Raw genomic sequence first — 57,671 nt, forward strand, 5'->3', positions numbered from 1 at the left:
CTTTTGCTGTCATGTCAAGTAAAATTTTTCTCTGCTTCCTGCTGCTTATCTTGTTTCTTTTGTCAAGTTCATACTATACCAAATTAGATGAGCTTACCCTGATTATGCAAGAGTCTGTAATTTATCAGGATATTTTGCAAAAGGGAGAACAAAAAGAAGCTTTCCGTTTCTTGAATCGTCAATTAAATCGGCGGTTTGGTGAAATAGATTCACCCATTATTGAAAGGATTCGCTCATTATCTACTGAACAATTAGAAGCACTAGGAGAAGAGTTTTTAGACTTTTCAGAAGCATCTGATTTAGTTATTTGGTTAGATTCACAAATTCCCAGAAGTTGATAATATTTTTCTATATTCCCGATTTTTGCAAAAATCGGGAATATTTAAGCTTTCATTTTACACTGTGGTATTAGTAAAATTACTTAATAACTAATATCGCCATCTAAACCGTATTATACATAATTGTAAGCGTATATCAATAAGTATATGTTCAGATGCGTTTCTTAGGTGCAGAAAAAATCTAGTTTCTTAATGCTTTTTTTGGAAGTTTGAATTTTTAAGTATTGCAATCTGATAAAATTTGTAAGGTTTCTTTGAGCTAGGAGCAATGGGATCGACTGGTGTAAGGATCGCAATTGACGCAATGGGGGGAGATCATGCACCCGCTGAAATCGTCTCTGGCGCACTGCGAGCGCGGGAAGAATTGGGCGTAAAAATATTATTGGTGGGTGATCCGCAGCAAATTGAGGCTGCGATGCCACCAAAAACAAATATGGCGGGTTTAGAGATTGTTCCTGCTGAGGAAGCGATCGCTATGGATGAGGAGCCGATCACCGCTGTTAGACGCAAACGTAAGGCTTCCATCAATGTAGCGATGGATTTAGTCAAGAACCAGCAAGCAGATGCAGTATTCTCTGCGGGTCACTCTGGGGCAGCAATGGCATCAGCTTTGCTCCGCTTAGGACGATTACCGGGAATTGATCGCCCAGCTATTGGGACAGTATTTCCCACCATCGTCGCAGGCAAACCAGTGATGATACTTGATGTCGGCGCTAATGTAGACTGCCGTCCTAAGTTTTTAGAGCAGTTTGCTGTCATGGGATCGATTTATAGTCAATATGTTTTGGGAACACCTGAACCCAAAATAGGTTTATTGAATATTGGCGAAGAAGATACTAAAGGTAATGAAGTAGCTCTCCGCGCCCACCAACTCTTAAGGGAAAATACCCAAATTAATTTTACTGGCAATGCCGAAGGACGGGATGTCCTCTCTGGTGAATTTGATGTGATTGTATGCGATGGCTTTGTGGGTAATATTTTATTAAAATTTGCCGAAGCCGTGGGCGGAGTAATTCTGCAAATTCTGCGGGAAGAACTACCCCAAGGTTTACATGGTCAAATTGGCACGGCAATTTTAAAGCCCAACCTCAAGCGCGTTAAACAGCGCATGGATCACGCTGAACATGGAGGAGCTTTACTTTTAGGCGTAGACGGAATTTGTTTTATCGGTCATGGTAGTTCCCAAGCGCCTTCAATTTTTAGTGCGATTCGCATGGCCAAAGAAGCTGTAGACAATCAGGTACTGCAAAGACTTCAGTCCCAATATCAAATCCTACAGAGTGAAAGCGATTAGCCTTTTCTATGAAACGCTACGCAAACAGCCATAGTCATTTGTCATTAGTCATTCAATTTTGGATTTGGGATTTTAGATTTTGGATTAACTATAGAGAAATTAATTTCATTTTCAATGCAGGATTTCTTTTTTAATCTAAAATCTCCCCTCTAAAATCTAAAATTGGCACGGTCACTAGTCATTAGTATTAGTTACTTATCTTGATAAAAATGGCAATTGACACATGACAACTGACAACTGACAAAAATGCTGAAGCTTATAGGAGATTAAGAGTGCCAATATTCAACGGTGTAGCAATTACAGGCAGTGGCTCGGCAGTACCAGCAACTACCCTAGATAATAAATCACTAACTCAACTGGTAGAAACATCAGATGAGTGGATTACCACAAGAACAGGAATTAGTCAACGGCGGTTAGCATTGCCACCTGAGTCATTAACTTCACTTGCTACTACTGCTAGTCAGCAGGCTATTGCAGCCGCAGGTATTAATCCAGAGGATATTGATTTAATTTTGCTGGCAACCTCTACCCCAGACGATTTATTTGGTAATGCTTGCCGCATTCAAGCTGAAATAGGCGCTGTCAAAGCAGTCGCTTTTGACTTAACAGCAGCTTGTTCTGGCTTTGTATTTGGACTAGTCACAGCAGCCCAATACATTAGAACAGGTGTTTATCAAAATGTACTGCTGATAGGGGGAGATATCCTCTCTCGTTGGGTAGATTGGCAAGATCGACGGACTTGTGTGTTGTTCGGCGATGGTGCAGGGGCAATAGTTTTGCAGGCCAGTCAGAGCGATCGCTTATTAGGATTTTCTCTTAAAAGTGATGGCACTCAAAATCATTATCTCAACATCGGTTATGAAGGTTCTGCCCAAGAACTGAGTCCAGGTATAAATGTCACTAAAGGAACTTACCAACCTATCAGCATGAACGGCAAAGAAGTCTACCGCTTTGCAGTCCAAAAAGTTCCAGAAGTTATAGACAAAGCCTTATTTGCAGCTAATCTCACCGTTGGCCACATAGATTGGCTCGTATTACATCAAGCAAATCAGCGGATACTGAACGCTGTAGCTGACCGCTTAAATATTCCAGAACAAAAATTAATCAGTAACGTCGCCAATTATGGTAACACCTCCGCCGCTTCTATTCCCCTAGCATTAGATGAAGCAGTACGAGCCGGAAAAATTCAAACCAATGATATCATTGCTACCTCCGGCTTTGGTGCTGGTCTTTCCTGGGGTGCAGCAATTTTTCAATGGGGAAGGTAAAGAGGCAGGGGGCAGGGAGCAGGGGGCAGGGGAGGGAATTTCTTGCCCAATGACCAATGACCAATGACCAATTACCTTTTCCCCAATGACTAATAACTAATAACTAATGACAAATGACTAAAACTGCATGGGTGTTTCCCGGACAAGGTTCGCAAACCTTAGGTATGGGAATGGATCTACTAGAAATACCATCTGCTCAAGAAAAATTTGCCCAAGCTGAGGCAATTTTAGGCTGGTCTGTCATAGATATTTGTAAAAATGACGAAGAAAAACTATCACGCACACTCTATACTCAACCGATTCTTTACGTAGTAGAAAGCATTATCGCTGATATCCTACGAGAACGGGGGCAGCAACCAGATTTAGTTGCTGGTCATAGTTTAGGAGAATACATAGCCCTTTATATTGCTGGCGTTTTTGATTGGTCTACGGGCTTACACTTAGTTAAACGTCGGGCGGAAATCATGGATAGTTCCGCCGGTGGCATGATGGCCGCACTGATGAACTTTGACCGCGAGGAATTGGAAAAAGTCATTAGCGAGACACCTGATGTAGTTTTAGCAAATGATAACAGTCCGGCTCAAGTCGTCATTTCTGGGACTCCAGATGGTGTACAAGCTGTAATGTCGCAAGTCAAAGCCAAGCGTGCTATCCCCTTAAAAGTTTCAGGAGCATTTCACTCACATTTAATGACAGCTGCTTCTACTGAATTTCAAGAAATTCTCGACTCAGTTATTTTTCAGTCAGCCGTTGTCCCAGTTTTGTCTAATGTAGAACCTGTTCCCGCAGTTGATGCTGATATATTAAAACAGCGCCTTTCTCAACAAATGACAGGTTCAGTTCGGTGGCGAGAAATTTCTCTACAATTACCAGAAAATGGAATTGAGCGAGTTGTAGAAATTGGACCAGGAAATGTTTTAACAGGTTTGATCAAACGCACTGCTACAGGCTTGATTTTGGAAAATATTCGTAATGCTGCTGAGTTACCTGTTTAGGGTAAATTCATTCACAATTAAATTAGGGTCAACAGCAACAATTTCTAGGAGATCATGGATATGACAAACGTATCCAATGAACAATCAGGTATCATTCGGACAGAAAGAGGACTGATGATAACCGGAACTCGTATTACCTTGTACGATGTGATGGACTATTTAAAAGCCCAATATCCATCCAAGTTGATTCGTGAAAAGCTCGGACTCAATGATGAGCAGATTAACTTGGCTTTAGCTTACATAGATGCTCATCTTGCGGAAATAGAAACTGAGTATCAAGAATTTCTCCAAACAGCAGAGGAAATTCGACAGTATTGGCAAGAACAAAACCGCGAACGATTTGCCAAAATAGCAGCTATGCCTACTAAAGTTGGTCAGGAAGCTCTGCGTGCAAAACTGCAATCTTGGAAAGAGCGCATTACATCCCAATCATGAATTTCCTAATTGACTATAATTTGACAGGGGACGCGGTTTTATTCTGGGGAACACTTGCAGCAGAAGGTTGGGTTGATCTCTTGTCAATTCGCTTTTTCACTTTCAAACAAATTGGATTAGCAACAGATAGTAGTGACAGAATTGTGTGGCAATTTGCTCAAGCAAACCAAATGATTCTGATTACAGCTAATCAAATATGAAATGATCTGATTCGCTAGAGCAAATGATTCGTGAGGAAAATATAGCAACTTCACTACCAATTCTCACTATTGGAAATCCTGATCGATTCGATGAGCGTGGTTATAGAGAAAAATGTGCCGCTCGTCTAGTGGATATTTTATTAGATATTGAAAACTATATGGGAGCAGGTAGAATCTTTATTGCTTGAAGTTTTTGGTATGGTGGACTAGCGATTTCAATATCATAAAAAGAAGATTTACTTGATGAATTCCAGTAATTTGTGAAGAATTTCAGTAAGATAACGCTAAAAAAATCAACCTTAAAATTCCTGGGAATTGCTCAAAAATCGGCTTAATAACCTTTCAAACAAAACTAAAAATATTCATGAATACAGTTGAAAAAACAATTTGGATGACGCAAGCAGATTATGCCAAAAAGCTGCGTCCTTTACTTCCAGCAGAGGCATTTCTACCTGATACTAATAAAGTCTGGATTCTGTTAATGAATCTAGCAATTTTGATTCTAGGTTGGGGAATCGCAAATCATCTCGATGACTGGAATTGGTATTTTCTCTGGCTTTATTTGCCACTAGCATTAGTGATGGGTAATAGTGTGATTGTTCTCCTTTTTAGTACCCACGATTTGCTCCACAGCCGCAGCATTAAAAATCCTCGGTTGAGACAAGTAATTAGTCTGTTGGGATTAACAATGTTATGGATGCCACCAACTTTATGGAAGGCAGTACACAATCGAGAACATCATAATAAAACCAATTCTTTGCAAGATCCAGATCGTAATTATTTAGACAGTCAACCTCAAAATTGGGGTAAATGGATTCAGAATGCTTTTGTCCCCTCCGCTGAGGTAAATCCTATTTTATTGACTATCGGTATGGGTCATGCTTGGGGAGTTCACGCATTTCGTAACCTGACCTCAGTGTTATTATTTAACAATGGTAAAGCCCAATATCCTGTAGTAGCTTTTACAGTTAGTGGTAAAGAACGACGTGCGATCGCTCTAGAATTATTAATGATGGTCGGAATCCATGCAAGCATCTTAACTTACCTGGAATTCCATCCCGTTAAACTTCTTCTGGGCTACTTTTTTCCCATTTGGATAGGCTATGCAGGCCTGATATTTTATATCTATACGAATCATATGTTATGTCAAATGACAAGTGTAAATGATCCTCTGATTAATAGTCTCTCTATTCGAGTTCCTAAAATATTTGATGTTTTACATTTCAACTTTTCTTACCATACCGAACATCACATTTTTCCTGGACTAAATTCAGATTACGCGCCAATGGTACAAGCATTATTACAAACACATTATCCTGAACGTTTTAATTTGTTGAATGCTGGCAAAGCATGGCAATTGATGCTGCAAACCCCTCGTCATTACAAAGATGACAACACTTTCACAGACTGGTCTGGAAACAAGTCCGTGGAATGTCCAATCTTATGCACAAATCATCTCATTGAAGAGAGTAATCCTCAATAGACATCTGGTAGTAAATAATGAGGAGACTTTCTCAGGAACGCCCCTACAAGAATTTTAAAAGATGCACATTTAAATTCGGTCGATGTCTAATGATAGGTTTGGCTAACGAAAAAGTTTTGCCTAAAATCATAATTATGCAATTTACAGGAGTGACCTGGAATTTTAGATTTTAGATTTTAGATTAAAAAAAATTTGGTATAGGTTCCCCGTTCTCTACTGACGGCAAAATACTCACTGCGCTGCGTACGCTTCGCTAACGTAAATCCCAAATCCAAAATCAAGCTCTACCCTTGAGGGTGGAGTCAATCCAAAATCCAAAATCGTAAATCCAAAATCGAGTGACAGATTCATATAAGTTTTTGCAAAATAGCTGAAAAAGTTGACATAAGACTGGTGTATATGTCTATTTTAAGGTAAAAATATTACCATAACCATCCTCACTGAAATAACTTTGGGTTATGAAAAAAGCTGTCTACTGGCTAATGGGTGAAAGGGCAGGGCGAACCATAGTTGGGACTTGGAACTGGTTATGGGGAATGCCTGTCGAGTCTGGTGGTAAAGTGGCTGTAGCCGTTGCTGAAGAATCTCTACAGTCAATGCAAGAAGCAGTTCAGAAACTGGCTGGAGCAGTTGCGGCTCAAGAAGGTGCTTATAAAACCGCCAAGAATAAATATGAGACAAAAGTTAAAGAATTCAAAACCCTAGAGCAACAAGCGATGATTGCTCAAAGTGGTGGTAACGAAGAAGCAGCGCGAATGGCGATGAGTAAGGCCATTCAAACAGAGCAAATCTTGCCCAAACTAGAGGAAATGGTTAAACAGGCCGAAATGGCAGTCAAGGCTTCTAAAGATAAACTCAACCGTGAGCGTATGAAGCTTGAAAGTTATAAAGCCGATATGCAGAATATGAAAGATATGTCAGAGGTAAACGAAGCTCTGGCCATGATAGCCAAAGTCAATAATGAATTTGACATTGGTTCAGCGAAAAGTGACTTTGAAAAAGCTAAAGGTGCAGTTGAGCGTCGGAATTTGAAGACAGAAGCTTTAGCAGAATTGTCAGAAAATCCCGCAGAAAAACTCCAGGCCGAAATCGAAAATATGACATTAGACGACGAAGTTGCCCGTCGTTTGCAAAGGTTACAAGATTCTCAACCCAAACAACTACCAGAATAAATAGGAATTTATGAGTCAGAAAAGCGGACCACCTCCTATTGTTTTTATCTTGTTGTTTTTAGGGCTTTTAGGTGGTGGTTATTGGTGGTTTTTCATGCGGAACTCTACTTCAACCACTACAACTACTACCGGGGCTTTTTCACTACCAACAACAGTAGCCAGCGGTACTACCGTAAAAATAGACGGTTCTACCAGTATGGTGACAATTAACCAAAACCTTAAAAATGGTTTTGAGAAACAGTTTGCGGGTACAAAAGTAGAAGCATTTGGGAATGGGACAGATAAGGGAATTCAGGATCTATTGGCTGGTAAAGTTGATCTGGCCGCAGCTTCGAGACCATTGACAGCACAAGAGCAAAGTCAGGGATTAAAGGCTGTTACTGTAACACAAGATGCGATCGCTGTGATTGTCAGTAAGGCAAATCCTTTCAACCGAGGATTAACCAGCAGCCAAATTGCAGATATTTTTCAGGGAAAAATTAATAATTGGTCAGTAGTGGGTGGTTCACCTGCAACAATCCGCGTTATTAATCGACCGGTAATTAGTGGCACACATCAAACATTTAAAGAATTGGTGCTAAAAGGAGCTAATTTTGGGACAACACCCAACATTACGACATTACCGCAAGATGCCACAACTCCCTTAATTCAAGCTTTGAAAAAAGATGGTATCGGCTATGCTACCTTTGCTCAGGTTGCTAATCAGCAAACCGTGCGAGTCGTTGCTATTGAGGGATTGACACCAGAAGCAGCTAGTTATCCTTACAAACGTTCACTGTATTACGTTTATAAAGACCCTGCTAATGTCGGAGTGCAAGCATTCCTAGGCTATGCAACTTCGCCCCAAGGTCAGCAGGCTTTAACATTAGGAAACTAGTATAGAAGAAATAGAAAGTTCCGATCTGGCAGAATGCTCCCAGTTAAAGGTTAAAATAAATTCTGACTGCGGAATTCTGACCAAAATATCAACGGCGAGCAAGCCCCTGGCTTTAGACATGGGGGTTAGTCGTTGGCGATTTTAATCGCCGCCCCCATTCTTCTACCAATTCACTTTTGTATTCTGTTTTATTTATATTATTTTCTGTGACTAGAACTCGTGAACCCTTAATTAGTTTGGCACTGTATCACGCCTTTAAATGGTCAGTGGTTAGTCCCATGCTGCATACTTACTTTAGGATCAAGATTTATGGCGTGGAAAACGTCCCCCAAACTGGCCCATTGCTAGTAGTCAGCAATCATGCCAGTTACTTTGACCCACCAATCGTTTCTAGTTGTGTACGTCGTCCCGTCGCCTACATGGCTAAAGAAGAATTATTTAAAGTTCCAGTTTTAGCACAAGCAATTAAATTATACGGTGCTTACCCAGTCAGTCGGGGAAGTGCCGATCGCACTGCAATCCGTTCTGCTTTAGAATGTCTTGATAATGGTTGGGCTGTGGGTGTTTTTTTAGAAGGGACTCGTACTCCAGATGGTCGGATTACTGACCCCAAAAGAGGAGCAGCACTACTAGCCGCCAAGGCAAAAGTACCTTTTTTACCCGTAAGTTTATGGGGTACTGACAAGATTTTACAACCAGGTTCATCACTTCCTCGTTCAGTTCCCCTGACTGTCAGAATTGGTAAATTAATTGATGCTCCTAGTTCCACTAATAAACAAGAATTGGAGACATTGACACAAAAATGTGCCTCTGTGATTAATGAAATGCACGATTTAGGGCGATAATAGCAATTTTAGATTTTGGATTTTCAAGTAAGTGAACCACATTTTTTATTTCACGTTCCAGAGAAATAAAGAGTGTAGTCTAATATGTGAAAACTGCGGTCATGTCCACAATAGAGATGAAAATGCCGCAGTTATAGCAATTATTAAGGTGTTACAAGTAGTCGGACAAAATTAAATTCATTAGTGGAGAGAGGGAACTCTTAACAGAAAAACAATCCGTGTAATTAATTCTGTCGGGGTACTTATCAATTCACTTAATTAAAGCTACAAATGAATCTCCCCGTCTCCCCGTCTCCGCGTCAGTCCATTTAGAAAAAGAGAGTTAAGAATTCCCGGTTCCTGGTTCCCTGCTGTATATTCGTTGCCAGACAGTAAAAGCTAAAAGCAAAATAATACTACTGGCACAGGCCATCATCACCGGCAAACTCATCCCTTGTACTCTCATTGCCGACAGGTTAAAAAACAAGGTAATTGACCACAATGTAAAGGCAGCATGACGTTGGGATAATCCCCAAGCCAGCAAGCGGTGATGTAAATGGTCTTTACCGGGAGTACTGAGAGGGTTTTTTCCTGCCAATAGTCGCCGGATAAACACCTGAGTAGTGTCTAAAACTGGCAACAGCAGAAATAAAACCGTGGGGATCAGAGCATAAACAGTATTTTGTTGAAGTTTGCCTAAAATACTAGTTGCTGCTAGTACATAACCGAAAAAATAGGCTCCAGCATCACCCATGATGATGCGCGACGGGTGGAAATTATGGCGCAAAAAGCCCAATGCTGCACCCGCCAAAGCTGCCAAAACTAAAGTAGCCGCCGCCCGATTGTTAAATTGGGCAGAAACCGCTAATAAACTCATGGCGGTAATAAAGCTAATTCCTCCTGCCAAACCATCCATACCATCCATCAAGTTAATAGCATTGGTAATACCGACAACCCACAATACTGTCAACGCCATGGACAGCAGCGAATCAATAGGAGTACCAAATAAAACTTTGATGCTGATGCCATTGGCAACCAGCAACAGTGCTGTTGTAATCTGCGCCCACAAACGGACAGAAGGGGGTAAGCCAAATTGGTCATCAATAAAGCCGACAAGGACTAATATCGACCCTCCTAACAGAATCGTTAAAACTTGAGCTAATACGCCTTGGAGTTCAATAGGACGTAAAAGGCTGGCTAGTACCAAAGCGGCAATAACACCGGCATAAATAGCCAAACCGCCTGCATTAGGTAAAGGTTCTCGATTGAGTCGCCGGGCGTTAGGTTGGTCTGCCCAACCCACCCGCAAAGCAAATTTGCGTATAATCGGCATTAAACGCCACGTTACCAGCCAAGCCAAGAGAAAAGTAAAAACTACTGCCAACCAGCCGGTGCCGCTAGGGTCAGCAATACCAAGGGATTTCAGGGAGTTCTCTAGATTCATCTCCCAATTCCACCATTACTGCCAGTATCTAAAATGAGCATTAACTGTAATATTAATCAATTTTTTATTTGTATCTGTTAAATTCAGTAGCTGAGGCACTTAGCACTCTTTGCCTGTGAGTGCTAAATTGTCTAATGGAAGCGCTAGAGAAATAAAACATGGCCAAGATTATTGCATTTAATGAAGAATCACGACGGTCTTTAGAACAGGGTATTAACGCCTTGGCTGACGCGGTGAAAATCACCTTGGGGCCAAAAGGTCGTAATGTCCTTTTAGAAAAAAAATTTGGTATACCTCAAATTGTCAACGATGGTATCACTGTTGCCAAAGAAATTGAATTAGAAGATCCTCTGGAGAATACCGGAGCCAGATTAATTCAAGAAGTAGCCTCCAAAACTAAAGATATTGCTGGAGATGGAACTACCACGGCCACGGTTCTAGCACAGGCTATCATTAAGGAAGGGTTAAAGAACGTTGCCGCCGGTACAAACCCCATGAGCTTGAAACGGGGAATTGATAAAACCGTTGAGTTGCTAGTGGCAGAAATTGCCAAAATAGCCAAGCCAGTAGAAGGCAGTGCAATCGCTCAAGTAGCCACCGTTTCTGCTGGTAATGACGAAGAAGTGGGCAATATGCTGGCTCTAGCAATGGAAAAAGTCACCAAAGATGGTGTCATCACCGTTGAAGAATCCAAATCCCTCACAACCGAATTAGAGGTAGTAGAAGGGATGCAAATTGACCGGGGTTACATTTCCCCCTACTTCATCACCAACAACGAACGGATGACGGTGGAGTTTGAAAACGCCCGCATTTTGATCACCGACAAAAAAATCAGCAGCATTCAGGATTTAGTACCTGTATTAGAAAAAGTTGCCCGTGCAGGTCAACCTTTGCTGATCATTGCCGAAGATGTCGATGGAGACGCTTTGGCAACTTTAGTCGTCAACAAAGCACGGGGTGTGCTGACGGTTGCAGCAATTAAAGCCCCTGGATTTGGTGAACGTCGCAAAGCTTTATTACAGGATATCGCCATTCTCACAGATGGACAGATGATTTCTGAAGAAATCGGTTTAAGTCTAGATACCGCTACTTTAGAAATGTTGGGTACTGCCCGCCAAATCACCATTGACAAAGAAAACACCACTATTGTCGCTGGTAGCACCACCAAACCAGAAATTCAAAAGCGGATTGCTCAAATTCGTAAGCAGTTAGAAGAAACTGATTCTGACTACGACACAGAAAAATTGCAAGAACGCATCGCCAAACTAGCTGGTGGTGTGGCAGTTATCAAGGTGGGTGCAGCCACAGAAACCGAACTCAAAGACCGCAAACTGCGGATTGAAGACGCACTCAACGCCACCAAAGCCGCAGTTGAAGAAGGTATTGTCCCCGGTGGTGGCACTACCCTGATTTACCTAGCTTCTAAGATAGAAGCAATTAAAAACAGCCTCGATGCAGAAGAAAAGATTGGCGCTGAAATCGTCGAAAGATCGCTAGAGGCTCCCTTACGCCAAATTGCAGACAATGCAGGTGCTGAAGGTTCCGTTATTGTTGCCAAAGTGCGGGAAACGGATATTAACATCGGCTACAACGCTGCTACAGGCGAATTTGAAGATTTAATTGTCGCCGGGATCATCGATCCTGCCAAAGTTGTCCGTTCAGCTTTACAAAACGCTGCTTCAATTGCGGGGATGGTCTTAACTACCGAAGCAATCATCGTTGAGAAGCCTGAGAAACAAGCTCCCGCTGCTCCTGATGCTGGCATGGGCGGTATGGGCGGCATGGGCGGCATGGGCGGTATGGGCGGTATGGGCGGTATGGGCGGCATGGGTATGTTCTAATCACCGCTTCCTCAACTAATTAATTTTTATTTTTTTCTACAGTTTGTCTTCACAAAAAGGCAAACTGTTTTTTATGCCATTCAGAAATTTTGCAGAAACTTATAAATGCTATTATGTCGGCTGTAATACTGCTGAGTTTTCACGAGAAGTCTGAAAAGCGGCTTTGCTCAAGGTCAATTAAAATAATTCGTAATTCGTAATTCGTAATTCGTAATAATGCCGACCGCAGGCTACGCCAACGTAATTAAGTTTTGTAATGTAGATTTAGACATTGCCACGTTTAGAAGCTCTTGACTTAGGGAACACCACAAAATAAATTACCCAAAAATCGTAGGGTGGGTTACGGACTAACGTCCTAACCCACCATAAATTTAGGGGATAATGGTGGGTTACGCGCTCGCTAACCCACCCTACAAAAACTCAAGGTCAATTAAAATAATTCGTAATAATGCCGACCGCAGGCTACGCCAACGTAATTAAGTTTTGTAATTTAGATTTAGACATTGCCACGTTTAGAAGCTCTTGACTTAAACCCCCAGAATTAGTTAAAACCTTTGACAAATGACTATTAGGTAAAAATGCATGATTAAAAAAATTCGCCGTACTTCTAAACGTATTACTAAAAAAGATGACAAAGAACATTATCATCAACCAGGAACTCCGCCAGGTACAATCATCATTGATGAAAATGCTGAACAGCCAATTATTTTTTTAATTGACTATAACCAAACTAACTTTATCCGTGAACAAATTACTAACCCTGAAGATTGCCTTAACTATTTGGATACAGAATCTGTTTCTTGGGTAGATGTACAAGGCTTAGGTAATAGAGATATCTTAGAACGCTTGGGGAAAGTTTTTGATTTACATCCTCTAGTTTTAGAAGATGTGGTCAATATGACAGAGCGTCCCAAAATTGAGGATTATGAAGACCAATTGCTGATTATTGCTCGCATGGTAGTACCGAAGGAAACAGGCTATGGTTTTTATAGTGAACAAGTAAGTTTAGTATTGGCAAAATATTATCTACTCACAGTTCAGGAGGAAGCAGAACATGATTGTCTGGAAGGAGTAAGGGTGAGAATTGAGAAAAATAGAGGTATTATTCGCAAACAAGGAGCCGATTATTTAGCTTATTCTTTATTAGATGCCATTATTGATGGCTTTTTTCCCGTATTAGAACTTTATGGCGAGCAAATTGAAGAATTGGAGCAGGAAGTAATTGTTCAACCTACTCCACAAACATTACGAAAAATCTATCAAATTAGACGAGAATTATTGCAACTACGTCGTGCAATCTGGCCTCAACGGGATGCAATTAATTCTTTAATTAGAGATGGCAGTGAACTAATTAATGATGAAGTGCGAATTTATTTACGAGATTGTTATGATCATACAGTACAAGTCATGGATATGGTGGAAACTTACCGAGAACTATCATCGGGATTAATGGATGTCTATCTTTCCGCAGTTAGCAACAAAATGAATGAAATTATGAAACTGCTAACGGTGGTTTCATCAATTTTTATTCCCCTAACTTTTGTGGCTGGAATATATGGCATGAATTTTAATACTGAAAAATCGCCATATAATATGCCTGAACTGAATTGGTATTGGGGTTATCCATTATGCTTGGCATGCATGGCAATGATTGCTGGTATATTAATATTGTTTTTTTGGCGACGGGGTTGGCTAGATAATTCAGTAGATGTTAAGCGGGATTAAAAATGCTAACTAAAAAATTATAATCAATAAATTAATCTACCAATCGACAAAATATTAGCGGGAGTTGAACAACAAATTTATGGCAATACAAAGCGGCGATCAAAATCTCATTGTTTTGACAGTTTATATTCTGGGGGTATATTACACGTTCAATCGCATGATTGAATCTATCGACGATATGGTAATGCTGAATTTTCAGAAAGGTATTGTCGATGAACAATTAAAAGAGCAAAATCTCCAAGATACAGTGGGCATTTCTTTTAAAACAAGTAATTATGGTTTAGATAAAATAGAAACTGATCTGAAAGAGTTATCAATGAGTATTGAAAATAAATCAGAAAGTATTGCCATATACGTTGACTGGGATAATAGTTCTTTTGTGGTTGAACATACTCAGCAATCCCGCCGAGTGATTCGCAAATCCCCAGATTTAACACGTGATTTAGCTATACCCCAAGTTCCCACTATCATTGCTCCTAAGAAAACTATTTCGGAAAATGTCACCGCAGAAGATGTTTTTCAAAGAGATAAAGAATTAGGTATTTATAAACCAGCATCGCCTTTAATTAATGTTGCTGCCATCAAAAAGAATGATAAGCAAAAGAAGTTATACAAAGACTTTTTAGATGGCACAAAGGATTTGGAATTTTCATTACAACTCGTGCTGCGGATTTCGGAAATGAGAGTCGGTATTGCTCCTGGTATCAATGTTCCTCCAGTGTCAATTATCAATTGTCCCTTTACCATCACCAAGCTACCCTGGACTTACGCTTTACCTTGGAATAAAAAGAAGTAATTCCAATCCAGACACAGATGGCGATCAAAGCGTACACTGGATAAAGGAGAGAGTAGGCGTAGGCAGTTGCAGATCAGTTATCAACACTGGTTTGAGGAAAGTCCGGGCTTCCGAAAGACCAAACTTGCTGGATAACGTCCAGTGCGAGCGATCGTGAGGATAGTGCCACAGAAAGATACCGCCCATCAATTTTAAATTGGTTGGTAAGGGTGCAAAGGTGCGGTAAGAGCGCACCAGCAGCATCGAGAGGTGCTGGCTCGGTAAACCCCGGTTGGGAGCAAGGCCAGAGGAACTATGGTTGGTCTTTTACCAGTTCCGTTAAACAAGAGCCGCTAGAGGTGTCTGGTAACAGGCATCCCAGATAGATAACTGCCCTCGAAAGAGAACAGAACCCGGCTTACTACCGACTCTCTTCTTAAACGAATTATGGATTTTTTATTTTCCATAGTTCGTTTTTTCAATTACAGCAATTTTCAGGTAAATGAATTACATTTAAAGGCAAGTTTCGCGCAATCGCTCTTAGCAATCTCGTTCGCGGTAGCGTTGCGTAGCAAAGAGTAGACGCTAAGGAGCAAAGTAAGAAAAGAATAGAAAAATTATCTAGTTGTAGCCATTTAACCTAATATACTGTTATGGATAATCAAATGAACATAAGTAATATAAAATCTTTTTCAGTGTATGGTCTTTTTGAAACAGATAATGTACAAATTCCTTTTGATGAAAATATAAAAATACTCGTTGGTGAAAATGGAATTGGAAAAACTCAAGTCTTAAATCTTTTTTATTATACTTTAACAAGAAATTTTTTTAGACTTGGTGAATTTACATTTGATAAATTGATTTTAGAATTTCATCACGGAAAATCTGTTGAAATAACTAAACTTAATGTAGATGAATTGATTAAACAAATTTATGAAAATCCTATAGTTATGGATGAATTTGATAATCAAATTAAAATTAAATATCATAATCTTATGATAGGAGTTGAGATTTTAAAAAAGAGATTTATACAAAGCAAGATTCATCTGTTATATACTTCAGATAATTCTAAACCTACTTCTGAAATAAAAAAGCGCCGTGGTTTTGATATATTTGATATACAAATTGGAAGAAAAAAAGTACATATATTCAACTCTTTTTTTAATCAATGTGAAAAAGAAATTGAATCAGGAACTGGCACTAGTGAGATTATGTATTTTCCCACATATAGGCGTGTAGAAGAAGATTTACATAATCTTGGTTATAATGATGACGAACTCTTAAGTCAAGAGAATACACTTATTCAGTTTGGGATGGATGATGTTCAACAACGTTTTAATAACATTCAAAACACTATTGATAGACTTTTAAAAGAAGGTTTTTCAGAAATGTCATCTGAAATTCTCAGTCAACTTATAGAAGATGAAGAAAATACAACAGATAGCGATTTTCTGAAAAATATTGACAATAATGATGTTGAAATTTTATTATCACGTGTCGGAAAGAGAATTTCAGAAACGAAAAAAGCAAGAATTCGAGAACTACTTTTAAATAAAGAAGCAAAACCTAAAGATAGTTCTCTAAATTTTTTCCTAAAAAAATTAATTGAAATTTACTCTTCTCAGAAAGAGTTAGACAATTCTGTGAAAGTATTCAGAGACGTTTGTAATAAATATTTGATCAATAAAAAGGTATTTTATGATGAAAGTGCTATCAGAATATTTATAAAATCAGAGAAAAATTCTTCTGAAATTGCATTAAGTAAACTTTCTTCTGGAGAGAAACAAATTATTTCTATATTTTCTAAAATTTACCTTTCTGAAAGTTACAAAAGATTTATTGTACTTTTCGATGAGCCAGAATTATCATTATCAATAATATGGCAAAAACAATTACTTCCAGATATTATAAATTCAGGAAAATGTGAATTACTATTAGCTGTAACTCATTCTCCATTCATTTTTGATAATGAATTAGATAAATATGCTATTGGATTAGATCAATATATTCAATCTCCAGAAATGATTATAGCCTAATGTCATACTTAGAAAAACTCAAACAAAGTCGAGATAAATCCCAGGTTGCTTATCAAGAATTTGCTCTGCATACAAGACAAGATAAAGATGGTTTATTTTGTTTTTTTGAAGGTAAAGATAATGCTTACTACTCACCAAGAATAAAACGTTTTACAGATAATTATCACCTAATAATGTGCGGTGGTAGAGATAAAGTATTAGACGTTTACCGACTTATTACTATTCATTCTGAATACGATAAATACAAAAAAGCTTTTTTCATTGATAGGGATTTTAATGAACCTTTACTACTTCATAACCCACCAATATTTGAAACACCTTGTTATTCGATTGAAAATTTTTATGTTTCAGTAAATGTTTTTAAAGAAATTCTCAAAAACGAATTTCATTTATCAGAGGTTAGTGATCCAGCATTTCAAGTTTGTATTACTCTTTTTAAAGACAGACAAGAAGAGTTTCATCAAGCTACAACTTTATTTAATGCTTGGTATGCTTGTTTGGTAGAAATTAGAAATACAACAGGAAAAGAAATAGGTGTAAATTTAGATGATAAATTCCCAAAGAATTTTATTGATTTAACTTTAGAGTCAGTTTCGGTAAATTATGACTTGGAAAAAATAAAACAGACTTTCCCTCAAGCGTTGGAAGTTTCAGAAAATATTTTAAATGCAAAGATTACTGAGTTTATTGATTGCCAGCATTGTAAAGTTTTTAGAGGAAAATATGAAATGTGGTTTTTGTTAGTATTTTTAAGGTTAATTTTAAGAGACTCTAATAAAAGTCAATTGTTTATCACAGAAAAATTAAGTTTTACTTTTAATAATGACTATACCAGTCTAAATCCTATACTTACTAATGAACAAGCACTGACAGCATTTAATGGCTATGCTGAAACCCATGAAAGTTTAAATGTATATTTAACGCAAGTGATAAAATAGGCATAAATGTCACTTTATCTCTCCTTTCATGTTTTTATTGTAGTATATGCGATGCCTGGGGCGTTCCGTATGAGGAATCGCTAATTCCAAATTTCATAAATCTTTGCATTTATGAAAATGCTGTCACAGTAAGTTTTTCCACAAAAACCAACTTCTATTTATACTCTATATTTAATGCTAAGTTAGGAGTTATTAGCCCTTTTTCCACACTTACTGAATGTCTCTCGTTTATCCCCGCCGTCAAAGGCAACTTGAAAGTTTAGTCCAAAAGCTGGGTTTGTCAAAAGATGCACCGATAAAGTGGCCATTGCTTGATTTGGCGCTAACTCATGCGACTGTTTCTGAGTCGGCAAATTATGAACAGCTGGAATTTGTGGGTGATGCGGTGGTGCGGCTGGTAGCGGCTGTGATGTTATGGGAACATTATCCTGATTGCTCTGTGGGGGATTTTGCGGCTATTCGTTCCGTTTTGGTGAGCGATCGCATTCTTTCCCAATTAGCAAGAGGATATGGTTTAGAATTATACTTACTCGTCGCTGGTAGTGCTACCGCTGATCATATTGGTCAAGAGTCAAGACTTGCAGATGCTTTTGAAGCAGTTCTGGGAGCGCTTTATCTCAGTACTCACAATCTCAATCTGATTCGTCCTTGGTTAGATCCCCACTTCCAACAACTGACTACAGAAATTCGTCTTGATCCGGCTCGACTCAACTATAAAGCGGCTCTCCAAGAATGGACTCAGGCACAATTTAAAGTTTTGCCAGAGTATCGAGTAGTGGAGGTGAATCAACCCCACGGCACTCAAGAGCGTTTTGTGGCTGAAGTTTGGTTAAATGAAAAAATGTTAGGACAAGGCAAGGGACGCTCTATTAAAGCAGCTGAACAGGCAGCAGCTAAAGTAGCTTATGTAGCAGTTACTGAAGAGGTGATTGCTAAGGGAGCAAATGACAAATGACTAATAATTCCTTAATGGTACAAGCCCCCGGATTTATCAGAGGGGTCAATCCAAAATCTAAAATCCAAAATCCAAAATCGGATGACTCATATTAAACTTGCGATCATCGGGGTAGGACGTTGGGGAGTACATTTACTGCGAAATTTTTTAGCACATCCTCAAGTGTCTGTAGTGGCTGTAGTAGACAACCATCCAGCAAGATTGACAGCAGTCCAACAACAGTTTGAGTTAGATGAAAATGTATTATTAACAACTGATTGGCAAGCGATCAAGCAAGTTCCAGGAGTGAATGCAGTAGCGATCGCAACTCCTGCTACTACTCACTATGCCTTAATTAAAGATGCACTCCAGCAGGGATACCATGTTTTGGCAGAAAAACCCTTAACTCTTAATTCAGAAGAATGTCGGGAACTTTGCCAATTAGCTGATTATCAGCAATTGATACTCATGGTTGACCACACCTATTTATTTCATCCAGCCGTAGAACGAGGTCAAACTGTTGTTCAGTCTGGTCAATTAGGTGCTTTACGTTATGGCTATGCTACCCGCACCCATTTGGGACCAGTTCGGCAAGATGTTGATGCATTGTGGGATTTAGCTATTCACGATATCGCTATCTTTAACACTTGGTTAGGTGAATTACCTGTGAAAGTCCAAGCAACGGGTACGGTGTGGCTACAGGAAAATAGGTCTATTGAGGGAACCGCAACGGAAAACCAAGGTTTAGCTGATTTAGTTTGGGTAAAGCTGACTTATCCAGATCAATTTCAAGCCTATATTCACCTCTGTTGGCTAAATCCCGATAAACAGAGACGATTAGGGATTGTGGGTAGCAAGGGTAGCTTGATTTTTGATGAAATGTCCCCTGCATCACCTTTAACTCTGATATATGGAGAGTTTTCTCAACAGGAAAATTTCTTTATTCCTGTGAATCAAAGCCAAGAAGCGCTGGACATTGAAAAGGGTGAACCATTACAGAAAGTGTGCGATCGCTTTGTTGTTTCTATCCTCCAGAATACCCCTTCTCTGGTTTCCTCTGGTTGGGTAGGTAGAGAATTAGTAGAAATTCTCAGCGCTTTGACTACATCTCTCCAGCAAGGTGGTAAATCTATCACCATCACTAATCCTTAATTTTATGATTTGTAGTAACCGTTCAGCAGGTTAGACAAGCGATCACCATAAATTTAATTTATACAGGACTAAATATACAGCGCTTCCTGCTGTTATGAGGTATAGTTTTTTATCCTAAGTAGGGGCGGGGTTTCCCCGCCCTATATTGTATTGAATGGGGTTTGGTTTCCCCGCCCTATATTGTATTGGATTCTGAAAATCAAACTGAATTCTAAGAGGAAATATTAAAGCTTTGCTACTTTTTCTCCTTGTTGTGAAAGTCGATTGATCTCACTTGTATCTACTGGTTCTTCCTTTATCTCTGCTGGCTGCAAGCTAGTATAAATGATTCCTTTCACGTCATTATTAGAAGTATGTTCACTATTTCTTAAATCCCCTTTTTTTACTGAGTTAGGTAATAGAGATATATCAATCAAAGGTAATATAATTTTTACCGTCGTTCCTTGGTGCAAACCCAAACTCTCAAGAGTAATAGTTCCACCCATCAGTTCGATTAAGTTGCGAGAAATTGCTAATCCCAGTCCAGTTCCTTCAAATTTCCGTGTGGTTGTACCATCCACCATCACAAAGGGGCGAAATAGTTTATGCTGCTGCCCAGGATCAATACCTATTCCTGTATCTTTGATTGCGACTATGACATGATATTTACCATGACTGTGCTGAATATCTGTACTAATGGTGATGCTACCTGTATCGGTGAATTTCGTAGCATTACCAATGATATTAATGAGAACTTGTTTGAGTTTTACTTCATCGGCCTTAATTGGTATCGCTTCATTACCTAACTCACATTTAAGTTGTAATCCCTTATGTTGGACATTCACTGATTGTAAATTAATGACCTCTAGCAGTAATTGACGCAATTCTAGAGGCGTTATTACTACTGAAAGTTTACCTGCTTCAATTTTGGAAATATCGAGTAAATCATTAATAATTCCTAACAAATGAATTGCTGTTTCATCCGCTCGCTGGAGAAATTCTAATTCTTCTTCTCTGTCATCACACATTCCATCTCTAACTAAGCGAACGCAGTTAATAATAATATTTAGTGGATTTCTTAATTCATGGGAAGTCGTAGCTAAAAACTGACTTTTAACTTTATTAGCTGATTTTGCTTCTTTCCAGGCTATTTCTAGTTCTTCTGCCCATGCTTTGAGTCGTTCAACCATTTGATCTAGTGCTTGTGCTAATTGATTAAATTCCCGAATTTTAAAGTTACGAGGAATTGGTTGTGCAGCGTGGTGACTGTGAATATTTAAAGCATAGTCTCTGAGTTCTTCTACAGGGCCAGCTAGATAAGGAGCTAAATATAATGATGCCAACAAACTTGCACCAATTAAACCAACAGTCAAAACAATCAGGATAAGTTTGATTTCATCTAAACTAAACAGTGCATTTTTTACACTTGTTACAGCTAAAATAACCCATTTTTTTTGCTGTTTGGGTGTAATGGGATCAGGAATAGCTGTATAGCCAGCAACTAATTCTTCGCTTTCTATAAAATTAAAATTTATGGAATCATTACGTCCTGTAATTGCATTTTTAATTAAGTTTTTTAGTTGTTCAGCATCTGAGTAATTATTAATATTAGTTCCAACTCTTTCTGGCAAAGGGTGAGCCAAAATAGCTCCATTTTCAGCAATGACTACCAAAGAGCCTGTAAGTGAACCCGGTTGATTTGTAGTTTTCTGGTGTAATGTCGTTTGCAGAATTAATGCATAAGCTAAATTTCCACGACGATTATAAACTGGGGCTGATAACAGCAATTGCAGCTGATTTTGTGTATTTTTTTTGCCAGTTGTTCCAGCTTTGGGTGGTAATATAGCTTGGATTTGCACTTCATCACTGGGAAAAGATAATTTTAATTCTGAAATTGCTTTATCACCGCAGCTACTAGCAATGATGTTACCTGTTTGGAGATTTTTTAATTGAATACAATCAATGTGGTTTGGTAGTTGTTGCGCTAGTTGATTGAGAAATGTTTGAACTTGATCTGAGTAACCAGACTTAATGACTGTTGTTTGACTAGCACTCAGCAAATTAGTTTTCAGTACTGCAATCGCATCGGTAATTTTTTCACCTTTATTGATAGCGCTCTCTGTTAAGTTTTGTCGAGCAGTTGTCAAAAGGCTTGAGCGTGCCTTATTCAAAGCCACCATTTCTCCGACTAATAACACCGGAACAAATAGCAGAAGAATTCTTGTTACTAAAATTCGCCGAAATGACGATTGACGGAACTTAGCCATCGAGTGTCTCACTTCGCATCTGCAAACCACAATAACACCGATATGCAATTAGACTAGCTAAACGAGACATTTTATAAAATTATGGGAAATTTATTGTAACTTGTTAAAAATATCAAACTGTTATTGGGTAAAAAGACATTAGAGATACCAAAACTATTAGACAGTATATGTAATAGCGGCTGGTTTTGCATATCTATCTAAGGATGAAATTAATAAACATTTTTCTGTTGGCAAGGCTTTTCTACAATCAACTCATTCATAAGAAAAAGTTCAAAACTATCAAACCAATCCAATGGTAAAATATGTTCCTCATACCACGGTGGTTGTGAACATGAGTGTAGAAGGCAAGATAGCAGATTTCAAGCGATCGCACTGTTGGCCTCAGGGGCTGATACTACCCACTTGGAAAAATAAATTGCTGCCTATTATGCCATTTTATTCGATGCGGGTACGCTTTGTGCCTACGGTACAACAATTACGTTGTCAGATTCAACGCTGCTGCAACAGAGAACAAAAGAAAATAGAACTCCTCAGCCCGTTCATATAGTGATTTCGAGTTCTGACCACCATAATCCGGATATTAAATTCTTTCAGCAACCAGTTAAATGCTGGTTAATCACGACTAAAGTGGAGGCACATTTTTGACAATAAGGCTGAGAATTTGAGCAAATTCTGGTTACGGAAACACTAACCGAAAAAATTGATCAAGGGCAAGAATTTTTACCCGGATTTCTCACAAGTGGCAACTTCTACAAGTTTTTACAATAGAACAGAAAGTATTTTGGCGCTATCGGCTGCAACCACAAGCTTCTATAGATTACGCTAATGAAAGCTTTTGCTAACTTTTTAAATATTAAAAGCCACACGATGGTAAAACCACTTAAACCTAACTATTCTGTCGTTTGGACTAACAAAATTGCCGAAGTTACCCAAGAAGCCTGGGATGCTTTGGCAATGCCACTCAAAACCCCGTTCTTAGAGTGGCAGTGGCTGAATAATATGGAAACCTCCCACAGTGCGACAGCGAACGCAGGTTGGTTGCCAAATCACTTGACGCTGTGGCGAGATAGAATATTAATTGCTGCTGCCCCACTTTATTTAAAAGGCCATAGTCAAGGCGAATTTGTATTTGATCATCAGTGGGCAGAGTTAGCCTCACGCATTGGGGTAGAATATTATCCAAAAATGTTGGGAATGTCTCCCTTTACGCCGGCAGAAGGCTATCGCTTCTTAATTGCTGCTGGGGAAGATGAGGAAGAAATCACAGCGATAATGTTGCATGAGATTGATGCTTTCTGCATCAAGCATGGTATTTCCGGCTGTCATTTTCTCTATGTTGATCCTCAATGGCGGGCTGTGTTGGAAAAACAAGGTTTTACACCTTGGTTACACCATAGTTACATTTGGGAAAACGCAGAATTTCAAGCTTTTGATGATTACTTGACAGTATTCAATGCTAATCAAAGACGCAATATTAAACGCGAACGCAAAGCTGTTGAAAAAGCAGGTTTAAGACTTGAAGCATTGACTGGTGAAGAAATTCCTAAGTCTTTGTTTCCCTTGATGTACGAGTTTTATGCTGACACCTGCGATAAGTTTGGTTGGTGGGGTAGCAAGTACCTGACAAAGCGGTTTTTTGAGCAGTTACATCATAGTTATCGCCATCGGGTGGTATTTTTTGCTGCCTACAATGAAGAGGATCATCGTCAACCTGTGGGAATGTCCTTTTGTCTATTTAAGGATGACAGACTATATGGACGTTATTGGGGTAGTTTTCAGGAAATAGACTGCTTACATTTTGATGCTTGCTATTATAAACCGATTGAGTGGGCGATCGCTCACGGTATCCAAACTTTTGACCCCGGTGCAGGAGGTAGACACAAGAAACGGCGAGGGTTTCCAGCCAAACCCAATTACAGTCTCCATCGCTTTTACAACAATCGTTTAGGACAAATTTTGCGCCCCTATATTCGGGAAGTTAATGAAATGGAACAGCAGGAAATGGAGGCGATTAATGCAGAGTTACCTTTTAGCAAAGGTAATGCTTAGGAAAAATATCACCTCAGCAATACCTTTGAGATGTAATGTAAAAAGACTGTCGAAATAATTTTTCGTTTGAGAATGCTTATGAATTTGTTACTTGATGATTTAACCGCAATTGATAATAAACTTTCTCAACGTCATATTGACCTTGATCCCAGTGGCTACTTCATTATTTACATAGACCGCAATGAACAGTTAATTTACGCCAAGCATTTTACAAATGTAATTGATGATCGCGGTTTGGCTGTAGATCCAGAAACAGGTCAGGTAATTCCGGCACGGGGAAAGGTAGAAAGAATCCACACAACTGTATTTAGTGGCAGGACTGCAAAAGAACTGTGTGTGAAGATTTTTGAAGAAACTCAACCCTGTCCTCTTACCTTACTAGACCATGCGGCTTATTTGGGTAGAGAATTTGTTCGCGCTGAAATTGCTTTAGTGACAGGGCAAGAGTACATTCAGGATTAAAATCAAGAATGATGGGTAATTGGGAAGGAGGTAATAGGTATTATCTCTTCCCCAATTTGATAGCTGATGAGAAAATTGAGTTTACAAAAAAAGGGAATAGGGAACAGGGAACAGATAAGAAACTTTAGTTCTGAGTTTAAAGCTCAGTCAAAAAACAGTGTTATTATTTCGATTTCATGTTTTTAAATATGACTTTTTCCTATTCCCTATTAAGAGTTAAGAGTTCCCTCTGAACAATACCTTTGCTAAATTGAAAAAGCCTTGATTCCTAGGTTTGGTTTCATGTTGTCATACCAACAAAAAGCTGAAATTTTTGAAAAGTTAATTGAGAGGATTGCAACGTGAAAACCTTGATTATTGACAACTATGACTCTTATACTTTTAACCTTTATCAATTAATTGCAGAAGTCAATGGAGAGTATCCCACTGTAATTACAAACAAGTTTGTATGGGATGAACTGAACCAGTGGGAATTTGATAACATCGTGATTTCACCAGGGCCAGGTCGTCCAGAAAACCCAAAAGATTTTGGAATTTGTCGTCAAATTATTCAAAATGCCCAAGTGCCACTTTTAGGGGTTTGTCTTGGACATCAGGGACTTGGTCATGGGTATGGGGGAAAAGTTATTTATGCCCCTGAAGTTAGGCATGGTCAAGTCAGTGAAGTTTATCACAATGGCAGTGATTTGTTTGCGGGAATTCCTTCACCTTTCTCTGTTGTGCGTTACCATTCCTTGCTGGTTTCCAATGACCTACCGGACTGTTTGGCAAAAGTAGCGTGGACAGAAGATAACCTGGTGATGGGAATACGCCATTGTTCTTTGCCACTGTGGGGTGTACAGTTTCATCCAGAGTCAATTTGTACTCAGTATGGACATACTTTATTCGAGAATTTTAAAGAAATTACCCGAAAATTTGCCCATGAGCTAGGCAAAAATCCTAGAAAACACTATTGGAAAGGAAACAACGGTAATGCTGCTTTGCCAACAAGTTCTTCTGTCCAAAAACAGCAACGGGAATTTGAACTTTGTACGCGCAAACTGAATGTGTGTCCCGATTCTGAGCAGATATTTGTGCATTTGTTTGGTAAATCACCCAACGCATTTTGGCTAGATAGCAGTCGTGTTGAACCTGGTCTTTCTCGCTTTTCTTTCATGGGAGATAGCAGTGGAGAAAACAGTTTCTTGATTCATTATCGGACGCTATCGCAGGAACTGACTATTACAAAATCTGATAATATCAGCCGTAGAAAAGAAGGAATTTTTGAGTATCTCAAGCGAGAAATTGAACGGCGACATTGCCCAGCTGATGATCTACCCTTTGATTTTAATTGCGGGTTTGTGGGTTACTTTGGCTATGAACTCAAGGCAGAATGTGGATCGCAATTAAACCACTCTTCTACCTTACCCGATGCCATGTTTTTGTTGGCTGATCGGATGATTGTAATTGATCACCAGGAGCAAACTCTTTATTTGCTTTGCCTAATTCAGGAAGGAAAAACAGCCTCAGCAGAAGCTTGGTTTGAATGGATAATACACCAAATTCACCACCTTCCTCCTCTGTTACCTATTGTTCCTGAGCAGAAAGAGACACCTGTAATTTTCCGGTTAAGCCGTTCCCAAAGGACTTATCTTGATGATATTAAGAAATGTTTGCAGGAAATTCACGAAGGAGAAACCTATCAAGTTTGTTTGACGAACCAGATTCATACAGACACGACACCAGATCCACTGGGGTTCTATCGTTCATTACGCCGCATCAATCCTGCTCCCTACTCTGCATTTTTGCGCTTTGGCGATGTGGCCATTGCTTGCTCGTCTCCAGAACGATTTCTGCACATTGATCGCCAAGGTTGGGTAGAAACAAAGCCTATTAAGGGGACGCTGCCACGAGGAAAAACACCCGAAGAAGATTTTATCCTGCGTGAACAATTACGGAATAGCGAAAAAGATCGAGCAGAGAATCTGATGATTGTGGATTTGCTTCGCAATGATCTGGGAAGAGTTTGTGCAGTCGGCACTGTCCATGTTCCCAAATTGATGGATGTGGAAACATATCCTACAGTACATCAACTGGTAACGACCATTCGTGGTCATTTACGCGCCGATATGAGCGCCGTAGACTGCATTCGCAACGCCTTTCCCGGCGGTTCTATGACTGGCGCACCTAAGATCAGAACCCTGGAAATTATTGATCGATTAGAGCAGGAAGCGCGGGGTGTGTACTCAGGGGCAATCGGCTTTTTGGGATTGAATGGTTCAGCTGATTTGAATATTGTTATTCGTACTGCTGTGTTGACTCCAGAACAAACTTCGATTGGCGTTGGTGGGGGTATTGTGGCGCTTTCTGATCCCCAGTTGGAGTTTCAAGAAACAATGCTGAAAGCAAAGGCATTGATTCATGCGATGTTGATCACAACTTATGGAGTTTTTGATCCTGACCAATATTATATCCAGGAAATAGAAACAGAGGTTTTTGATAGCTATGAAAAAGCGCCGGCATAAGTGCAGAAATTTTGGATATGTAATTTCAGTGGTGAGGGTTTAGCAATGCTAAACCCCTACACAATATAGGGTACGATGTTTTACGCCATCCCCAATCACCTATGCCTCATTTGATGGTTGAACGGCTAGGTAGATATAGTAAGTGGCCATGGGAATGACAGTGGCAGCAATTAACAATCCTACTATCCAAGCGATCGCATTGTCTTTTTCGGTTCCTTCGGTTTTTCCAAATGTTCCTTCTACTCGTATAGTTTCTACTATCTTTGGTGGGCCGGGATCAGGTTTACCGGAGATGACAGCGACTAAGCGATCGCGCACGTCAATAAATGCCTGATTATATTTGTTACCATTGCGTAACGGTACACCCAAAGTTTCTTCAGCCACACTTTCAGCGATCGCATCTGTCAATGTAGACTTGACTTGATCACCGCTGACAATAGCGGCACGATTGGTAACAGTATCAATCACCAATAAGGTTTGATTTGCTTGTGCTTCTGCTGTGGGAAACCATTTTTCAAATAGTCCTTGAGCAAAACTTTCTGGTGTTTCCCCATAGTCAAGACGGTGAATAGTCACAATTCTGGCTTCGTTACCAGTTTCCTGTGCCAATTCTTTGAAGGCGCTGCTAATTTGACCTTCATTGAAACGACTAATGACATCAGCTTGATCTACAATCCAGGTGTCTGGTGACAAACTGGGTATTTGATACACACCCGTCGCCAAAGCAGGCACAGCGAACAGAGAAGTCGCCATCATCATCACCATTAAGGATAAAATGAGGCGTGTAAAGTATTTTTGACTACTAAATAATTGCTTGAGTAGCTGTTTCATCGGATGAATCCTAAGACAGTCTTGCACTCAAAATACTACACAACCAAGGACAAAATCACCCCATTTGCGGATAATTATGGATTTGTTAGATTAATTAACTATTAACATAAGTTGCTAGTACCGCTTTCTCGGAATTAAAAATTAAAAATTAAAAAAACAGATTAAACAGGCTTTTCAGGTATTTTTAAGGGTTGGTTAACTTACGCCGTGTGGTACTAGTTATATTTGTCTATATATTCGGCGAAGTTTTACAATACATGACCATCATCTTAACCAACGACGACGGTATTGACGCAGATGGTATCCAAGCCTTACTGAAAGCTGTAAACGGGAAAAATGTAATTATAGCTGCACCAAAAGAACATCAATCTGGTTGTGGACATCAAGTGACGACAACTGTGCCTATTAAACTACAACGCCGTTCTGAGTTTGAGTACGCTATCTCTGGTACTCCCGCTGATTGTGTGAGAATTGCAATTACACAAATATGTTCAAATGTCAAATTTGTTCTTTCAGGCATTAATGCCGGAGGGAATCTGGGCGTAGATGCTTACATTTCTGGAACTGTCGCAGCTGTTAGAGAAGCTGCAATGCATGGTATTCCTGGAATTGCAATTTCCCAATATCGCAAAGCCAAACTAAATTACGATTGGGATTTAGCCGCTAAATGGACATCAGCAGTTTTAGCAGATTTGCTTCAACGTCCTTTAGAACCTGGAAACTTCTGGAACGTAAATTTACCTCATCTCCTTCCGGGAGAAACAGATCCTGAAGTTGTGTTTTGTCAACCATGCACCAAACCTTTGCCCGTCAATTATCGGATGGAAGGTAATGATTTTTACTATGTGGGGGAATATGGTAAACGAGATCGCACTCCTGGGAGTGATGTGGATGTATGCTTTTCTGGGAATATTGCGATAACTCAATTAAGGGTTTGAAGTGAAACGTCATGTTTCTTCATCTGGACTTTGAAGCAAAGACACGATTTTGTCTACTGTTTGTGTCAATTGAGTGAGTTCTTGTAGTGAATCTTTCTGAGCTTCAGCTAGACTTTGGACAGCATCACACAAAGCGAAAATTTGAAACCCCTGCTGCTGTACCTGTTTTCCTTGTGCTTCAACTTGTACACTTAGAGCATCCACTCTTTCTGCCAGACGTTCAATTGTTTCAGTAGTAGATAGTACTGCTTCCCCTATTTGCTCAACAATAGATTCTAATCGACTTATTTTAGCTTCGACTCCTGCTGAAATCATTTCCTGTCCGCCCCAATTTTGAGAAATCATCATAGTAATATTGTTAGTATTCATCCAATAATTTCATAATCAGTAATACCAGGCTAAATTGCAAATTCCAGTATTAAAAAAGTCTAACTGATTCTCATACTGGTATGCATTCCGAAAACCTATTTAAGTTACAGTTAATTGCCATTGATTGAAATCGATAACTTTTTTGTCAATTCATATTATATGAAGCTTGTTTTACTCATGTCTCCAGCAATACTACTGGATTTCGAGAAGGGTTATCTCCTGGACTTGAGGCTAACTTGACATAATATAATGTCCGATTGTTCGCGTAGCGTCTCGTCAGAGATATACTTATCATCTAGACTGACGCGGGGACACAGAGATTTTTTTGATAAGTGATTACGCGTGCATCATATAGCAGGAGTCAGGAGACGCTTCGCAGACCTATAGCTTACGCCACGCTGCGCTATCGGTTCAGGAGTAAAACCCTCTTGTAGTGAGAGTTTCATTATCAATTGATGTCCTAACCACCCTGTCCACGGCTATATAAAACACTTACAGGACTTACGCAAAATATCTCTCAAAGCCTCTTTTCTCTGTGAACTCTGTACCTCTGTGGTTCGTTTTTCCGTGGGGTGTGCGTAAGTCCTAACTTAATATGCTGTGTATTGTTGAAAAGCAAAATTATCGGTGGGGGTTTAGCACTGTGCTTTACCCCTACAACACGACATCAACAAAATTATTAATTAAAGCCTGAAAGAAGCTATTTCGGTAAAGGCACACCATGTTTAATTTGCACAGTGCGTAAGTCCTATATTCTACTTAATTAGATGAAGGATTGACCCAAAAACACAATACCGATACCACAAACAGCTAAACCAGCCCAGCGAATTTTACTTGGTAATATTGGCTGAATTTCTCTGCTACCGATAATTACACCAACTTCTCTAGTACAGAGGAAAATTACACTTTGAGTTAAAATGACACCAATAATATAGGCAACTACAGTGAGTATTCCTGCACCGATGATGGATTCACCATCAGCATATCCCTGAAATAAACCAGCAGCAGCACCCAGTATGGCTATAACTAACCAACTAAGTTGAATTTGCCGGACTAAGATGATGCCAAAAGCAATAGTGCAAATAGCGATCGCTATTTCTTGACCTGGTAAATTTTGTTGGTACAGATGAATCATTTGTCCACAGAATGCGGCTATGACAAAAGATGCACCTATCCAAGCACCACGTCCAAATCGAGCAGCCAGTAAACCGATGGCAACTATGCCAGCTAATCGATTTAAGCTAATGACTGGATCAGCTATCCCCCAAATTAATCCTTCCCAGGAGTTAGAAATATTGTGCTGAACTGGTGATCCACCTGATGAACTTAGTAGACTGATCAGGACTAAAGCTGCGATCGCTCCCATATGGCTGTACAGTCTGGATGCAGGTAATTCCCCTGAATTGGAAGATGCTATTAGTTGAATTTTCAACATTATCATTAATAGGTCAAATTAGTCTTTTCTGTAATTTATACTACTTCAATCTCAAAAAAAACTAACGCCGTTATAAATATATATGACACTGGCTATATATATTTTTGTTAAGTTCCAATTAGGGCAGGATTACTCTAAGGAACTCCCAAAAATAAATTATCCAATTTCTGCTGGAATCAAAACGACTTTTTCCCCCTGCCCTGCATTAAAAGCGATATAGCATTTTTTTATTTGGAAGTCCCTGAGAGTCTCAACGAAGTAATTCCTCAACTTGATACTGACTCCACAAAGTTCTGTACAGACCTGGCTGTTCTAGAAGTTCGGAGTGATTACCTACTTGGACAATTTTGCCCTTGTCCATGACAAAAATTCGGTCAGATGTGGCAGCGGCGGAGAGTTGATGGGTAATGAAGATTACTGTTTTCCTTTGAGTGCCACGATCAAGATTTTTCAGGATTTTTGTGGCTGTTTGATTATCAACACTGGAGAGAGCATCATCTAAAATTAACACCGGGGCATCAATCAGCATTGCCCTAGCTAGGGCTGTACGTTGTCTCTGTCCCCCAGAAAGAGTGATTCCTCGTTCACCTACAATAGTTTCATACTGCTGCGGAAAATTACTAATTTCTGCCTCGATTTGGGCAAGATGAGCAACTGCTTCTACACTTTCTTGTTCACTTAGCGGATCTCCATAACGGATATTATTTTTAATGGTGGTGCTAAACAAAAAGCTATCTTGAGGCACATAGGCGATCGCACCCCGTAAATCATTTATAGCTATTTTTGTAATATCTATCCCATCCAAAAACAACTGCCCAGCTTCAATATCCAACAAGTGTGGTAAAGCATTAGCCAAAGTAGATTTACCCGATCCGATAGCGCCGACAATAGCCACCACTTCCCCCGGAGCAATAGTAAAGTTGATATGGTCTAATGCTGGAGTACTGGCACCAGGGTAAGTATAAGTGAGATTTTTGGCTGTCAGTTTTCCTGTGATTTTGTCGGCGCTGATACGTATGGCATCTGCGGGATCTTGAATTTTGGGGGTAACACTGAGAATAGATTCCAGGCGATCTATACTTACTTCACCTCGTTGGTAAGTAGTGATGGTGAAGCCTAACAAAGCTGTTGGGAAAACTAGACGCTCTACATAAATCAGTAGCGCCAAAAAATCACCCACATCCAGCGTGCCAGAAGATATCCGCATTGTTCCCAAGCCGATGATAATCAGAGAACTGAGATTAGCTAAACCGCCAATTAGCGGAAACAGAGTATTGCGGCTTTGTGCCAATTTTAGATTAGCTGCCAATAGCTGCTGATTTTTCTTGTTAAAAGCTTGACGTTCGTTTTCTTCTTGAGCGTAGATTTTAATCAAAGAAATGCCGCTAATGTCCTCTTGGATGAGTTCACTCAGATCCGAAAGTTTTTCCTGCACCGCTGATTGTTGTTGACGCAAGCGATCGCTAAACAGATGTACCAACAGAAACATAAACGGATAGACTGCCAAAGAAGCTAATGTCAGATCCACACTAATCGACAGCATCACTGGCAGCGTTAGAGCGTAAGCAAACAGAGTATTTGCCAAACTCAATACCGCAAAACCCAACAACCTCCTGATATTTTCTACATCACTAGTAGCCCGACTGATTAAATCCCCAGGAGTGTTATTGGCAAAATAAGCTGGCTCCAACTTGAGCAAATGTTGAAAAATCCGCTGTTTCAGTTCAAATTCTACCTGCCGCCCTACGCCAAATATCCAAATGCGGGAAGCCATCCGCATCAGCAACATCGCTGAACTCAGCAAGATGATTGTAATTACATAATGTAATACTTGATTGATACTAAAGGTGGTCGAAAGTTTGTCTACCCCAGAGCGAATCAGCAAAGGGATATAAACGCCTAGACCATTCACAAACAATAAAGCAATAATGCCTAATGCCGTCTCTCGCCAATAGGGACGCAGATAAGTACCGAGTTTCTCAAGCCGTCGAGATTGTGTCATTCACGCAATTTTGCTACTTTATCATCCTGGACTAACTGGCTATGGTTTTTTTGTATTGTCGTTATTGCCGTAGCCCGTCTTCACCTACTCTAATCCATGACTCAGTTACATAGCCATGATCAACTGGGTACACGAGGACGCTTGAAGAAGGAGTCAGGAGTCAGTAGCGGAGCCGGAGACGCTCCGCCTCCGGTCAGAATCAATCAGTCGAGGATTGGGTACCCACAACTGAATTGTTGCACCACCAAATCGTAGATGTGGTGGGGGTCTTAAACCCGGTTATTCATCCGCCACTCGCACAGAATTAATTCAGCAATTCTGACTTCTGACTCCTGAATTCTGTTCGATAAAAATATTTATTTGCGTATTTACACCTTTGCGTCCCTGCGTGTCCGTGTTTGCGCGTTTATTCTTCAAGTTAGCAAATCAGACCAAATTTTAAAACAGGCCAGCCACTACAAGGTAGCAGAGCGGCCTGTTTATAATCAGGTTTTCCACCTTCTTAAGAGCGCCCGCGTAAGAAAATGTAAATCTGATTGAGATAACTTTCCCAAACTTGGGTTGTCAGTTGTAGCGTTTCCGCATTAGGTACAAAATCTTCTACTCGTAATCCTCTTGTACTGATGGCTTGAGGATTTTGTAGTAGATAGGATGGTATTCCCATATTTAGAGCATTGAAGGCCATGGTTGTCCGATTCATATCTCCCACAGGTAGGATGCTATCCCCTCTGATATCTGAGATGTTCAAAGCAGTACTTGTTGGACTCAAAGCAACTAATGCAGACGGGGGCAGCCCTGCCCCTACTGGGGTTCTGACGACGAAGTAAGCAATAGCTGGTGTACTGGACAATAGCAAAATCGTCAGCGCCCAACCCAATAACAACCCACCGGGTTTGTCTATCCCACCTCCTTTGATCTTTTGGGCAGCAATCAACAACATTAAAACCGACGCACCTAGAGGCTTGAGTGGAAAAGAGATCAACCGCCACAAGGAAGCTACAGCGGGTTCACTAGGATTAAGAAATGCCAAAGCTAAAACGACCAATACAATCCCTAAAGCAAATCGTCCAACAAAGTTTACTGTTGGATAAAATCTCTGGAATAAAGAAAAGGCAACAACACCAATTAGCAGCCACAACAATACCCGGCTTAGTAATTGAAACATAGATTAACTCTCTAATTTTCTGGTGTGGCAAGCCCAAAGGATGCGGGGAGTGGACTTATTTTATCGTCAAACTGTAATTTCACTATTAGCCGACCTATAAAATACTTCATACCTCACACCTACAGACTACCGTCGTAGTGATTTTAGTTCAATTTTTTGACACTGCGTCTATATCTTAGGATTTTCCAGAAGAGCAACATAGCACCAGTAAACTAAATTAATTGAGTAGTAGTAGTCAAATCGTTATAAAGGAAAAACTATGTCGGCAGGAAAGCCCACCATTTTGGTAACTGGGGGAGCGGGTTATATTGGTTCTCATGCAGTACTTGCTTTGGTAAAGGCAGGTTATCAGGTGGTGATCCTCGATAATCTGGTGTATGGACATCGTGATTTAGTGGAAAAAGTTTTACAGGTAGAACTTATAGAAGGTGACATAGAAGATCGTCCCCTGTTAGATCATCTATTTAAAACCCATGATGTGGCAGCAGTTATGCACTTTTCAGCCTATACATATGTGGGCGAATCAGTAACCAATCCTGCCAAATACTATCGCAATAACGTTGTCGGTACTTTGACGCTGTTAGAGGCGATGCTGGCTGCCTCTATTCAGAAATTTGTTTTCTCCTCCACTTGCGCCACTTACGGTGTACCAGAATTTATCCCGCTGACTGAAGAACATCCCCAACATCCCATCAATCCCTATGGAACTACCAAGTTAATGGTAGAGCAGATTCTTTCTGATTTCGACGTGGCTTACGGCTTAAAATCGGTGCGTTTCCGCTACTTTAATGCTGCTGGTGCTGATCCCAATGGATTATTGGGTGAAGATCATAATCCCGAATCTCATTTGATTCCTTTAGTATTGATGACAGCATTAGGCAAGCGAGAATCAATCTCGATTTTTGGTACCGATTATTCTACTTCTGATGGAACTGCTATTCGGGATTATATTCACGTCAGTGATTTAGCAGATGCTCATATTTTGGGTTTGGAATATTTACTCCAAGGTGGTGAAAGCGAAGTTTTCAATTTGGGTAATGGTAACGGCTTCTCGGTTCGAGAAGTGATTGCCGCAGCACAAGAAGTTACAGGAAAGATTATACCTGTTCAAGAATGCGATCGCCGTCCTGGAGATTCTCCTATTCTCATCGGCACAAGCGAGAAAGCCAAAAAAGTCTTAGGCTGGAAACCTCAATACCCAGATATTAAAGATATTGTCGCCCATGCCTGGCAATGGCATCAAAAACGGCACAAGTAGGTGACAGGGAGCAGGGGAGATGCGGGGACGCGGGGACGCGGTGATGCGGTGACACGGAGATGCGGTGACACGGAGACGCGGGGACGCGGTGATGGGGGGAAAATTAAGAATTCCCTGTTCCATGTTCCCTGTTCCCTGTTCCCTGTTTACGAATTACGAATTACTCTTTCCTCAGTGCTTGCACTAAGAAAAAGACGATACCTATACATAGGAGTATAATTGCTATGACAATTATAGGCTGTATGAATCCTATCGCCCCACCTTGCTGTTGATTAGTAATATTTTCTACAGCTTGTGGAGTCTCTACAGCCTTACCTGCTGCTACGGTGATTTGAAACTTTAAATCAAAAGGTCGAAAACTCCCTTCTGTGGCTGGTTTACCAGTCAGTTTGAGTTCATAAGCCCCTGGTTTGGGAAAAGTAATTTTTGCTCCTGGTATGCCTTCATACCGTTCAGCCTGCACAGGTTGCAAATCAGGCTCAAGCAGTGCCGGTTCTCCTGGTGTATAAGGTTCGGCATAAACAGCCAACTGACAATCACACTCTTTGAGGGGTAGTACCTTACCACCTTTGCGGGTAAGAGCAAACCAAGCTTGAGCAGGTTCCCCCGCACGGGGGTTATCATTGGGTTCAATGTGGAGAGTACCACCAACATCGGCTGCAATTTGCACCTTATGAGCAGAAGCAACAGAAACTGATGTTAATAATATAACTATAAAAAATACTGATAAGACATAATTTGTCTTTCTCCGCCTGGGTGTAGTCGAAACACTGAGTTTACCGTGACTTGTTTGGGGGGACATACAACTTTTCTATACTTAATTTTGACCAAAAACAGTGCCAACGGACTAATAACACCCCAAGAGTGATGATTCCCAGTAATACAGCCGCTAATTTATTTTCCCAACTTAATCTTAAAGAACCCAGATAATGAGAACCAATTAAAACTGCATGAATGGTACTCAATAGTAAAGCTGGAACGCTTAAAAGATGAATTTGCCGCCAATACTTACCTAAATATTTTTGCATTTGATCAAAACTTGTAAAAGCCGCAGGAGCCATTAACATCAATGCCACAGCACCTGCACTCATACCCCATTGAAATTCCAAAGGCAAAAACCCGAAAGCGGCAAAATTCCATTGTAGGGAGTGTTCTATCATGTGGGTGGTATGCACCCCAGAGAGAATAAAAGCAGCTACTCCTAAAGCGCGACGGTAGCGCAGAGGTGATGCCCAGCAGCTACTAATGGGACGAGCAATTAGCGCCAGAATTAGGCAAATCAAGGCGGCGTGTCCGCTGTAGTCTACCATTGTGTCACCAGTCCGCAACAGGGTAATTGCGCCAATAATCAGTGTCACCCACCCACCCAAGCGAAACAACTGACTTCGCCGATCTTTACTCATTAAGGAAGTGGAAACACCTACTCCCAACATCGTCGGTAGAGTTCCCAAACCAAAAGCTAACATGGTAATTGCACCATGCCATAAATTACCTGTGGCTGCGGCTTTAATTTGAGCAGCGTATAAAAAACCGCAAGGCATCAAACCCCAAGTCATCCCTAATAGTGCTGGTGTCCACCATCTACTGTGTAAGGATAGCTTCACCATCCCTGCACTCAGTCGGTTATGTAAACTACCTTGTAATAGAGGGTGTAGTAAGGGAATACGTGGTATTAAGTCTGGTTTGACTTGTCCTAAACCAAACCAGATCAGCATTATGCCAGTAATTATTGCTATCCAACGGCGGAAATCGCTACCAATACCTGCTAATTGCCCACTTTCGACTAGTACCGAACCTAATGCGCCAATTCCAGCGCCAACCAGAGCATAACTCAACATTCGCCCTAAGTTTAGCAGGGTATGAAATTTTAATTGCTGTTGCCAACCCAGAGTTTCCTGTTGATGCGAAAGGGAAAATGCAACTGCTAGGGGGCCACACATCCCAAAGCAATGTCCAAAACTCCCCAGGAAGCCCAGGATTGTCATCAACAGCAAATCTAACCACATAAATAAAGTCCTGAGTCCTGAGTCCTGAGTTATGAGTTATGAGTTCTGAAGCTTAAGTCAGAACTTTTCTAGACGCGAACTTTACGTTAAAATTGTCATTTTGTCAAAAGACAAGCTGTCAAACTAGTACAGCAAGGCGCAAATAAGCAGACCATCAACAATTCCTGAAAAGTTTGTATAATCTGCTTTTTAAATTCCGCCGTACTGTAGCGTTTGATCGAGGATTTGTTAAAATGCTTTTAATCAGGATAAAATGGATCTAATAGCTTTTTCCCAGCATTATCTTACCAACTAAAGACCGCCATAATTTATCTGGAAGTATGGCGTGTAGGAAGAAATAAGCCTCACCGTAAGGAGAGTAACGCAGCCTTCCTGATTGATCAGTTGCTGCCCGATAAATTGTTTTTGCCACTCCTTCTGGTTCTGCTAAATAGTCATTAATCTTCTTTGTGAACTGCTGTAAATGATTGACCATTTGTGCATAGTCAGGATGGGTAGCCCAAGTTGTGCCGCGATTAAAAAAGTTGGTTTTGATGCCACCTGGTTCAATAATTTTTACCTGAATCCCAAAGGGACGTAGTTCATAGCTTAGAGACTCAGAAAGTCCGTCTACAGCCCATTTAGTGGCGTGATAAGAGGAAGTAAGCGGAAAAGCGAGACGACCACCAATTGAAGAAACATTGATGATTGTGCCTTTTCCTTGCCGGCGCAAAACTGGAATAACATTTTGGATAGTGGATACAAGCCCGAAAAAATTAGTTTGAAACTGATGCTCTAATTGCTCAGGTGTCACACCTTCCAGTGGTCCCATGAGCGCATATCCAGCATTATTGACCAAAACATCAATCTGCCCAAAATGCTCTAATGTTTCGCGGGTAGCAGAGGCAATGGTTTCCGGTTTGGTGAGATCTAGATGGGGATAGATCACGTTCTTTTCTTCTGCCCAATTATCAGCCTTATTGAGCGATCTCATCGTTGCTGAAACATTCCAGCCTTTCTGGAGGAAATACTTGGCTGTTGCTTCACCAATACCACTGGAAGCACCTGTAATTAAAACCGTTTTACTCATCGTTGCCTTTTAGAAAATCAAATTTTGCTATTTATACAGGTATCTTAAACTGTGGAGTATAGTCCGCAGTCAAGTAAGATATTTGAGGTTGCTGTGATGTTGATTGGTGAACTGTCCCAGAAAACGGGGCTATCGAAGGACACTATCCGTTTTTACGAAAAAATAGGCTTAATCGCTGCCGGTGATAAGCCTGCTGGAACCAGAATCTACAAAGAATACAATGCAGAGACGGTAGAACGTCTTTTTTTAATCAACCAGGGAAAAGGACTCGGATTTACTCTGAGTGAGATCAAACAGCTAATTGATCAATGGGGAAGTGATGCCATGCCTCAAAGCGAACAAATCAAAACCATTGAGCGCAAACTCACCGAAATTGATCACAAGATACAACAAATGAATAATATCAAATCTTACTTGGCTGCTAAATTAGGTAAGCTAAAGCAAGGAAATAATGAATATATCCCACCTGCAACATCCAGACAAATTAACTCTGAGAACTAAATTATTTGCGTTATCTTAGGTCTGGAATATAAGAGTAATTAATAATGATGAAAAAATGGCTTTGGCTAATGTTAGTGATCTTGGTTGCAATAGCTGTGATGGACATTAGCGGTGCTTTCCAGCAACCTGAAATTTTACCTATTGTTGAAAATACTCCCATAGAAAAACCCCAATCCCAGCCAGAACCGCAGAATAATAATACTAATACTAATACTCTATTGGTGTCTGCTGATCAGCTTTTGGCACATCTTCAAAAGTTGAATTTTCAGCGATTTACAACAAAAGAGAGATTTAATACCCGCACTTATATTACAACTGAATTAAGGAAATTCGGCTGGAAACCGCAAATAGAAAAATTTCCTACAGGTGTAAATATTTTTACTCAACGACAGGGAACTGACAAAGCTGCTGGTGCAATTCTCATCGCTGCCCATTATGATAGCGTTGAATTTTCTTCTGGTGCAGATGATAACGCCACGGGTGTAGCTGTGGTATTAGAAGTTGCCAGACTTTTCGCTGACTATCCCACATCTAGAACATTGCAGTTAGCTTTTTTTGACAAGGAAGAAGCAGGACTTTTAGGTAGTCAAGCTTTTGTCAAGCAAAAAGCACGTATATCAAATCTGCGGGGTGTAATTGTCATGGATATGGTGGGTTATGCTTGTTACACTGCTGGATGTCAGAAATATCCGACTGGATTACCTGTAACTCCACCTAGCGATAAAGGCGATTTTTTAGCAGTAGTAGGTGATATGGAACATCTACCTTTATTGAATGCTTTTAGCAACCCTAATCAAAATCTACCAGCAGTACTGACATTACCTGTACCTTTCAAAGGTGTGTTGACACCGGATACTTTACGTAGTGATCATGCACCATTTTGGTATCAAGGTGTAGGTGCTGTATTAGTGACAGATACTGCTAATCTGCGTAGTCCTAATTACCACCAACCCAGTGATTTACCCAAAAATATCGATCGCTCTTTTTTCACAGGTTCGGCGCAAATTATTGTCAACGCTGCTACTACTTTGTTAGAAACAACGGCTGTTTTGACAACTCCATCAGCGACTTAATTAACCTTGGGTTTAGGAAATGTCAAAGTCCAGCTTTGAGGATTATTCATCTGAGAATATAAACCTTGAAAAATCATTTTTATAGCAATGCGACTTCTCATATAGTGCCTAATCAAATGAGTTCCTGGTTTGGCAACAATATTATTATAACTTTGGCTATAGCCAAAAGGACGAGAACAGTATTGGCGATTACCTGGAACTGTTAACATAAAAAATGGAGTTTCCTTATATTCATCAGGAACCATAAATATCCCATATACATGATGTTCACCATGCCAAGGTTTAACAATAACCTGAGTTGCTTGGACTTGAAATTTGTTGTTTTTTAATTTCAGCACATCTACAAGACTGCAATTAGAATCATTTACAGGCCACCAAATAAGAATAATGATTATAGAAAACAGCAGAATTAAACCATAAGTGAAGGAGCGACGCATACAGTCAAGATAATTTTGTGGGCATGAGATTTAAATTTCTATAGGACTCCTATTTGATTTTTGTGAAAGTGTCCTGCGCTTTGCGTTTAGAAAAATCAGTACATATCTACCTCTCCTGTTCCCTATTCCCTATTCCCTATTACCTGCCCACACAAGTAAATTCCGTAATCAAACCGGATTCCTATATATTGTCGTATTTAAATTAGACGACTATTTAGGCAATATTAGTGGTTATTAATACCAATTTTAAATAAATTTTGTCAATGAGGTAAGATTGTTTATTGTAACTTTTAATTCAGAATAATAGTAGTCAAACACACGAAAAGCAGCTACAATCCCTTAAGTTGAGGTGCATTCTGAAAATGTTTATAAAAAAAAGCTGGAAAAATATTAAGCTAGTTGCAGGTGTACTGAGTGCGATCGCACTCACGCAACTATTGGGAGTAAACACTTCCGCGCAAGCAGCAGATCAGGTTGTGGTGCGGTATGGTGCTTTGGAAGAATCTGTCTCTCTTTCTGACTTAAAAAAGACTGCGGAAACTGGAGAATTACCTGCTAGTTTAGGGACTTACACCAAAAGATTAACCGAACAACAACGTAGTTTCCTGGTGCGGGGCTTAAAAATTAGAGTACCTGTGAATGTCGTCACTCTCAATCGCTTACTCAATACTCAACTGGGTAACACCATTCTTAATGACATCTCTAAGGCTATAGTCCGTGAGGATAAAGCTGGAGTTCAAGCACTCAGATCAGGTTTAATTTTAGGTGCTAGTTCGTCCCAAGGTCTATCTGTACTCAATTTTATTGCGGCTTATCCCAGTAAACGCCTAGAAATTAGTGTACCGCAAGCGTTGACAGTAGCGCAGAGTTTGAATATGGCTTTTTGGCGGACTCAGCAGTTGATGCTGGCTATGACTCCCCGAATTGACCCCACAAAAGTACAAGTTTCTTACTCTGTTGATCCTACACAATCGGGAAGCGCCCAAGTACAAGTACTAAACTTAAATCTGAATGATGAAAAGCGACAACGTAATATTCCCTTAGATGTTTACTGGTCAACTGCTACAAATACTGACAAACCTGTAATTGTCTTTTCTCATGGTTTTGGTACAAATCGTACAGATTTGCGTTATTTAGCTGAACATCTGGCTTCTCATGGTTATGTAGTCGCAGCTGTAGAACATTCTGGTAGTAATCAGACAAGCAGGGATTTAGCAGTTAAAAATAAAACTCCGTTGCTTCAACCTCAAGAATTTGTAGATCGACCAAAAGATGTTAGCTTTGTTTTAGATGAATTAGAAAAGCTAAATCAAACGGCTGATAACCCATTAAAAGGGAAATTAGCAACTAATAAAACTATGGTTGTCGGTTATTCTTTTGGTGGTACTACAGCTTTAGCATTGGCTGGAGGTGAGTTCCAAATTGACAGTCTCACAAAAAGCTGTGATCAGCAATCGGCTAAATTGGCTTTGCTACAAAGTTTTTTGTGTGTAGCTAAAGGATTACCGGAAAATAGCTATCAATTACGAGATGACAGAATCAAACAGATAGTAGCCCTCAATCCTGCTACTTCTTTAGTGTTTGGTGAAACGGGTTTAACAAAGGTGCAAGTACCAACTTTAATATTAACAAGTTCAGCCGATAATGTTACCCCACCTTTAAGTGAACAGATTATCAGTTTTGCAAAAATTCAATCTCCTAAATGGTTGGTTGGTGCAGTTGGTGGTACTCATCTGAGTGTGATGGATGCTAGTCTGATTAAGAATAATCAGGAAAACACTAATTCATCTTTTTATGATCGGGAAGTAGTGGGTGAAAAATCCGCAGATATTCGCAAATATTTGAAAGCTATAACTTTAGCAATGGCTGCACAATTAACTCCTGAAGCCAGCAAGTATGCAGTTTTCCTGACTCCAGATTATGCTCAAATTTCTTCAACTTCACTGTTTCCATTTCGGCTAGTGAAGGAACTTCCTCGCGATGTGCTGGGGTTGACGAAAGGGTTGGGTGAAAAATAAATAAACAAAAAAGGCTTGGAAGGGAAACCAAGCCCAGACTTCACTCAGGGTAAAATATACTATATACTTTATATTTTTTAAGTAATTCAAGCATCCTCCTTAAGACTGACATTCTCTAATTTAGTAAACAGGTTTCTGGTAAAAATCAATTATTGATTCTGATGGCTACTTAGAAATTTTACAAAAGTCTCAGCAATTATTAGTTATTAAACGCAGATAACCGCAGATACAAGTCATAGAATCTCATTTATAATGAGATTAATCCTTTGATTTTGTAGGTAGGGGTTTAGCACTGCTAAACCCTTACAAATCTAGTGTTTTTAAATAGGAGTTTTCAGACACAATTGACGAAAATCATCGCCCCGCACTTCAAAATTAGGATATTGGTCAAAACTCGCACAAGCGGGAGATAATAACACTACTGTTGCTTGATGCTGTTTGGCTAATTCTGCTGATTTGGAAACTGCGTTTGCCATTGTTTCCACAATCTCATAATTATGATATCCTACTTCTTGCAGACGTTGCGCGAATGCAGGTGCAGCATTACCAATAAGTAAAACAGCAGCGGCTTTAGCTTGAATTTTTGCTAACCAACCTGTATCATCTCCGGGTTTGGCTTCCCCACCAGCAATGAGTATGGCTGGACTTTTCACAGATGCTAAACCAACTTCAGCAGCATCGTAGTTAGTGGCTTTGCTATCATTAATAAAGTCAATTCCTTCCCAAGTGCAGATATGTTCTAAACGATGGGGAACACCAGGAAATTCTCTAATTGCATGAGAAATTGCTTCAATATCAATATTTGCTAATCTGGCGGCTGCTACTGACATGAGAAGATTTTGTTGGTTATGTTCTCCTACCATTCGTAAAGCGGATACTTCCACAATTTGCTTGGGTGCTGATGTGGAGTTTAACTTTTCTATTACCCAACCATCTTCAATATAAAAGCCTTTTTCCCCAATGAGGAAATCTTTACCTTTAACAGTTGTCCAATAAGCATCTTGCCATTGATTTAAACCTATTTGACTCAAATAGGCATCATCCCCATTGAATATTTTTAGTTGAGAATTATTTAATAGCTTGGCTTTGATATTGTAGTAATTTTCTAAAGTTTTGTGGCGCGGAAGATGATCTGGTGTGAACGTTGTCCAGATTCCAATGCGGGGAGACAGGGTGACGGAAGATTCGATTTGATAACTGCTAAGTTCACCAATTATCCAATCTAGGCGATTTTGGATTTTGGATTTTGGATTTTGGATTTTGTTTTCTTCGTCGCCTTCAATTCCCATCTGGGTTAAAGCGACTTCACAAGCAGCATAACCGATGTTACCACAGGCTGGGGCGTTGAATCCTGCGGCTTGAAAAATGGCAGCAGTTAGGGCTGTGGTGGTGGTTTTACCGTTTGTACCGGTAATTCCTACCCAGGGAATATTTTGTAAATGTCGCCAAGCGAGTTCCATTTCGCCGATAGTTTCAATTCCGAGCGATCGCGCTTTGGCTAAGATAGGAATATCCCAAGGTACTCCAGGGCTGACGACTATTAATTCGGGTAAGTGATTAGTATCGAGGTTTGGAGAATGTCCTAAGTTGACGGTAATTTTTTCAGCTGCTAGTTCTTTTTGTTGTTTAAGAAGGGTTGGGGAGGTGTTCGTATCGCTGATTTCTACCTCCCAGCCTTCCTGTTTCAACAATCTTGCCGCAGCAACCCCGGACTTTCCCAAGCCAATAATGCAAGCTTCTGGCATAGACTGTGTAGCATCCCTGGTTAAGCTACTTTATGTTAACCCGAATTGGTAAAAATTACACCAGTTTTTGTTGCTTTATGCTACAGATTTTTCACAATCGCCCCAAAATCAGCTAAAACACGGGCATGATTTCGGAGTAATCCCAGCAAATTTAACCGATTTCGCTTGATGTTTGCATCTGAGTCCATGACTAAAACGCTATCTTCACCATCAAAAAATTTACTCACGGTAGGCGCAATTTTTTCCAGTGCGGCTATTAACAGTTGATAATTGCGGGTTTGTTGTGCTGCTTGAGTTTGTGGAACTAATTCTACTAGGGCGTGATAGAATGCTTGTTCAGAAGACTTTTGGAAGAGTTCTGGTTTTACAAGGGATTGTGGTTCTAGCTGTTGAAAGTCTAAATCTCCCTGTGCTGCGAGACGGGTAGAACGGTTAACGGTTTCGTAGATTTTATCTAATGTACCGTCTTTGCGGATTTGTTGTAAATAGAGAGCGCGATCGCGTACTTCTAATAAATCCTGTAAAGCGCGTTCTGTGTATTCTGGGTCATTTTCTCCCAATACAGCATTTACCAAATCATAATCTAGCTGTTTTTCTTCTTGTAATAAGGTGCGGATACGTTGTAAGAAAAATTCTTGCAAGTTGGAAATTAAGGATTTCGCATCTTTGTGAAAAGTGGTGGCAAAATTTGTAGCTATTTGCTCAATTAGATGCACTAAATTAATTTGCAAATTTGCAAACCAAGCTATTTTGACTATGGAATTAGCCGCACGACGTAAAGCAAAAGGATCAGATGAACCTGTGGGAATTAAACCTAAACCAAAGATACTCACTAAAGTATCTAATTTATCAGCTAAACTGACAACTTGACCTGTGAGAGTTGCGGGTAAGATATCACCTGCACCTGTGGGTAAATAATGTTCAAAAATCGCTTTGGCAACTTCGCTATTTTCTCCACTGGCTAAGGCGTATTTTTCTCCCATAATTCCTTGCAATTCTGGGAACTCATACACCATTTGCGTGACTAAATCTGCTTTACATAATAATGCGGCTTTGTGAATATTCTCGCTTGTTGCTGCATCTAATTGTAATTGGTTGCTGATTTGTCCAGCAATATTCACTATTCTATCTACTTTGGTACGGACAGAACCTAACTCTTCTTGGAAAGTGACTTTTTCTAATTGGGGTAAATAGCTTTCTAAAGGTTTAGCTAAATCAGCTTCATAGAAAAATCTGCCATCTGCTAAACGCGCCCGAATTACTCTTTCATTCCCGACAGAAATAATATCTGATTTGGCGGGATCACCGTTAGAAATTGTGATGAAATTTGGCAACAATTCATTATGATCGTCATTTTTGAAGATGGGAAAATAACGTTGGTGCGTAACCATCACTTCTGTAATTACTTCAGTTGGTAATTGCAAAAATTCTGGTTCAAATTTACCGATAACTGCGGAAGGATATTCAACAAGATTGATGATTTCTGCTAATAAATCTGGGTAAAGAACTGTATGTCCACCTGCTGTTTGGGCTGCGGCTTGGACTTTTTGGGTGATGACTTTTTCCCGTTCTTCAGGAATGACAGTCACAAAAGCAGAACGGAGAGTATTTACATATTCTGTAGGGTGGGAAATGCTGACAGGTTCGGGATGTAAAACGCGATGTGCTTGAGAAATGCGATCGCTCTTCACAGTCTTTTCGCCATTCTTTAATTCTAACGGCAAAACGTCCCCATCTAACAAAGCTACCAACCAACGAATGGGGCGAGAAAATCTTTCATCTCCGCTTCCCCAACGCATTAACCGCTTTCCTTCCAAATTCCAAACCCACTGGGGAACCAATTCTGTTAAAATTTCCGCAACAGGACGGCCAGCAGTCTTTTTCTGAACAAAGACAAAATCCCCTTTCTCTGTGGGACGAATTTCTAAAGCTGTGATTTCCACACCTTGTTTTTTAGCAAAACCTATTGCTGCTGGTGTGGGTTGACCATCTTTAAAAGCTGCTTGTGCGGGTGGTCCCTTGATTTCTTCTTCCTTGTCTGGTTGTTGAGACGGTAAACCGGTGATTAAAACCGCTAACCTTCGAGGAGTTCCATAAACCTCAACCGCTTCTGGAGTCAGACTATTTGCTTCCAGACTTTGGGGAATGCGCGATCGCCATTGTATGATGGCATTACGCAAAAAACTTGCAGGTAGTTCTTCTGTACCAACTTCTAATAAAAATGCAGGCATAAGTCACTAATTTTCGTCAGTCAATTCCACCAGTTTACCTTGTCATTAGGCTGAAGTATGGGTTGTAGAACAGATGTGGCGGAATTTTATTTGCACTAAAACCTCAAAATCGAAATGATGTGAATTTCTGTATAATCCAGACGGTTGACATTTACATCATCTGTCAGAATCAGGATTGTAGGGTGGGTTAGCGACAGCGTAACCCACCAAAATCATCAACCACCTATTCTCACATCTTGCACCTTCTCAATAAGGGTGCGGTGGGCAATGCCCACCCTACGCAATAATAAGGGTTGTAGACTTAGATTTTCGCAATAAGATGATGGTGCAAGATATGATTATTAACTAAACAAGAAATTAGCACCAAACAGATTAACATTGAAGTTAGCACTATTAAACCCAGATGTACCGGATAAAGTAGCTAAATAACTGACCAGTTCCAAAGCCAGAATTACCAATTGTTCCATCACCAATGCGTAGGAGAGTATTAGCACCTGATGTCACCACATCAATATTAGCAATTCCTGTAAATATCAATAATCTCTAGGGTGTCCCCCACTGCGTACGCGTAGTTACCCACAACTGTCACATCATATGCATAACTTACAGCGGTTCTCGGTTGAATGCAATATAATCTAGGGCGGGGAAACCCCGCCCCTACGGGCTTAAACAACTGTATCTCATAACAGCAGAAAGCGCTGTATATTCACTTTTTCAATAACCTTAAACCACTCAAAGTCACTAATACCGTCGAACCTTCATGGCCGATAACGCCTATAGGGAGGTTAATATTCCCGAAAAAGTTACCAATCAAGAGTAAAACAATAAAACCTAAAGCTACAGTAATATTTTGTTTGATTATAGAGTGCGATCGCTTGCCCAATTTCATCGCCACCGCAATCTTTTCTAAATTATCCGCCATCAATACTATATCTGCGGTTTCCAAAGCCACATCACTACCAGCCACACCCATAGCAATACCAACAGAAGCTTGCGCTAACGCAGGTGCATCATTTATACCATCCCCCACCATAGCCACAGTCTGATAATGTTTCTGGAGACTACGAATTACATCTAGTTTATCTTCTGGCAAAAGCTCTGCATACACTCGATCAATTCCCAGCAACTTAGCCACAGTTTGGGCTGTTCTGTGATTATCCCCAGTTAACATGACAATTTCTTCAATTCCCAACTTCCGTAACTGGTGAATAGTTGCAGCTGCTTCTTGTCTGACTTCATCTGCGATCGCAATTATACCCAAACAATTGACGATTCCTGATTGAGAATTCTCCCTGGCTACCCAAACCACAGTTTTACCCTCATCTTCCCAACCTTGCGCCGTTTTTTGCAAAGCTGCGGGTAAATTAGTCACATACTTTTTAATAAAAGTCCCATTCCCGACAATGATCTTTTGTTCATCTACTATGCCAATAATACCCTGTCCTGGGAGAGCTTGCGCCGCAATTGCCCGTTCCCATGTTAACTCAGCCGCAGCTTGAATAATTGCCTTAGCAATGGGATGTTCAGAAGCCGATTCTACAGATGCTGCTGCTGTTAATACATCATTGTCAGTAAATTCCTCAAATGCAATTACCTGAGAGACTTTTACCAGTCCTGTAGTCAGAGTACCAGTTTTATCAAATGCGATCGCTCTAACTTTCCCCATCATCTCCAATTGAGAGCCATTTTTAAACAAAATTCCCCTTCTTGCACCATTAGCAATTCCAGACAGTAAAGTAGGCATTATTGCTGCCATTAAAGCACAGGGAGAAGCTACCACCAAAAAAGTTAAAGCCCGATAAATCGTAGTTTCCCAATCCCAACCCCAGAGAAATGGCGGTAAAATTGCCAATAATATCCCCACAATCACAATAAACCGCGCATAGCCCCGTTCAAATTTTTCGATAAACTCTTGAGAAGGTGGTGCTTCTGTTTGCGCTTGTTCAACTAACTTAATTACCCGTTGAATTAAACTACTTTCCGCAGGTTTGTGTACTTGCAACTGTAACGCCCCATAACCGTTGAGACTACCCGCAAAAACTTCCTCTCCCACCGTTTTTTCTACAGGTAAAGATTCCCCCGTAATAGCTGCTTGATTTAAAGTACTGTAACCAGATAAAATCACCCCATCAGTAGGAATTATTTCCCCCGGTTTCACAACTATTTCATCTCCCACCCGTAACTCAGAGATAGAAACCATTTCCTCACTTCTTTGACGCAGAACCCGCGCTGTATCTGCTGTCAAACTCATCAAACTGCGGATACTGCGTTCTGTGCGACGCATAGCGTAACCTTCCAAAGCGCCACTAATCGCAAAAATGAGAATTAAAATCGCACCATCAATAATTAGATGATATTCCTGTTTCCATAATCCCAAACTAGCAGCCCCTAGCGCCGCCACTATCATCAGTAAATCTACATCTAGTTCTTTTTCTTTAAAAAGAGTAGTTAGTCCCTCACGAGCGCTTTCATAACCGCCAATGACATAAGCCGCAGGTAACAGTAGCAACGCCAAACCCAACCAGTTGAGATGTAAAGCAAACCAGCCGAGAAATAGCAAGAAACCACAAAGCATTGCGGCAACAGCGTCAGCGTGTTCTGTAGTGAATTGTTGAAACCGTTGGGGGTAGAGCATAAGAGTTGTCTGAAGATAACTACTCTCACCCTAAACCTTGACATCAATGTCAATGTCAAGAATGTGGGCTTTATTTTTTGTCGCTACACCTTATACTTGATCTCAATATCTAAACCCTATTTAGCAACCTATTAATTCATGCGCTCTCGGCAAAGTATCCTGGAAATGTTTGCGACTTTCCTACAATTTGAAGCTGAACGCTTCAATGGTTGGGTATATGATGCCAAATTACGCCGCAGCATCCAAAATCTCTTATTACAGATACCCCAAACGCAAAACTCAGAAAATTTTTGGGCAATTTACTGGCATAAAGCTTGGCAAACTCAACCAAATTCCTTAGCGCTTGGTCATCTATCTGCGTATTTGCAAGAAACCTGTTATTGGTCTGTACAAAGAACAATTCCCCAATTTTCTAGCTTACAGAGTAGTTTATCTGATTGTTTTCAAATAGCAATTTCAGAAGTTCCCAAAATCTTAAAAGGTTGTGATCCTAATCAAAAAGCTAGTTTAAAAAGTTATAGTGCTGTAGCTTTTGGTAATATTATTCGTGATGCTTTACGCCAAAAACAAGAAATAGATTTTTGTAATGATTGGGCATTATTGCTGAAATTAAGCCGCAAGCGACTCCAGGAAGCTTTACAAAATGCTGGGGTGACAGATGAGATTATTGCTTGTTACCTGTTGGCTTGGAAATGTTTTACAGATGGTTATATTCTGGGTAAATCACCAGGTGTCCGTAAATTACAAAAACCTGACCAAGAGACTTGGGAAACCATAACTCAACTCTACAACCGCGAATGCTTAACCCTAAACCCACCTGGGACAGAATGCAATGGGGAAACTCTAGAAAAATGGCTAGTTTTTTGTGCCAAACAGGTGCGTGCTTATCTTTATCCAGTAGTTTCTTCCCTCAACTTACCCAAGCTAGGACAAGCAGAAGGTGAATTACAAGATGATTTACCAGATAATACTCATGAATCTTTACTAACTAGTATAATTGCTGAGGAAGAAGCCGAAACTCAAAAAAATCAACAAACAGAAATCCACAACTTGTTAATTTCGGCCTTGGGAAAACTGACTCCACAATCACAGCAGTTATTGCAGCTATATTATCAGCAAGGACTCACTCAACAACAAATTGCCCAACAGCAACAAATCCAGCAATATCAAGTTTCACGCCAATTAGCTAAAGCCAGAGAATCCCTACTGCTGGCCATTAGCAAATGGAGTCAGGAGAAAATGCATATTTCTCCAACTTCCAACGTGGTGAAATATATTAGTGCAGTGTTGGAAGAGTGGTTACAGAATTATTTTCGTAATCTGGAATCTCACTCCTCAAAGGAGAAATAGTTATGTCTCTGTTCTGTGTCCCCCCTACCCAACTGTGGTTAGAGGTTTCTTTAGAGGTACAAAACCAATCTTGGCAGCAAAGCCAGTCTTTTGTGAGTCCTCTCGGTCGTTGGAATGCCTTTCTTAATCAAGTATGTCTCAGTACCTTTTTGCCTTGGTTGCAAACAGAATATGCACCAGAAGCTACTTTAGAAACCCTTCCCGATATTTGGGAAGTAGTTAGCGGTACTGCTATAAATCTGGATACAAAGCGCCTGATTCTGATTCCAGATAAAAATTTAGAAACTAGAGAATTTCATGTTCCCCAAGAATGGATAGATATTCCTAAGTTAGCTGGAGATTATTATCTAGCAGTACAAGTTAATCCTGATGGTGCGTGGCTGCGAATTTGGGGTTATACCACCCATGAGCAGTTAAAAAATCAAGGTAGCTATGATCCTCAAGAGAGGACTTATTCTCTGGAAGCCAATCAGATGATTGAGGATTTAAATGTGCTTTGGGTTGTACGGCAATTGTATCCTGAAGAACAAACACAAGTAGAAATTTCTCCTTTGCCTATTTTATCAGCTACCCAAGCAGAAAACCTCAAGCAGAGATTAGCAAATCCCACAATTATTAATCCTCGCTTAGAATTGCCCTTTGAAATTTGGGGAGCATTATTAGAAAGCGAAGACTTTTTCCAACAAACACAGAATTCAACAATTGTTAATTTGCGTCAGTGGTTTGAGAATGTTGTTACCAATAGCTGGCAAACAATAGAATCTTTATTTGGTGCAGAATCAAATTTAGCCTTTAGCTTTCGTCAAACTAATGATGTTGTTGAAGAATCAATTCGACGGGTAAAAGTTATTGATTTACCTACTCAAGATGGTAATCAAGCAGTGGTATTGATGTTGACTGTGATAGCAGAAACAGATGGAAGAGTAGGAATTCGCGCTCAGTTATATCCGAATAATCGCAATTCTTATTTACCAACTAATGTTAGACTAGCATTGATTTCCACATCAGGCGATGTTGTGCAATCAGTAGCAGCAAGGGAAGCAGATAATTCTATTCAACTGAAAAGGTTTCGATGTCCAGTGAATACAAGATTTAGTATTCAGGTTGCTTTAGATGATTTCACCTTCACAGAAGAGTTTGAATGTTAATTAAATGTCTGAATTATCTCGTTTATCTCGTTCCCAGGCTCTGACTGGGAATGCCATCACAGAGCCTCTGCCTCTGATATCATCGTTGCTAGAGCCATAGACAGAGCCTACTAAAATTCATTCTCATATAGAATATAGGAATGAGAAAATGAGAAATAGGCAGAGCCTACTAAAATTCATTCCCATACAGAGTATGGGAACGAGAAATTAATTACAAATTACAAATTACAAATTACCAACCATGAGTAAATTGATCGTCCTAAATTTAGGAAAAGGAAACTTACACCAAGGGTTTCCCACGGTCATAGCTCAACTTTGGCAAACGGATATTCCTAATCCCATGCAATTTACAGGTGGATTACCTGCTGCACCACAATTAGAGCATCTTTATCAACGTTGGCAACAATTGTATACAGCTTTGTATGCCAGTTTAGGATGGCGTAGTCACAACATTTCTGCATTTGAAATTGATGAAGAAGACGTTACCCATATTTCCCAAACTGAGTTTGAAAACCTCTGCCAAGAATTACAAAAAAGTCTGAATATATGGCTCAATAGTTTGCTGTTTCTGAATATTGACCGCAAACTGCGTACTCAACTTTTACCTACAGATGAAATTCGCTGCATTATTACTTCTGAATGCCATCAAGTTTTACAGTTGCCTTGGTGTTTGTGGCATTTTTTTAATGATTACCCATTAGCAGAAATAGCCCTCAGTCCTCCTGAATATACCCGTGCAATTAAAACCAAGCAGAGAAAGACTAATGGTAAAGTTAGAATTTTAGCTATTTTAGGCGATCGCAATGGCATCGATCTGGAAAAAGACCAAAATTTACTTCGACAATTACCTAATGCTGAACTCAAATTTTTAGTTGAACCCAACCGTTCCCAACTTACAGAACAATTATGGGAATCTGGTTGGGACATTCTCTTTTTTGCGGGGCATAGTTCCAGCCAAGGGAAAGGGAAAATGGTACTAAATGCTCGCGAAACTTTGACCATTGATCAATTAAAGTATGGTTTACAAAAAGCGATCGCACAAGGTTTGCATTTAGCAATTTTTAACTCTTGTGATGGTTTGGGCATAGCAGAAGATTTAGCTGATTTGCATTTACCTCAAGTGATTGTCATGCGAGAACCTGTGCCAGACCGGGTTGCACAGGAATTTTTAAAGCATTTCCTCGCTGTTTTTTCACGAGGACAAACTTTGTATACAGCAGTTAGGGAAGCTAGGGAAAGGTTACAGTCTTTAGAACAGGATTTTCCCTGTGCTACTTGGTTGCCCGTGATTTGCCAGAATCCATCGGAAATATCGCCAACATGGCCAGATTTGTGCGGTCAGCAGTCTGGTTCACAGTTGTCACGTGCCAATTTACAACAGTTACCAATTGTTTGTTTTAGTAGTTCAATTATTACTTTTTTGATAGTATTAATACGGTTGTTTGGAGGAATGGAAGCCCTAGAAATAGGAGCATTTGATCAATTAATGCGATCGCGCCCCAAAGAACAACCAGACTCTCGGCTATTGGTTGTAACCATTACTGACCAAGATATTCAAGCCCAAGGACAAGAACCCAGACAAGGTTCACTTTCAGATAAATATCTCAACTTGTTGCTGGCAAAACTCGAACAATATCAACCCGCAGTCATTGGTCTAGATATATACCGGGATTTTCCCGTGAGTGCCAATCAACCAGAACTAGCCAAACGGATGCAAAAAAGCGATCGCTTGATTGCTATTTGTAAACGTGCTGACCCAGAATATGACCCCACAGGCGTTTCACCTCCACCGGAAATACCAGAAACACGGTTGGGTTTTAGCGACTTTATCGAAGACAACGACAGTGTAATGCGCCGTCATTTGGTAGCAATGACTCCCAACCCCATCTCATCAACTTGTACACCAGCTTATGCCTTCAGCACTCGGTTAGCATTTTTATATCTGCAATCACAAGGAATCACAGCCAAATTTACACCAGATTGGGATTTACAACTAGGGAATCAAACCTTCGGACGTTTGCACAAACGAAGTGGCGGTTATCAGTCTATAGATGCACAAGGCAGTCAAATCCTGCTGAACTATCGTTTTTCACCCTCTGTGCAAGCGTTGGCTTCGCCCGCCGCAGGCATCGCCCCACAAGTTACCATGAGCCAAGTATTAAACGGGCAAATTAACCCCAATGCCGTTAAAAATCGCATTATTCTCATTGGTGTAACCAGTAACAGCAGCAGTGATTATTGGTCTACACCATACAGTAAAAGCCCATTAAAAGTTGTACCAGGCATATTCATCCAAGCACAGATGGTGAGCCAAATTATCAGTGCTGCATTAGACAACCGACCCTTGTTATGGGTTTGGACTCAATGGGGTGAAATCTGCTGGATTTGCTGTTGGTCTTTAACAGGTGGATTACTAGGCTGGTATTTTCGGAAAATTAGATATTTAAGTATTGCGTTAGCTACGGCAATAGGCACAATATCTGGACTCTGCTTGTTCATATTAATTCAAGGAGGTTGGATACCCTTAGTACCACCTCTAATTTGCTTAGTAGTTTCTAGCATTCAAGTTACCTATATCAGTAAAAAATTACAGAAATTTTAGATATTAAAAGTATATTAAAAACTTAGGAAAATTACGTACACAGTTATATACAAAAGGTAGGTAGCAAGGCGCACTTACGGTTCTGATGCGGCGGGATTATAGCGATATAATCTTGCTATCCGCCCACGGTGATGCCGTATTTTACAGAAGTTGCATATATGTGGACGAATATTAGTAATAAAGACATAATCAGATAAATCACAACTAAAACATAATCCTTAACTTGCTTAAAAATGAAACATAATTTTGATTTAATTATCTTCAGGGATTAATACTGCTGAAAAAATATAGCAATTTTTCGGCTTACAAAATTTATTCGTAACCATCCTCACTTTTTAATTTAACAAAAAATTACAATGGTTAGTCAGGAATACATCTCTCATTGGAAACATATCCAAGAAATTTTATTAACCAATTTATTTGGATATTTACCCACAAATATTATAGGAGGCAAATTAAGAAATTTACTATATCGTAATATTCTTCATAAAATAGGTAAATCAGTTTTTCTTGAAAATAATGTTAAAATTTTTAATGCTTCTTGTATTGAAATTGGTAATAAGGTGCAAATTGCACGGAGTGTTAATTTAGATGCAAGATGGCACTCAAATAATAAAATATATTTAGCAGATGAAGTCAGCCTTGAACAAGGTGTTGATATTAGGGCATTAAACAACACTTCTATTGAGATTTATGAAAGAACCTTTATTGGCCCTTACGTCTGTATTGCCGGACCTGGCAATATCAAAATCGGTAAAAACTGTTTAATTGCAGCACAAACAGGTTTATTTGCTAATAATCATCTTTATTCAAATCCTACTGAAAATATTAACTCTCAGGGTGTTAGTCGAGAGGGAATTGTAATTGAAGATGATTGTTGGTTAGGCTCAGGGGTAAAAGTATTAGATGGGGTAAACATTGGAGAAGGCAGCATTATTGGTGCTGGCGCTGTTGTTACTAAAGATATTCCTCCTTTCTCTGTTGCAGTAGGTGTACCAGCAAAAGTGATTCGCAGTCGTAAGGAATATTGCAAAGACGGCTGCCGTCTTCCTATTCTGCTCAGTACATCTCTTGCCCAAGTAGAAAAGGCTGCTAAAGTAAACTATCAACATCTCCAGAACATCAACAATACCGCCAGATGTGATTTACTTTTTAAAAAATTACTTCACTCTATCTGCGAAGTCATGAATGTCGATACTGTTACAGTTCTGCTGCCAGCAGAAAAAGAACAACAATTATTTGTGTGTGCGACTATTGGGTTGGAGGAGGAAATTAGAGAAGGCATTCAAATTCCATTGGGTTGTGGATTTGCAGGTAAAATAGCAACTAGTGCCAAGCGAATAATTGTAGATGATCTGTCAAAAATAGAAGTTGTAAGCCCTATTTTACGTAATAAGGGAATCCGGTCAATAATGGGTGTCCCGTTACAACTAAAAGACCAAGTATGCGGTGTCTTGCACGTTGGCAAATTTTGTCCTTACCAATTTACGAACGATAGTGTACAGCAATTACAGCTTATTGCTGATTGTATGGGATTAGCAATTGAACCATTATTAAAAATCTAAAAGTAAAATAGTGGTGAAATTTAATTTATTACAGTTGAATTATATTATGTGACAGGGAATAGGTCACAGGTAACAGATTTGGAAGTCTGATTAAGCATCTTGGCTGTTGCTATAAAACCTTGAGTAAGTTGGCGTTAAAAAATCAACTTATGTAACAAAATGTAAATTCAACCAATACCTTATAAATAGGTCGTTTCACCGTTTTTACAAAACTAAACATATATCAGTTTTATCGTGCCGACTTACTTAGTTAAAAACCGCAATTAATTAGAGATTTTTTATGAAAAAGCTTATTGTTTACATTGCTGAAGTTCTTTTAAGTGAAGAGACTGGTATGGGAAGAGTTGCTTGGCATTGGAAAAATGAATTTGAAAACCGAGGCTACGAATTTCTACACATTGGACCAGCAGAAACAGGGCGAGTTGCTCATAAAGCATTCTTCCCTTATGCAGCTCGGCGATTCTATAATCAGCTGGGTCGGGAAGCATCTCTTTTTATAATTCATGAACCTGCCTCTGGGTTTTTCCTATCATTTAATATTCCTATTGTAGTAGTTAGCCATGGTCTGGAGAGAAGAGCCTGGGATTTTGAATTGCATGGCAAATATGGAAGCTCTCAAAAATTAAAATTACGGACAAAGCTTCTTTTTCCCTTATGGAGACTGCATTATTGTGACTTAGGTTTAAAAAAAGCGAATCTTTTATTTATGTTAAATCAAGAAGATTCTGAATTTGTTCAACGATATTATCATCGAGATTCCCAAGATATTTTCTTATATAAAAATGGAATTTATCCCTATGATTTAAATGAAACAGTGCAGACTAACGAACCATTCACTATTCTTTTTATGGGTTCTTGGGTTGAGCGCAAAGGAATTAAGACACTAGTTGATGCTGCTCATATTTTGCATAAACAAGGCTTATTCTTCCATTGGTTACTTGCTGGTACAGGTCTTGACCATGAGGCTGTTTTAGCTTCTTGGCCAAAGGATCTTCATCCTTATTTAGAAATAATTCCCAAATTTTTTGTATCTGATGAGCTTAATCTCTTTATCCGTTCTCAAATCTTTATTCTGCCTAGCTTTTTTGAGGGGCAACCTTTAGTGTTATTACAAGCAATGGCATCTGGACGCTGCTGTATCACGACAAATTGCTGTGGTCAAAAAGATTTGATTAATCATGGGTATAACGGGCTACTGTATGAACCGGGTGATGCAGAGAAGTTAGCTTCTCTAATACAAAAGTGTGCTAGCGATAGCCAGTTGAGAACGACTCTTGGCAAAAATGCCAAAACTTCAGTCCAAAATCGGTCATGGAAAGAAGTGTCTGCTGAAGTAGTGGAACGTGTAGAAGCTTTGTTGAATTAGAGCTAACAATAATATTATCCAGTGAACGATTTGTGAGAGATGATTGCTGAATTTTTAGTTTAGATGCTGTGAAATTTTCCTGATTATGAATAAATTGCTGACCATAGCTATACCCACATTTAATCGCGCTAAATTGCTTGATGAGCAGCTAGAATGGCTTACTCAAGAAATCAAAGGCTTTGAATCTGAGTGCGAAATTTTAATTTCTGATAATTGCTCAACTGATGATACTCAACAGATTATCGAAAAATGGCAAACAATTCTTAGTAATACCACATTTAAATCTCATAGGAATATAGAAAATATAGGGTTGATGAAAAACATTATTCACTGCATAAATTTAAGTGAAACAAAATATGTATGGACAATTAGCGATGATGACAGATTTTCAAATGGAGTACTTACTTATGTTATTAGCAAAGTTAAAAAACATGAAGATTTGTCATTATTGTTTCTTAACTTTTCTGGTCGGAATAAAATTACTGGAGAAGCAGTCCATCCACCAACAATTATTGGAAACCGCTGGTTTGATATCGAGACTGAAGATGATTGTAGTAATGGCAAAGCTATATTTGAATATTGCTTTTCAAAAAGTATTGGTGCAGTTAGCCTCTTAAGCGCCACAGTATATCGTACTGACTTAGTACAAAAATCTCTAAAACTTTGGCAAGATGCTTCAAGTAATTGGGTGTCTTTAGCCTATTTAGCCGGCTATTGTGCTGCTAATGGCAGTGTAATTGTCAGTAAAGATATTTATTTAGAATGTACTGTTGGTGTGAGCTATTGGCAGAAAGAGCCAAAGTGCGCGCTGTTAGCCCAGTATAAACACATCCCAGAAATGATTTTAAAACTAGAAGAGAGTGGATACTCTAAACAATTTTGCAGGGGGATGATTTTATATAAAGCTAGAGAAGTTAACTTAAAAGTCTTTTTGG

At 39.8% G+C, this 57,671-nt stretch carries 46 protein-coding genes, 1 other RNA gene and 2 pseudogenes (1 of these 49 running past the window's edge); 34 read left to right on the forward strand and 15 right to left on the reverse strand.

Features of this window, described 5'->3' with window-relative positions:
• From H6G59_RS23850 to H6G59_RS23895, 10 genes and pseudogenes are all read left to right on the forward strand, one after another.
• The coding region (locus H6G59_RS23850) for a DUF4351 domain-containing protein (RefSeq protein ID WP_242038967.1) at positions 1-338 on the forward strand (338 nt) is incomplete at its 5' end.
• A 268-nt stretch (positions 339-606) separates the two neighbouring features.
• Positions 607-1,632 (forward strand): phosphate acyltransferase PlsX, encoded by a 1,026-nt coding sequence (gene plsX, locus H6G59_RS23855; protein WP_190719473.1) that lies wholly within the window; start codon positions 607-609, stop codon positions 1,630-1,632.
• Between the two features lie 272 nt (positions 1,633-1,904).
• On the forward strand, positions 1,905-2,900 hold the full coding sequence (locus H6G59_RS23860; RefSeq protein ID WP_422603026.1) for a beta-ketoacyl-ACP synthase III: 996 nt from the start codon (positions 1,905-1,907) through the stop codon (positions 2,898-2,900).
• 113 nt (positions 2,901-3,013) lie between these two features.
• The gene (gene fabD / locus H6G59_RS23865; protein ID WP_190719476.1) at positions 3,014-3,895 is read left to right on the forward strand and encodes an ACP S-malonyltransferase; all 882 of its coding nucleotides are present in this window, start codon (positions 3,014-3,016) and stop codon (positions 3,893-3,895) included.
• Between the two features lie 60 nt (positions 3,896-3,955).
• Positions 3,956-4,330 (forward strand): DUF433 domain-containing protein, encoded by a 375-nt coding sequence (locus H6G59_RS23870; protein WP_190719479.1) that lies wholly within the window; start codon positions 3,956-3,958, stop codon positions 4,328-4,330.
• Positions 4,327-4,718, forward strand: a pseudogene (locus H6G59_RS23875) (DUF5615 family PIN-like protein). The gene H6G59_RS23870 and the pseudogene H6G59_RS23875 overlap by 4 nt, the downstream one beginning before the upstream one ends.
• Before the next feature lie 176 nt (positions 4,719-4,894).
• On the forward strand, positions 4,895-6,013 hold the full coding sequence (locus H6G59_RS23880; protein WP_190719482.1) for a fatty acid desaturase family protein: 1,119 nt from the start codon (positions 4,895-4,897) through the stop codon (positions 6,011-6,013).
• A 458-nt stretch (positions 6,014-6,471) separates the two neighbouring features.
• Positions 6,472-7,185, forward strand: a complete 714-nt coding sequence (locus H6G59_RS23885; protein WP_190719485.1) for a PspA/IM30 family protein — start codon at positions 6,472-6,474, stop codon at positions 7,183-7,185.
• 10 nt (positions 7,186-7,195) lie between these two features.
• Complete coding sequence (locus H6G59_RS23890; RefSeq protein WP_190719488.1) at positions 7,196-8,062, forward strand: phosphate ABC transporter substrate-binding protein; 867 nt, start codon at positions 7,196-7,198, stop codon at positions 8,060-8,062.
• 206 nt (positions 8,063-8,268) lie between these two features.
• Positions 8,269-8,907 carry a 1-acylglycerol-3-phosphate O-acyltransferase gene (locus tag H6G59_RS23895; protein WP_190719491.1) on the forward strand — a complete coding sequence of 213 codons (639 nt, stop codon included), beginning with the start codon at positions 8,269-8,271 and terminating at the stop codon, positions 8,905-8,907.
• A gap of 322 nt (positions 8,908-9,229) precedes the next feature.
• Here H6G59_RS23895 and H6G59_RS23900 read toward each other — a convergent pair whose 3' ends face one another.
• On the reverse strand, positions 9,230-10,330 hold the full coding sequence (locus H6G59_RS23900; protein WP_190719493.1) for an MraY family glycosyltransferase: 1,101 nt from the start codon (positions 10,328-10,330) through the stop codon (positions 9,230-9,232).
• A 158-nt stretch (positions 10,331-10,488) separates the two neighbouring features.
• On the opposite strand from H6G59_RS23900, the gene groL reads away from it, so the two are divergent.
• The 8 genes from groL (at position 10,489) to H6G59_RS23940 (ending at position 19,731) form a co-directional block, all read left to right on the forward strand.
• Positions 10,489-12,171, forward strand: coding sequence for a chaperonin GroEL (gene groL, locus H6G59_RS23905; RefSeq protein WP_190719496.1), 1,683 nt, complete (start codon positions 10,489-10,491; stop codon positions 12,169-12,171).
• A 582-nt stretch (positions 12,172-12,753) separates the two neighbouring features.
• Positions 12,754-13,896, forward strand: coding sequence for a magnesium/cobalt transporter CorA (gene corA, locus H6G59_RS23910; protein WP_190719499.1), 1,143 nt, complete (start codon positions 12,754-12,756; stop codon positions 13,894-13,896).
• A 79-nt stretch (positions 13,897-13,975) separates the two neighbouring features.
• Entirely contained in the window at positions 13,976-14,692 is a 717-nt protein-coding gene (locus H6G59_RS23915) for a hypothetical protein (protein ID WP_190719501.1), read from the forward strand.
• Positions 14,693-14,740: 48 nt separating this feature from the next.
• An RNA gene (gene rnpB, locus H6G59_RS23920) (RNase P RNA component class A) lies at positions 14,741-15,108 on the forward strand.
• Positions 15,109-15,324: 216 nt separating this feature from the next.
• On the forward strand, positions 15,325-16,707 hold the full coding sequence (locus H6G59_RS23925) for an AAA family ATPase (RefSeq protein WP_199332145.1): 1,383 nt from the start codon (positions 15,325-15,327) through the stop codon (positions 16,705-16,707).
• The gene (locus tag H6G59_RS23930; RefSeq protein ID WP_190719503.1) at positions 16,707-17,645 is read left to right on the forward strand and encodes a DUF4435 domain-containing protein; all 939 of its coding nucleotides are present in this window, start codon (positions 16,707-16,709) and stop codon (positions 17,643-17,645) included. The genes H6G59_RS23925 and H6G59_RS23930 overlap by 1 nt, the downstream gene beginning before the upstream one ends.
• A 217-nt stretch (positions 17,646-17,862) precedes the next feature.
• Positions 17,863-18,600 (forward strand): ribonuclease III, encoded by a 738-nt coding sequence (gene rnc, locus H6G59_RS23935; protein ID WP_190719506.1) that lies wholly within the window; start codon positions 17,863-17,865, stop codon positions 18,598-18,600.
• A gap of 81 nt (positions 18,601-18,681) precedes the next feature.
• A complete protein-coding gene (locus H6G59_RS23940; RefSeq protein ID WP_190719510.1) occupies positions 18,682-19,731 on the forward strand; it encodes a Gfo/Idh/MocA family protein in 1,050 nt (349 codons plus the stop codon).
• A gap of 224 nt (positions 19,732-19,955) precedes the next feature.
• Here the strand turns inward: H6G59_RS23940 and H6G59_RS23945 are convergent, their stop codons facing one another.
• Positions 19,956-21,977: a sensor histidine kinase gene (locus tag H6G59_RS23945; RefSeq protein WP_190719513.1), complete on the reverse strand. Its 2,022-nt coding sequence runs from the start codon at positions 21,975-21,977 to the stop codon at positions 19,956-19,958.
• Between the two features lie 292 nt (positions 21,978-22,269).
• On the opposite strand from H6G59_RS23945, the gene H6G59_RS27495 reads away from it, so the two are divergent.
• The 4 genes from H6G59_RS27495 (at position 22,270) to pabB (ending at position 26,992) form a co-directional block, all read left to right on the forward strand.
• Positions 22,270-22,524: a hypothetical protein gene (locus H6G59_RS27495; RefSeq protein ID WP_242038968.1), complete on the forward strand. Its 255-nt coding sequence runs from the start codon at positions 22,270-22,272 to the stop codon at positions 22,522-22,524.
• A gap of 320 nt (positions 22,525-22,844) precedes the next feature.
• Positions 22,845-24,026, forward strand: coding sequence for a GNAT family N-acetyltransferase (locus H6G59_RS23955; protein WP_190719516.1), 1,182 nt, complete (start codon positions 22,845-22,847; stop codon positions 24,024-24,026).
• A gap of 78 nt (positions 24,027-24,104) precedes the next feature.
• A complete protein-coding gene (locus H6G59_RS23960; RefSeq protein ID WP_190719519.1) occupies positions 24,105-24,488 on the forward strand; it encodes a DUF4346 domain-containing protein in 384 nt (127 codons plus the stop codon).
• A 341-nt stretch (positions 24,489-24,829) separates the two neighbouring features.
• Positions 24,830-26,992, forward strand: a complete 2,163-nt coding sequence (gene pabB / locus H6G59_RS23965; RefSeq protein WP_190719522.1) for an aminodeoxychorismate synthase component I — start codon at positions 24,830-24,832, stop codon at positions 26,990-26,992.
• A gap of 99 nt (positions 26,993-27,091) precedes the next feature.
• On the opposite strand, the gene psb32 is transcribed toward pabB, so the two are convergent.
• Positions 27,092-27,823 (reverse strand): photosystem II repair protein Psb32, encoded by a 732-nt coding sequence (psb32, locus tag H6G59_RS23970; RefSeq protein WP_190719526.1) that lies wholly within the window; start codon positions 27,821-27,823, stop codon positions 27,092-27,094.
• A 257-nt stretch (positions 27,824-28,080) separates the two neighbouring features.
• Here psb32 and surE point away from each other — a divergent pair, with 257 nt between their 5' ends.
• On the forward strand, positions 28,081-28,761 hold the full coding sequence (surE, locus tag H6G59_RS23975; RefSeq protein WP_190719529.1) for a 5'/3'-nucleotidase SurE: 681 nt from the start codon (positions 28,081-28,083) through the stop codon (positions 28,759-28,761).
• Between the two features lie 9 nt (positions 28,762-28,770).
• Here the strand turns inward: surE and H6G59_RS23980 are convergent, their stop codons facing one another.
• From H6G59_RS23980 to fraI, 4 genes are all read right to left on the reverse strand, one after another.
• Positions 28,771-29,130: a hypothetical protein gene (locus H6G59_RS23980; protein WP_127056688.1), complete on the reverse strand. Its 360-nt coding sequence runs from the start codon at positions 29,128-29,130 to the stop codon at positions 28,771-28,773.
• A 763-nt stretch (positions 29,131-29,893) separates the two neighbouring features.
• On the reverse strand, positions 29,894-30,565 hold the full coding sequence (locus H6G59_RS23985; RefSeq protein WP_190719532.1) for a HupE/UreJ family protein: 672 nt from the start codon (positions 30,563-30,565) through the stop codon (positions 29,894-29,896).
• 250 nt (positions 30,566-30,815) lie between these two features.
• Positions 30,816-32,567, reverse strand: a complete 1,752-nt coding sequence (locus tag H6G59_RS23990; RefSeq protein ID WP_190719535.1) for an ABC transporter ATP-binding protein — start codon at positions 32,565-32,567, stop codon at positions 30,816-30,818.
• A 502-nt stretch (positions 32,568-33,069) separates the two neighbouring features.
• A complete protein-coding gene (gene fraI, locus H6G59_RS23995) occupies positions 33,070-33,732 on the reverse strand; it encodes a septal nanopore formation protein FraI (RefSeq protein WP_190719538.1) in 663 nt (220 codons plus the stop codon).
• Between the two features lie 259 nt (positions 33,733-33,991).
• Here fraI and galE point away from each other — a divergent pair, with 259 nt between their 5' ends.
• A complete protein-coding gene (gene galE / locus H6G59_RS24000) occupies positions 33,992-34,990 on the forward strand; it encodes a UDP-glucose 4-epimerase GalE (protein ID WP_190719541.1) in 999 nt (332 codons plus the stop codon).
• A gap of 160 nt (positions 34,991-35,150) precedes the next feature.
• On the opposite strand, the gene H6G59_RS24005 is transcribed toward galE, so the two are convergent.
• From H6G59_RS24005 to H6G59_RS24015, 3 genes are all read right to left on the reverse strand, one after another.
• A complete protein-coding gene (locus H6G59_RS24005) occupies positions 35,151-35,792 on the reverse strand; it encodes a hypothetical protein (protein ID WP_190719544.1) in 642 nt (213 codons plus the stop codon).
• The gene (locus H6G59_RS24010) at positions 35,767-36,996 is read right to left on the reverse strand and encodes an urease accessory protein UreH domain-containing protein (protein WP_190719547.1); all 1,230 of its coding nucleotides are present in this window, start codon (positions 36,994-36,996) and stop codon (positions 35,767-35,769) included. Before H6G59_RS24010 ends, H6G59_RS24005 begins: the two co-directional genes overlap by 26 nt.
• Positions 36,997-37,255: 259 nt before the next feature.
• The gene (locus H6G59_RS24015) at positions 37,256-38,065 is read right to left on the reverse strand and encodes an SDR family oxidoreductase (RefSeq protein ID WP_190719550.1); all 810 of its coding nucleotides are present in this window, start codon (positions 38,063-38,065) and stop codon (positions 37,256-37,258) included.
• 96 nt (positions 38,066-38,161) lie between these two features.
• On the opposite strand from H6G59_RS24015, the gene H6G59_RS24020 reads away from it, so the two are divergent.
• Both H6G59_RS24020 and H6G59_RS24025 read left to right on the forward strand, forming a co-directional pair.
• Positions 38,162-38,566, forward strand: coding sequence for a MerR family transcriptional regulator (locus H6G59_RS24020; RefSeq protein WP_190719553.1), 405 nt, complete (start codon positions 38,162-38,164; stop codon positions 38,564-38,566).
• A 47-nt stretch (positions 38,567-38,613) separates the two neighbouring features.
• A complete protein-coding gene (locus H6G59_RS24025) occupies positions 38,614-39,639 on the forward strand; it encodes a M28 family peptidase (protein WP_190719600.1) in 1,026 nt (341 codons plus the stop codon).
• Here H6G59_RS24025 and H6G59_RS24030 read toward each other — a convergent pair.
• Positions 39,636-40,076: a hypothetical protein gene (locus H6G59_RS24030; protein WP_190719556.1), complete on the reverse strand. Its 441-nt coding sequence runs from the start codon at positions 40,074-40,076 to the stop codon at positions 39,636-39,638. The genes H6G59_RS24025 and H6G59_RS24030 overlap by 4 nt on opposite strands.
• 362 nt (positions 40,077-40,438) lie before the next feature.
• Between H6G59_RS24030 and H6G59_RS24035 the strand changes: the two genes are divergently transcribed.
• A complete protein-coding gene (locus tag H6G59_RS24035; protein ID WP_190719558.1) occupies positions 40,439-42,094 on the forward strand; it encodes an alpha/beta hydrolase in 1,656 nt (551 codons plus the stop codon).
• A 320-nt stretch (positions 42,095-42,414) separates the two neighbouring features.
• On the opposite strand, the gene murD is transcribed toward H6G59_RS24035, so the two are convergent.
• The 4 genes from murD to H6G59_RS24055 form a co-directional block, all read right to left on the reverse strand.
• Positions 42,415-43,839: a UDP-N-acetylmuramoyl-L-alanine--D-glutamate ligase gene (gene murD / locus H6G59_RS24040; RefSeq protein WP_190719560.1), complete on the reverse strand. Its 1,425-nt coding sequence runs from the start codon at positions 43,837-43,839 to the stop codon at positions 42,415-42,417.
• Between the two features lie 80 nt (positions 43,840-43,919).
• Positions 43,920-46,070 (reverse strand): glycine--tRNA ligase subunit beta, encoded by a 2,151-nt coding sequence (glyS, locus tag H6G59_RS24045; protein ID WP_190719563.1) that lies wholly within the window; start codon positions 46,068-46,070, stop codon positions 43,920-43,922.
• A gap of 341 nt (positions 46,071-46,411) precedes the next feature.
• Positions 46,412-46,564: a hypothetical protein gene (locus H6G59_RS24050; RefSeq protein WP_190719566.1), complete on the reverse strand. Its 153-nt coding sequence runs from the start codon at positions 46,562-46,564 to the stop codon at positions 46,412-46,414.
• 212 nt (positions 46,565-46,776) lie between these two features.
• Complete coding sequence (locus tag H6G59_RS24055) at positions 46,777-48,705, reverse strand: heavy metal translocating P-type ATPase (protein WP_190719568.1); 1,929 nt, start codon at positions 48,703-48,705, stop codon at positions 46,777-46,779.
• 138 nt (positions 48,706-48,843) lie between these two features.
• Here H6G59_RS24055 and H6G59_RS24060 point away from each other — a divergent pair, with 138 nt between their 5' ends.
• From H6G59_RS24060 to H6G59_RS24090, 7 genes and pseudogenes are all read left to right on the forward strand, one after another.
• Complete coding sequence (locus tag H6G59_RS24060; RefSeq protein ID WP_190719571.1) at positions 48,844-50,055, forward strand: sigma-70 family RNA polymerase sigma factor; 1,212 nt, start codon at positions 48,844-48,846, stop codon at positions 50,053-50,055.
• Positions 50,056-50,057: 2 nt separating this feature from the next.
• Positions 50,058-51,203 carry a DUF1822 family protein gene (locus H6G59_RS24065; RefSeq protein WP_190719573.1) on the forward strand — a complete coding sequence of 382 codons (1,146 nt, stop codon included), beginning with the start codon at positions 50,058-50,060 and terminating at the stop codon, positions 51,201-51,203.
• 241 nt (positions 51,204-51,444) lie between these two features.
• A complete protein-coding gene (locus H6G59_RS24070; protein ID WP_190719576.1) occupies positions 51,445-53,805 on the forward strand; it encodes a CHASE2 domain-containing protein in 2,361 nt (786 codons plus the stop codon).
• A 356-nt stretch (positions 53,806-54,161) separates the two neighbouring features.
• Positions 54,162-54,818: pseudogene (locus H6G59_RS27900) on the forward strand (acyltransferase); the annotation flags it as partial.
• The gene (locus tag H6G59_RS27905) at positions 54,810-55,370 is read left to right on the forward strand and encodes a GAF domain-containing protein (protein WP_422603041.1); all 561 of its coding nucleotides are present in this window, start codon (positions 54,810-54,812) and stop codon (positions 55,368-55,370) included. The pseudogene H6G59_RS27900 and the gene H6G59_RS27905, both read left to right, overlap by 9 nt.
• A 280-nt stretch (positions 55,371-55,650) precedes the next feature.
• Complete coding sequence (locus tag H6G59_RS24085) at positions 55,651-56,736, forward strand: glycosyltransferase family 4 protein (protein ID WP_190719579.1); 1,086 nt, start codon at positions 55,651-55,653, stop codon at positions 56,734-56,736.
• Positions 56,737-56,821: 85 nt separating this feature from the next.
• Positions 56,822-57,671 carry the 5' portion of a glycosyltransferase family 2 protein gene (locus H6G59_RS24090; protein ID WP_190719581.1) on the forward strand. Its footprint extends 155 nt past the window's final position, so 850 of the gene's 1,005 nt are visible here — the first part of the coding sequence; it begins with the start codon at positions 56,822-56,824; its stop codon lies beyond the right edge, outside the window.

This window comes from Anabaena lutea FACHB-196, from assembly GCF_014698305.1.
Lineage (GTDB): Bacteria > Cyanobacteriota > Cyanobacteriia > Cyanobacteriales > Nostocaceae > Anabaena > Anabaena lutea.

What these genes read in the sequence shown, in the direction of transcription:
- plsX (WP_190719473.1), top strand. Translation starts at nt 607, where the DNA reads ATGGGATCGACTGGTGTAAGGATCGCAATTGACGCAATGGGGGGAGAT.
- fabD (WP_190719476.1), top strand. Translation starts at nt 3,014, where the DNA reads ATGACTAAAACTGCATGGGTGTTTCCCGGACAAGGTTCGCAAACCTTA.
- H6G59_RS23870 (WP_190719479.1), top strand. Translation starts at nt 3,956, where the DNA reads ATGACAAACGTATCCAATGAACAATCAGGTATCATTCGGACAGAAAGA.
- H6G59_RS23880 (WP_190719482.1), top strand. Translation starts at nt 4,895, where the DNA reads ATGAATACAGTTGAAAAAACAATTTGGATGACGCAAGCAGATTATGCC.
- H6G59_RS23885 (WP_190719485.1), top strand. Translation starts at nt 6,472, where the DNA reads ATGAAAAAAGCTGTCTACTGGCTAATGGGTGAAAGGGCAGGGCGAACC.
- H6G59_RS23890 (WP_190719488.1), top strand. Translation starts at nt 7,196, where the DNA reads ATGAGTCAGAAAAGCGGACCACCTCCTATTGTTTTTATCTTGTTGTTT.
- H6G59_RS23900 (WP_190719493.1), bottom strand. Translation starts at nt 10,330, where the DNA reads ATGAATCTAGAGAACTCCCTGAAATCCCTTGGTATTGCTGACCCTAGC.
- groL (WP_190719496.1), top strand. Translation starts at nt 10,489, where the DNA reads ATGGCCAAGATTATTGCATTTAATGAAGAATCACGACGGTCTTTAGAA.
- corA (WP_190719499.1), top strand. Translation starts at nt 12,754, where the DNA reads ATGATTAAAAAAATTCGCCGTACTTCTAAACGTATTACTAAAAAAGAT.
- H6G59_RS23915 (WP_190719501.1), top strand. Translation starts at nt 13,976, where the DNA reads ATGGCAATACAAAGCGGCGATCAAAATCTCATTGTTTTGACAGTTTAT.
- H6G59_RS23925 (WP_199332145.1), top strand. Translation starts at nt 15,325, where the DNA reads ATGGATAATCAAATGAACATAAGTAATATAAAATCTTTTTCAGTGTAT.
- H6G59_RS23930 (WP_190719503.1), top strand. Translation starts at nt 16,707, where the DNA reads ATGTCATACTTAGAAAAACTCAAACAAAGTCGAGATAAATCCCAGGTT.
- rnc (WP_190719506.1), top strand. Translation starts at nt 17,863, where the DNA reads ATGTCTCTCGTTTATCCCCGCCGTCAAAGGCAACTTGAAAGTTTAGTC.
- H6G59_RS23940 (WP_190719510.1), top strand. Translation starts at nt 18,682, where the DNA reads ATGACTCATATTAAACTTGCGATCATCGGGGTAGGACGTTGGGGAGTA.
- H6G59_RS23945 (WP_190719513.1), bottom strand. Translation starts at nt 21,977, where the DNA reads ATGGCTAAGTTCCGTCAATCGTCATTTCGGCGAATTTTAGTAACAAGA.
- H6G59_RS27495 (WP_242038968.1), top strand. Translation starts at nt 22,270, where the DNA reads ATGGTAAAATATGTTCCTCATACCACGGTGGTTGTGAACATGAGTGTA.
- H6G59_RS23955 (WP_190719516.1), top strand. Translation starts at nt 22,845, where the DNA reads ATGGTAAAACCACTTAAACCTAACTATTCTGTCGTTTGGACTAACAAA.
- H6G59_RS23960 (WP_190719519.1), top strand. Translation starts at nt 24,105, where the DNA reads ATGAATTTGTTACTTGATGATTTAACCGCAATTGATAATAAACTTTCT.
- psb32 (WP_190719526.1), bottom strand. Translation starts at nt 27,823, where the DNA reads ATGAAACAGCTACTCAAGCAATTATTTAGTAGTCAAAAATACTTTACA.
- surE (WP_190719529.1), top strand. Translation starts at nt 28,081, where the DNA reads ATGACCATCATCTTAACCAACGACGACGGTATTGACGCAGATGGTATC.
- H6G59_RS23980 (WP_127056688.1), bottom strand. Translation starts at nt 29,130, where the DNA reads ATGAATACTAACAATATTACTATGATGATTTCTCAAAATTGGGGCGGA.
- H6G59_RS23985 (WP_190719532.1), bottom strand. Translation starts at nt 30,565, where the DNA reads ATGTTGAAAATTCAACTAATAGCATCTTCCAATTCAGGGGAATTACCT.
- H6G59_RS23990 (WP_190719535.1), bottom strand. Translation starts at nt 32,567, where the DNA reads ATGACACAATCTCGACGGCTTGAGAAACTCGGTACTTATCTGCGTCCC.
- fraI (WP_190719538.1), bottom strand. Translation starts at nt 33,732, where the DNA reads ATGTTTCAATTACTAAGCCGGGTATTGTTGTGGCTGCTAATTGGTGTT.
- galE (WP_190719541.1), top strand. Translation starts at nt 33,992, where the DNA reads ATGTCGGCAGGAAAGCCCACCATTTTGGTAACTGGGGGAGCGGGTTAT.
- H6G59_RS24005 (WP_190719544.1), bottom strand. Translation starts at nt 35,792, where the DNA reads ATGTCCCCCCAAACAAGTCACGGTAAACTCAGTGTTTCGACTACACCC.
- H6G59_RS24010 (WP_190719547.1), bottom strand. Translation starts at nt 36,996, where the DNA reads ATGTGGTTAGATTTGCTGTTGATGACAATCCTGGGCTTCCTGGGGAGT.
- H6G59_RS24015 (WP_190719550.1), bottom strand. Translation starts at nt 38,065, where the DNA reads ATGAGTAAAACGGTTTTAATTACAGGTGCTTCCAGTGGTATTGGTGAA.
- H6G59_RS24020 (WP_190719553.1), top strand. Translation starts at nt 38,162, where the DNA reads ATGTTGATTGGTGAACTGTCCCAGAAAACGGGGCTATCGAAGGACACT.
- H6G59_RS24025 (WP_190719600.1), top strand. Translation starts at nt 38,614, where the DNA reads ATGAAAAAATGGCTTTGGCTAATGTTAGTGATCTTGGTTGCAATAGCT.
- H6G59_RS24030 (WP_190719556.1), bottom strand. Translation starts at nt 40,076, where the DNA reads ATGCGTCGCTCCTTCACTTATGGTTTAATTCTGCTGTTTTCTATAATC.
- H6G59_RS24035 (WP_190719558.1), top strand. Translation starts at nt 40,439, where the DNA reads ATGTTTATAAAAAAAAGCTGGAAAAATATTAAGCTAGTTGCAGGTGTA.
- murD (WP_190719560.1), bottom strand. Translation starts at nt 43,839, where the DNA reads ATGCCAGAAGCTTGCATTATTGGCTTGGGAAAGTCCGGGGTTGCTGCG.
- glyS (WP_190719563.1), bottom strand. Translation starts at nt 46,070, where the DNA reads ATGCCTGCATTTTTATTAGAAGTTGGTACAGAAGAACTACCTGCAAGT.
- H6G59_RS24055 (WP_190719568.1), bottom strand. Translation starts at nt 48,705, where the DNA reads ATGCTCTACCCCCAACGGTTTCAACAATTCACTACAGAACACGCTGAC.
- H6G59_RS24060 (WP_190719571.1), top strand. Translation starts at nt 48,844, where the DNA reads ATGCGCTCTCGGCAAAGTATCCTGGAAATGTTTGCGACTTTCCTACAA.
- H6G59_RS24065 (WP_190719573.1), top strand. Translation starts at nt 50,058, where the DNA reads ATGTCTCTGTTCTGTGTCCCCCCTACCCAACTGTGGTTAGAGGTTTCT.
- H6G59_RS24070 (WP_190719576.1), top strand. Translation starts at nt 51,445, where the DNA reads ATGAGTAAATTGATCGTCCTAAATTTAGGAAAAGGAAACTTACACCAA.
- H6G59_RS24085 (WP_190719579.1), top strand. Translation starts at nt 55,651, where the DNA reads ATGAAAAAGCTTATTGTTTACATTGCTGAAGTTCTTTTAAGTGAAGAG.